Annotated in this window: 48 protein-coding genes, 4 tRNA genes, 5 rRNA genes and 1 riboswitch (2 of these 58 cut by a window edge); of the genes, 33 read left to right on the forward strand and 24 right to left on the reverse strand. The window is 59.7% G+C overall.

Translation table 11 applies throughout. The features are described from left to right. The 8 genes from ftsW to CLU92_RS24210 form a co-directional block, all read left to right on the forward strand. Window positions 1-963, forward strand: partial view of a putative lipid II flippase FtsW gene (gene ftsW, locus CLU92_RS24175; RefSeq protein ID WP_101483928.1) — the 3' portion only. It extends 249 nt beyond the left edge of the window; the window shows 963 of its 1,212 coding nt (coding positions 250-1,212); the start codon falls outside the window, past its left edge; it ends in the stop codon at window positions 961-963. Beyond that, window positions 960-2,054, forward strand: coding sequence for an undecaprenyldiphospho-muramoylpentapeptide beta-N-acetylglucosaminyltransferase (murG, locus tag CLU92_RS24180; protein WP_101483929.1), 1,095 nt, complete (start codon window positions 960-962; stop codon window positions 2,052-2,054). The genes ftsW and murG overlap by 4 nt, the downstream gene beginning before the upstream one ends. A 10-nt stretch (window positions 2,055-2,064) precedes the next feature. After that, on the forward strand, window positions 2,065-3,468 hold the full coding sequence (murC, locus tag CLU92_RS24185) for a UDP-N-acetylmuramate--L-alanine ligase (protein ID WP_101483930.1): 1,404 nt from the start codon (window positions 2,065-2,067) through the stop codon (window positions 3,466-3,468). 1 nt (window position 3,469) lies between these two features. Then, entirely contained in the window at window positions 3,470-4,438 is a 969-nt protein-coding gene (locus CLU92_RS24190) for a D-alanine--D-alanine ligase (protein WP_257561646.1), read from the forward strand. Window position 4,439: 1 nt separating this feature from the next. Then, window positions 4,440-5,258: a cell division protein FtsQ/DivIB gene (locus CLU92_RS24195; protein WP_101483932.1), complete on the forward strand. Its 819-nt coding sequence runs from the start codon at window positions 4,440-4,442 to the stop codon at window positions 5,256-5,258. Window positions 5,259-5,303: 45 nt separating this feature from the next. Beyond that, the gene (ftsA, locus tag CLU92_RS24200; protein ID WP_010394955.1) at window positions 5,304-6,536 is read left to right on the forward strand and encodes a cell division protein FtsA; all 1,233 of its coding nucleotides are present in this window, start codon (window positions 5,304-5,306) and stop codon (window positions 6,534-6,536) included. 154 nt (window positions 6,537-6,690) lie between these two features. Next, the gene (gene ftsZ, locus CLU92_RS24205) at window positions 6,691-7,899 is read left to right on the forward strand and encodes a cell division protein FtsZ (RefSeq protein ID WP_101483933.1); all 1,209 of its coding nucleotides are present in this window, start codon (window positions 6,691-6,693) and stop codon (window positions 7,897-7,899) included. Between the two features lie 233 nt (window positions 7,900-8,132). Next, entirely contained in the window at window positions 8,133-8,639 is a 507-nt protein-coding gene (locus CLU92_RS24210) for a peroxiredoxin (protein ID WP_101483934.1), read from the forward strand. A gap of 65 nt (window positions 8,640-8,704) precedes the next feature. On the opposite strand, the gene CLU92_RS24215 is transcribed toward CLU92_RS24210, so the two are convergent. Beyond that, on the reverse strand, window positions 8,705-9,472 hold the full coding sequence (locus tag CLU92_RS24215) for a class I SAM-dependent methyltransferase (protein WP_101483935.1): 768 nt from the start codon (window positions 9,470-9,472) through the stop codon (window positions 8,705-8,707). 104 nt (window positions 9,473-9,576) lie between these two features. On the opposite strand from CLU92_RS24215, the gene CLU92_RS24220 reads away from it, so the two are divergent. From CLU92_RS24220 to lpxC, 3 genes are all read left to right on the forward strand, one after another. Then, window positions 9,577-10,350 carry a helix-turn-helix transcriptional regulator gene (locus tag CLU92_RS24220; protein ID WP_101483936.1) on the forward strand — a complete coding sequence of 258 codons (774 nt, stop codon included), beginning with the start codon at window positions 9,577-9,579 and terminating at the stop codon, window positions 10,348-10,350. 160 nt (window positions 10,351-10,510) lie between these two features. Then, on the forward strand, window positions 10,511-11,353 hold the full coding sequence (locus tag CLU92_RS24225; RefSeq protein ID WP_101484870.1) for a DMT family transporter: 843 nt from the start codon (window positions 10,511-10,513) through the stop codon (window positions 11,351-11,353). 75 nt (window positions 11,354-11,428) lie between these two features. Beyond that, window positions 11,429-12,364, forward strand: coding sequence for a UDP-3-O-acyl-N-acetylglucosamine deacetylase (gene lpxC, locus CLU92_RS24230; RefSeq protein ID WP_101483937.1), 936 nt, complete (start codon window positions 11,429-11,431; stop codon window positions 12,362-12,364). A gap of 146 nt (window positions 12,365-12,510) precedes the next feature. On the opposite strand, the gene CLU92_RS24235 is transcribed toward lpxC, so the two are convergent. Beyond that, window positions 12,511-13,020, reverse strand: a complete 510-nt coding sequence (locus CLU92_RS24235) for a DciA family protein (RefSeq protein ID WP_101483938.1) — start codon at window positions 13,018-13,020, stop codon at window positions 12,511-12,513. 278 nt (window positions 13,021-13,298) lie between these two features. Here CLU92_RS24235 and secA point away from each other — a divergent pair, with 278 nt between their 5' ends. The 6 genes from secA (at window position 13,299) to CLU92_RS24265 (ending at window position 19,632) form a co-directional block, all read left to right on the forward strand. Then, window positions 13,299-16,067 (forward strand): preprotein translocase subunit SecA, encoded by a 2,769-nt coding sequence (gene secA, locus CLU92_RS24240; protein WP_101483939.1) that lies wholly within the window; start codon window positions 13,299-13,301, stop codon window positions 16,065-16,067. 140 nt (window positions 16,068-16,207) lie between these two features. Continuing rightward, a complete protein-coding gene (argJ, locus tag CLU92_RS24245; protein WP_101483940.1) occupies window positions 16,208-17,446 on the forward strand; it encodes a bifunctional glutamate N-acetyltransferase/amino-acid acetyltransferase ArgJ in 1,239 nt (412 codons plus the stop codon). Then, window positions 17,443-18,309, forward strand: coding sequence for an ATP-binding protein (locus tag CLU92_RS24250; protein ID WP_101483941.1), 867 nt, complete (start codon window positions 17,443-17,445; stop codon window positions 18,307-18,309). Before argJ ends, CLU92_RS24250 begins: the two co-directional genes overlap by 4 nt. Further along, complete coding sequence (locus CLU92_RS24255; protein ID WP_101483942.1) at window positions 18,306-18,740, forward strand: NUDIX domain-containing protein; 435 nt, start codon at window positions 18,306-18,308, stop codon at window positions 18,738-18,740. Before CLU92_RS24250 ends, CLU92_RS24255 begins: the two co-directional genes overlap by 4 nt. A 259-nt stretch (window positions 18,741-18,999) precedes the next feature. Then, on the forward strand, window positions 19,000-19,209 hold the full coding sequence (locus CLU92_RS24260; protein ID WP_101483943.1) for a DNA-binding protein: 210 nt from the start codon (window positions 19,000-19,002) through the stop codon (window positions 19,207-19,209). Between the two features lie 6 nt (window positions 19,210-19,215). Continuing rightward, on the forward strand, window positions 19,216-19,632 hold the full coding sequence (locus tag CLU92_RS24265; RefSeq protein WP_101483944.1) for a VapC toxin family PIN domain ribonuclease: 417 nt from the start codon (window positions 19,216-19,218) through the stop codon (window positions 19,630-19,632). A gap of 3 nt (window positions 19,633-19,635) precedes the next feature. Here the strand turns inward: CLU92_RS24265 and yacG are convergent, their stop codons facing one another. The 6 genes from yacG to CLU92_RS24295 form a co-directional block, all read right to left on the reverse strand. Next, window positions 19,636-19,824: a DNA gyrase inhibitor YacG gene (gene yacG / locus CLU92_RS24270; RefSeq protein ID WP_101483945.1), complete on the reverse strand. Its 189-nt coding sequence runs from the start codon at window positions 19,822-19,824 to the stop codon at window positions 19,636-19,638. A gap of 11 nt (window positions 19,825-19,835) precedes the next feature. Then, the gene (gene zapD / locus CLU92_RS24275; RefSeq protein WP_034748811.1) at window positions 19,836-20,591 is read right to left on the reverse strand and encodes a cell division protein ZapD; all 756 of its coding nucleotides are present in this window, start codon (window positions 20,589-20,591) and stop codon (window positions 19,836-19,838) included. A 62-nt stretch (window positions 20,592-20,653) separates the two neighbouring features. Continuing rightward, window positions 20,654-21,301, reverse strand: coding sequence for a dephospho-CoA kinase (gene coaE, locus CLU92_RS24280; RefSeq protein ID WP_101483946.1), 648 nt, complete (start codon window positions 21,299-21,301; stop codon window positions 20,654-20,656). A 34-nt stretch (window positions 21,302-21,335) separates the two neighbouring features. Further along, window positions 21,336-22,205: an A24 family peptidase gene (locus CLU92_RS24285; RefSeq protein WP_101483947.1), complete on the reverse strand. Its 870-nt coding sequence runs from the start codon at window positions 22,203-22,205 to the stop codon at window positions 21,336-21,338. Between the two features lie 107 nt (window positions 22,206-22,312). Continuing rightward, on the reverse strand, window positions 22,313-23,509 hold the full coding sequence (locus tag CLU92_RS24290; RefSeq protein ID WP_101483948.1) for a type II secretion system F family protein: 1,197 nt from the start codon (window positions 23,507-23,509) through the stop codon (window positions 22,313-22,315). A gap of 73 nt (window positions 23,510-23,582) precedes the next feature. After that, window positions 23,583-25,055: a DHA2 family efflux MFS transporter permease subunit gene (locus tag CLU92_RS24295; RefSeq protein WP_243857848.1), complete on the reverse strand. Its 1,473-nt coding sequence runs from the start codon at window positions 25,053-25,055 to the stop codon at window positions 23,583-23,585. A gap of 207 nt (window positions 25,056-25,262) precedes the next feature. Between CLU92_RS24295 and CLU92_RS24300 the strand changes: the two genes are divergently transcribed. Next, a complete protein-coding gene (locus CLU92_RS24300) occupies window positions 25,263-26,417 on the forward strand; it encodes a hypothetical protein (RefSeq protein WP_101483950.1) in 1,155 nt (384 codons plus the stop codon). A 3-nt stretch (window positions 26,418-26,420) separates the two neighbouring features. Here CLU92_RS24300 and CLU92_RS24305 read toward each other — a convergent pair whose 3' ends face one another. The 13 genes from CLU92_RS24305 to cobT all read right to left on the reverse strand — a co-directional run bounded on the left by CLU92_RS24305 (window position 26,421) and on the right by cobT (window position 39,278). Beyond that, complete coding sequence (locus CLU92_RS24305) at window positions 26,421-27,875, reverse strand: cobyric acid synthase (RefSeq protein WP_101483951.1); 1,455 nt, start codon at window positions 27,873-27,875, stop codon at window positions 26,421-26,423. Beyond that, complete coding sequence (locus CLU92_RS24310) at window positions 27,872-28,669, reverse strand: ABC transporter substrate-binding protein (RefSeq protein ID WP_101483952.1); 798 nt, start codon at window positions 28,667-28,669, stop codon at window positions 27,872-27,874. Before CLU92_RS24310 ends, CLU92_RS24305 begins: the two co-directional genes overlap by 4 nt. Further along, window positions 28,666-29,565, reverse strand: coding sequence for a cobalamin-binding protein (locus CLU92_RS24315; RefSeq protein WP_101483953.1), 900 nt, complete (start codon window positions 29,563-29,565; stop codon window positions 28,666-28,668). Before CLU92_RS24315 ends, CLU92_RS24310 begins: the two co-directional genes overlap by 4 nt. After that, window positions 29,562-30,548 (reverse strand): threonine-phosphate decarboxylase CobD, encoded by a 987-nt coding sequence (cobD, locus tag CLU92_RS24320; RefSeq protein ID WP_101483954.1) that lies wholly within the window; start codon window positions 30,546-30,548, stop codon window positions 29,562-29,564. The genes CLU92_RS24315 and cobD overlap by 4 nt, the downstream gene beginning before the upstream one ends. After that, a complete protein-coding gene (gene cbiB / locus CLU92_RS24325) occupies window positions 30,541-31,494 on the reverse strand; it encodes an adenosylcobinamide-phosphate synthase CbiB (protein WP_101483955.1) in 954 nt (317 codons plus the stop codon). The genes cobD and cbiB overlap by 8 nt, the downstream gene beginning before the upstream one ends. Continuing rightward, complete coding sequence (cobU, locus tag CLU92_RS24330) at window positions 31,488-32,054, reverse strand: bifunctional adenosylcobinamide kinase/adenosylcobinamide-phosphate guanylyltransferase (protein WP_101483956.1); 567 nt, start codon at window positions 32,052-32,054, stop codon at window positions 31,488-31,490. The genes cbiB and cobU overlap by 7 nt, the downstream gene beginning before the upstream one ends. A 7-nt stretch (window positions 32,055-32,061) precedes the next feature. Then, a complete protein-coding gene (cobO, locus tag CLU92_RS24335) occupies window positions 32,062-32,694 on the reverse strand; it encodes a cob(I)yrinic acid a,c-diamide adenosyltransferase (RefSeq protein WP_101483957.1) in 633 nt (210 codons plus the stop codon). Window positions 32,695-32,696: 2 nt separating this feature from the next. Next, a complete protein-coding gene (locus CLU92_RS24340) occupies window positions 32,697-33,464 on the reverse strand; it encodes an ABC transporter ATP-binding protein (RefSeq protein WP_101483958.1) in 768 nt (255 codons plus the stop codon). Then, the gene (locus tag CLU92_RS24345) at window positions 33,461-34,486 is read right to left on the reverse strand and encodes an iron ABC transporter permease (protein WP_101483959.1); all 1,026 of its coding nucleotides are present in this window, start codon (window positions 34,484-34,486) and stop codon (window positions 33,461-33,463) included. Before CLU92_RS24345 ends, CLU92_RS24340 begins: the two co-directional genes overlap by 4 nt. Window positions 34,487-34,583: 97 nt before the next feature. Next, on the reverse strand, window positions 34,584-36,455 hold the full coding sequence (locus tag CLU92_RS24350) for a TonB-dependent receptor domain-containing protein (protein WP_101483960.1): 1,872 nt from the start codon (window positions 36,453-36,455) through the stop codon (window positions 34,584-34,586). Between the two features lie 126 nt (window positions 36,456-36,581). After that, window positions 36,582-36,823, reverse strand: a riboswitch (cobalamin riboswitch). Window positions 36,824-36,867: 44 nt separating this feature from the next. Beyond that, complete coding sequence (locus tag CLU92_RS24355; protein ID WP_101483961.1) at window positions 36,868-37,422, reverse strand: histidine phosphatase family protein; 555 nt, start codon at window positions 37,420-37,422, stop codon at window positions 36,868-36,870. A 4-nt stretch (window positions 37,423-37,426) separates the two neighbouring features. After that, entirely contained in the window at window positions 37,427-38,233 is an 807-nt protein-coding gene (locus CLU92_RS24360) for an adenosylcobinamide-GDP ribazoletransferase (protein ID WP_101483962.1), read from the reverse strand. A 4-nt stretch (window positions 38,234-38,237) separates the two neighbouring features. Then, window positions 38,238-39,278: a nicotinate-nucleotide--dimethylbenzimidazole phosphoribosyltransferase gene (gene cobT, locus CLU92_RS24365; RefSeq protein ID WP_101483963.1), complete on the reverse strand. Its 1,041-nt coding sequence runs from the start codon at window positions 39,276-39,278 to the stop codon at window positions 38,238-38,240. A 484-nt stretch (window positions 39,279-39,762) separates the two neighbouring features. Between cobT and CLU92_RS24370 the strand changes: the two genes are divergently transcribed. The 6 genes from CLU92_RS24370 to CLU92_RS28350 all read left to right on the forward strand — a co-directional run bounded on the left by CLU92_RS24370 (window position 39,763) and on the right by CLU92_RS28350 (window position 45,246). After that, window positions 39,763-41,293: ribosomal RNA gene (locus tag CLU92_RS24370) — 16S ribosomal RNA — on the forward strand. A gap of 98 nt (window positions 41,294-41,391) precedes the next feature. Then, window positions 41,392-41,468, forward strand: a tRNA-Ile gene (locus tag CLU92_RS24375). 67 nt (window positions 41,469-41,535) lie between these two features. Next, a tRNA-Ala gene (locus CLU92_RS24380) sits at window positions 41,536-41,611 on the forward strand. A gap of 249 nt (window positions 41,612-41,860) precedes the next feature. Then, window positions 41,861-44,736: ribosomal RNA gene (locus CLU92_RS24385) — 23S ribosomal RNA — on the forward strand. A 138-nt stretch (window positions 44,737-44,874) separates the two neighbouring features. Next, window positions 44,875-44,987 (forward strand): 5S ribosomal RNA (rrf, locus tag CLU92_RS24390). Together the 16S, 23S and 5S rRNA genes with 2 tRNA genes alongside form the textbook arrangement of a ribosomal RNA operon. Before the next feature lie 136 nt (window positions 44,988-45,123). After that, complete coding sequence (locus tag CLU92_RS28350) at window positions 45,124-45,246, forward strand: hypothetical protein (RefSeq protein WP_257561676.1); 123 nt, start codon at window positions 45,124-45,126, stop codon at window positions 45,244-45,246. A gap of 146 nt (window positions 45,247-45,392) precedes the next feature. Here CLU92_RS28350 and CLU92_RS24395 read toward each other — a convergent pair whose 3' ends face one another. Further along, a complete protein-coding gene (locus CLU92_RS24395; protein WP_101483964.1) occupies window positions 45,393-45,695 on the reverse strand; it encodes a hypothetical protein in 303 nt (100 codons plus the stop codon). Next, window positions 45,646-46,641 (reverse strand): hypothetical protein, encoded by a 996-nt coding sequence (locus tag CLU92_RS24400; RefSeq protein WP_143452641.1) that lies wholly within the window; start codon window positions 46,639-46,641, stop codon window positions 45,646-45,648. The genes CLU92_RS24395 and CLU92_RS24400 overlap by 50 nt, the downstream gene beginning before the upstream one ends. 807 nt (window positions 46,642-47,448) lie before the next feature. On the opposite strand from CLU92_RS24400, the gene CLU92_RS24405 reads away from it, so the two are divergent. The 4 genes from CLU92_RS24405 (at window position 47,449) to CLU92_RS24420 (ending at window position 51,679) form a co-directional block, all read left to right on the forward strand. Continuing rightward, a complete protein-coding gene (locus tag CLU92_RS24405; RefSeq protein WP_243857847.1) occupies window positions 47,449-47,640 on the forward strand; it encodes a histidine kinase dimerization/phospho-acceptor domain-containing protein in 192 nt (63 codons plus the stop codon). A 327-nt stretch (window positions 47,641-47,967) separates the two neighbouring features. After that, window positions 47,968-48,657: an acid phosphatase gene (locus CLU92_RS24410; RefSeq protein ID WP_101483967.1), complete on the forward strand. Its 690-nt coding sequence runs from the start codon at window positions 47,968-47,970 to the stop codon at window positions 48,655-48,657. Window positions 48,658-48,719: 62 nt separating this feature from the next. Beyond that, window positions 48,720-50,198 carry a DUF2868 domain-containing protein gene (locus CLU92_RS24415; RefSeq protein WP_101483968.1) on the forward strand — a complete coding sequence of 493 codons (1,479 nt, stop codon included), beginning with the start codon at window positions 48,720-48,722 and terminating at the stop codon, window positions 50,196-50,198. Beyond that, entirely contained in the window at window positions 50,195-51,679 is a 1,485-nt protein-coding gene (locus CLU92_RS24420) for a DUF3482 domain-containing protein (protein ID WP_101483969.1), read from the forward strand. Before CLU92_RS24415 ends, CLU92_RS24420 begins: the two co-directional genes overlap by 4 nt. A 4-nt stretch (window positions 51,680-51,683) precedes the next feature. Here CLU92_RS24420 and CLU92_RS24425 read toward each other — a convergent pair whose 3' ends face one another. Further along, window positions 51,684-52,583, reverse strand: a complete 900-nt coding sequence (locus tag CLU92_RS24425; protein ID WP_101483970.1) for a LysR family transcriptional regulator — start codon at window positions 52,581-52,583, stop codon at window positions 51,684-51,686. A gap of 103 nt (window positions 52,584-52,686) precedes the next feature. Between CLU92_RS24425 and CLU92_RS24430 the strand changes: the two genes are divergently transcribed. The 5 genes from CLU92_RS24430 to CLU92_RS24450 all read left to right on the forward strand — a co-directional run. Beyond that, a complete protein-coding gene (locus CLU92_RS24430) occupies window positions 52,687-53,766 on the forward strand; it encodes a tartrate dehydrogenase (RefSeq protein WP_101483971.1) in 1,080 nt (359 codons plus the stop codon). Window positions 53,767-54,170: 404 nt separating this feature from the next. Beyond that, a 16S ribosomal RNA gene (locus CLU92_RS24435) occupies window positions 54,171-55,701 on the forward strand. 98 nt (window positions 55,702-55,799) lie between these two features. Then, window positions 55,800-55,876: transfer RNA gene (locus CLU92_RS24440), tRNA-Ile, on the forward strand. Between the two features lie 62 nt (window positions 55,877-55,938). After that, window positions 55,939-56,014, forward strand: a tRNA-Ala gene (locus tag CLU92_RS24445). Window positions 56,015-56,263: 249 nt separating this feature from the next. After that, a 23S ribosomal RNA gene (locus CLU92_RS24450) occupies window positions 56,264-57,671 on the forward strand; it runs 1,482 nt beyond the window's last position.

Consider the following 57,671-nt stretch of genomic DNA (forward strand, 5'->3'; position numbering starts at 1 on the left):
GTCGCCGCAATGGTGTTCCGCATCCGCATCGCCACCTGGCAAAAGATCGCGCCGTGGCTGTTCATCGGCACGCTGGTGCTGCTGGTAATGGTCTTGATACCTGGCCTGGGCGTGTCGGTCAATGGCGGGCGCCGCTGGCTGAACTTGCCGGGCCTGCGTCCGCAGCCGTCCGAACTGATGAAGGTAGTGATGGTGCTGTACGCCGCCGACTACACCGTGCGCAAGCAGGAGTACATGCACAAATTGACCAAGGGCTTCATGCCGATGGCGCTGGCCGTCAGCTTCGTCGGCCTGCTGCTGCTGATGGAACCCGACCTGGGCGCTTTCGGCGTGATCGTCTGCATCGCCATGGGCATTCTGTTTTTGGGCGGCGTCAACGCCATCTGGTTCGGCGGCATCGGCGCCATGCTGACGGCGATCTTCGTCACCATCATCGCCTTGTCGAAATTCCGCCGCGAGCGGTTTTTTGCGTATCTCGACCCGTGGCAGGAAGATAATGCGCTCAACAAGGCCTACCAGCTGACGCACTCGCTGATCGCCTTCGGGCGCGGCGAACTGTTTGGCGTGGGACTGGGCGGCAGCGTGGAAAAACTGCACTACCTGCCCGAAGCGCATACGGACTTCTTGCTGGCCGTGATCGGCGAGGAACTGGGCCTGGTGGGCGTCCTGATCGTGATCGGCATGTTTTACTGGATTATCAAGCGGGCCTTCGACATCGGCCGGCAGGCGATCGCCATCGACCAGACCTTCGCCGGATTGACGGCGAAAGGCATCGCCATCTGGATCGGCGTGCAGACCTTCATCAACATGGGCGTGAACCTTGGCCTGCTGCCGACCAAGGGGCTGACTTTGCCCCTGATGAGTTATGGCGGCACGGGCGTACTGATTAACTGTATCGGCCTGGCGATTTTGCTGCGCATCGATTACGAAAACCGGATCCTGATGCGCGGAGGCCGGCTATGAACAATGTGGCGAACTTGAAAACGACGAAAAGACTGATGATCATGGCGGCCGGTACTGGCGGCCATATTTTCCCGGGCCTGGCGATTGCGCAGACGATGCGCGCGCGCGGCTGGGAAGTGAGCTGGCTGGGCACGACCCACGGCATGGAACAGGAACTGGTGCCGAAAAGCGGCATTCCCATGGATGCCATCGCGTTCTCAGGCATGCGTGGCAAGGGCCTGGCGCATACGGTCAAAGGCGGTTTCAAGATGCTGGCGAGCTTCTTTGCCATTCGCCGTTTCATCGCCAGCCGCAAGCCGGACGTGGTGATGGGCATGGGCGGCTACGTGACCGTGCCGGGCGGCCTGATGGCGCGCCTGAAGGGCGTGCCGCTGGTGCTGGTCAATGCCGACGCGGCGCTGCTGCTGTCGAACAAGACGCTGGTGCCGCTGGCGCAAAAGGTCTGTTTCGGTTTTCCCGCCGATTTCGGCAGCGCTGCGGGCAAGGCCGTCGTCACGGGCAATCCCGTGCGCGCTGAGATTCTCGCCATGGCACCGCCGGCGTCCCGCTTTGCGGGCCGCAGCGGGCCGCTGCGTATCCTGGTGGTGGGCGGCAGCCTGGGCGCGAAAGCGCTGAACGACAGTCTGCCCGCCGCGCTGGCCTTGATGCCGGAGGGCGAACGTCCGCTGGTGAAGCACCAGTCGGGCAAGAAGAATATCGACGCCCTGCATGCAGCGTATGCGCAGGCAGGCGTGCAGGCCGATGTTGTCGACTTCATCGACGACATGGCCAAGGCCTATACCGAGGCCGACCTGGTGATTTGCCGTGCTGGCGCCATCACCCTGTCGGAACTGACGGCGGCCGGCGTGGCCAGCGTGCTTGTGCCGCTGGTAGCGTCAACCACCAGCCACCAGCGCGACAACGCGCAATGGATGGCGAAGCAGGGCGCGGCGATTCATCTGCCGCAGACGGAAATGAGTGCGGCGTCGCTGAGCTCCTTGCTGGCGTCGCTGAGCCGCGATACCTGCCAGCAGATGGCGCAAGCGGCACTGGCAGCAGGCAAGCGCGACGCCAATGAGGCGATCGCACACGTATTGGAAAAATTGGCATGAGGTTAGCTCTGTGAAGCATAAAGTAAACAATATCCACTTTGTCGGCATTGGCGGCAGCGGCATGAGCGGCATCGCCGAAGTGCTGGTCAACCTGGGTTACAAGGTGTCGGGCTCCGACCTGGGCAGCAATGCGGCGACGCAGCGACTGGCGAGCCTTGGTGCGACCGTCATGCTCGGCCACGCGGCCGAGAACATCGGCGACGCCGATGCGGTGGTGACCTCGGGCGCCGTCCCGCAAGACAATCCGGAAGTGGCGGCTGCGCGCGCGCGCAAGATCCCGCTGGTGCCGCGCGCCGTGATGCTCGGTGAATTGATGCGTTTGAAGCGCGGCATCGCCATCGCCGGCACGCACGGCAAGACGACGACGACCAGCCTGGTCGCGTCCGTGCTGGCGCAGGGCGGCCTCGATCCTACTTTTGTGATCGGCGGACGCCTGACCAGCGCCGGCGCGAACGCCAAGCTCGGTTCCGGCGACTACCTGGTGGCCGAAGCCGATGAGTCGGACGCCTCGTTCCTGAACCTGACGCCGATGATCGAAGTGATCACGAATATCGATGCCGATCACATGGACACCTATGAGCACGATTTCGAAAAGCTCAAGCAGGCGTTCGTGCAGTTCACACACCGTTTGCCTTTCTATGGCCGCGCCATGCTGTGCATCGACGATCCGCACGTACGCGCCATCATCCCGTCCGTCACCAAGCCGGTCACCACCTACGGTTTCGCTGAAGACGCGCAAGTGCGCGCCATCAACGCGCGCGCCGTAGGCCTGGAAATGCATTTTACGGTGCTGCAGGAAGGCTATCCCGACCTCGACGTGGTGCTGAACCAGCCCGGCATGCACAACGTGCAAAATGCCTGCTCGGCGATCGCCATCGCGCGCGAAATCGGCATCGCCGACAGCGCCACGCAGCAGGGCCTGGCCGAGTTTTCCGGCGTGGGCCGGCGCTTCACGCGCTATGGCGACGTGGCGCTGCCAAATGGCGGCAGCTTCTCCCTGGTAGACGATTTCGGCCATCATCCGGTGGAAACGGAAGTGACCCTGGCTGCCGCGCGCGCTGCCTATCCTGGCCGCCGCCTGGTGCTGGCGTTCCAGCCGCACCGCTACAGCCGCACGCGCGACCTGTTCGAGGATTTCGTCAAGGTGCTGGGTGCACCCGACGTGCTGCTCTTGTCCGAAGTGTATGCGGCAGGCGAAGCGCCTATCGTCGCCGCCGACGGCCGCGCCCTGGCGCATGCGCTGCGCGCGCGCGGCAAGATCGAACCGATTTTCGTCGAGTCCATGACGGACATGGCCGACACCATCATGAGCGTGGCGCGCGACGGAGACGTCGTGCTGACCATGGGAGCTGGCTCGATCAGCGGCATCCCGCAACAACTGACAACGTATCAATCTCACACTGTAAAGGCCTGACGTGAACCAAGCTTCAGCTATCGACGTTAAACAATTGGGCAAAGTCGGCGTCCTGTTCGGCGGCCGCTCGGCCGAGCGCGAAGTGTCGCTGATGTCCGGTGCCGGCGTGCTAGCCGCTTTGAAAAGCCATGGCGTGGATGCGCATGGCTTCGATACGGGCGAACGCAGCCTGGCCGAACTGGCCGCTGAGAAATTTGATCGCGTCTTCATCGCGCTGCACGGCCGCTTCGGCGAAGACGGCAGCCTTCAGGGCGCGCTGGAGCAGCTGGGCATTCCCTACACGGGCAGCGGCGTGATGGCGTGTTCGGTGGGCATGGACAAGGTTTACACCAAGATGATCTGGCTGATGCACCATCTGCCGACGCCAAAATACGCGGTGCTCGATGGTAAATCGGACCTCGCCAAGGTGGCCTCCGAACTGGGCTTGCCGCTGATCGTCAAGCCGCCGCATGAGGGGTCGAGCATCGGCATTACGACGGTCAACGAAGCGTCGGCCTTCCAGGCGGCCTACGACATCGCCGCCGGTCTCGATGATTCGGTGCTGGCCGAGGAATTCATCAAGGGCCGCGAATTTACTGTGGCGATCCTGGGCAAGGGCGCGACAGCGCGCGCGCTGCCGCCGATTGAAATCGTCGCCCCGCAAGGTAATTACGACTATCAGAACAAGTACTTCACGGACGACACCAAGTACTTCTGCCCGCCGCAGCTGGACCCGGCGATCGTGGCCGAAATGGAGCGCATCGCCCTGGAAGCGTACCGCGCGCTCGGCTGCGAAGGCTGGGGACGTGTGGATGTGCTGATGCGAGCTGCCGACAGCAAGCTGTTCCTGCTGGAGGTCAATACCTCGCCGGGCATGACCGGTCACTCGCTCGTACCGATGGCGGCGCGCGCGGAAGGCACCAGCTATGAAGACCTGTGCCTGGAAATCGTTTCCGGCGCAAGCCTGAAAATGCACAAGGGACAGCGCTGATATGTGGCATGACGCTAAAAGCCTCAATACGACTGCCAACGGCTTGCTGGCCGCGGTTCTGGTCGTGTGCGTGGCGGCCGGCGTCTGGTGGGTGTCGCAGCGTCCCATGTTCGACCTGCGCACAATCAAGGTGGAAAGCGCGGACGACAAGGGCCTGCGCCACGTGAATTACCTGACCCTGCGCAGCGGCACCCTGGGGCGCATCAAGGGCAATTTCTTCACGACCAATCTGGAAAGCGTACGCGGGGTGTTCGAATCGGTGCCCTGGGTGCGCCGTGCCAGTGTGCGGCGCGAGTGGCCTAACCAGCTGATCGTGGCGCTGGAAGAACACGAGGCGCTGGGTACCTGGGGCGAGGATGGACGCCTGCTGTCGGTCAAGGGCGACGTGTTTACGGCCAATGTGGCCGAAGCCGAAGACGACCATGAATTGCCTGCCTTCGCCGGCCCCGATGGCAGCGAAAAGGAAGTTCTGGCGACCTACGTGCAGCTGGCAAAGTGGTTTTCGCCCCTGAAAATGGTGCCTGAATCGCTGTCGCTGTCGAGCCGCTATGCGTGGACCGTGAAACTGAACAACGGCATGAGCGTGGCGCTGGGGCGCGAGCAGAATCATACGACCCTGAAGGCGCGGGTCGACCGGCTGGTGGGCATCTACCCGCAGCTGGCGAGCCGGCTGGAGAATATCGACACGATCGATATGCGTTACCAGAATGGCCTGGCGCTCAGTTCCGCCGGCCTGGTGATACCGGCCGAAGGCAAGGATGGCAGGCCGGCGCCAGCGATCAAGAAGAAAAATGGCAGTCCGATTAAAAAACCGACTTAACCGAATAATCAATTTAACAATAGCCCAAAAAACTAGGCGACAGAAATGACAAAAGACGCGAAAAACCTGATCGTCGGCCTCGACATCGGCACCTCGAAAGTGGTGGCGGTGGTAGCCGAAGTGATGTCCGACGGGCGCCACGAAGTGATCGGGCTGGGCCAGCACGAATCGAAGGGCCTGAAAAAAGGCGTGGTGGTCAATATCGAGGCCACGGTGGAGTCCATCCAGCGCGCGCTGGAAGAGGCCGAGCTGATGGCTGACTGCAAGATCCGCAATGTCTATGCGGGCATTGCCGGCAGCCATATCCGCAGCTTCAATTCCAGCGGCATGGTGGCCATCAAGGACAAGGAAGTGACGGCGACCGACGTGGCGCGCGTCATCGAGACGGCAAAAGCGGTTAACATTCCGACCGATCAGCAATTGCTGCACACGGTGCCGCAAGAGTTTATCGTCGACAGCCAGGAAGATGTGCGCGAGCCTATCGGCATGAGCGGCATCCGCCTGGAGGTGAAGGTGCATATTGTCACCGGCGCCGTGTCGGCGGTGCAGAACATCGTCAAGTGCGTGCGCCGCTGCGGCCTGGAAGTGTCGGACCTGATCCTGCAGCCGATGGCGTCTGCCGATGCGGTGCTCACGCCCGATGAGAAGGAACTGGGCGTGGTGTTGATCGACATCGGCGGCGGCACGACCGATGTGGCGGTATTCTCCGATGGCGCGATCCGCCATACGGCAGTCATTCCCATCGCCGGCGACCAGATCACCAACGACATCGCCATGGCCTTGCGTACCCCGACCGCGGAAGCGGAAGAAATCAAGATCCGCTATGGCGTAGCCAAGCAGGTCCTGGCCGACCCCGGCGAATCGCTGGAAGTGCCGGGCCTGGGCGACCGTGGCCCGCGCAACCTGTCGCGCCAGGCGCTGGCGGCAGTGATCGAGCCGCGCGTCGAGGAGCTGTTCGCGATGGTGCACCAGGTGGTGCGCGAATCCGGTTATGAAGGCGTGCTGTCGTCGGGCATCGTGCTCACGGGCGGCACTTCCATCATGCCCGGCATGGTGGAAATGGCGGAAGACATTTTCCTGAAACCGGCGCGCCTGGGCACGCCCGAGTATCGGGGCCAGCTGGCCGACGTGGTGCGCAGTCCGCGCTATGCCACGGTATTGGGCCTGCTGCTGGAAGCGAAGAAGCAATACCTGCGCGGCCACATCGTGACGCGTCAGGACGGCTCGGTGAAGGCAGTCTGGCAGCGCATGAAGGAATGGTTTTTAGGGAATTTTTAAGGGCGTATTTCAGGCCCGGCAGCACAGGTTTTTTGGCAGCATCGCAGGTACACACACATAACTTTATTTTATATTTAACCGCAGTTTTCAATCTCCAGTTCTCCTACCAATATGAGGCCTGGCGCTTGGAAACCGCATCTGATAGGAGCACATCATGGAGTTCGATATGGTCGATAACACAGCTATAGGTACCGTCATCAAGGTCGTCGGCGTCGGCGGTGCGGGTGGCAATGCAGTCCAACACATGATCAACAAAGGCATGTCGGGTGTGGAGTTCATTGCCGCCAACACCGACGCACAGGCCCTGTCGACATCGAAGGCGCACAACATCATCCAGATCGGCGATACCGGTCTGGGCGCCGGCATGAAGCCTGCCGTCGGCCGCCAGCTGGCCGAAGAATCGCGCGCGCGCATCGCCGATGCGCTGCGCGGCGCGCACATGGTTTTCATCGCTGCCGGCATGGGCGGCGGCACGGGCACGGGCGCCGCTCCTATCGTCGCCGAAGTGGCCAAGGAACTGGGCGCGCTGACGGTCGCCGTGGTCTCCAAGCCATTCTCGTACGAAGGCCAGAAGTGCATGGACATCGCCGATGAAGGCCTGGAGCAGCTGTCCCTGCACGTCGATTCGCTGATCATCATCCTCAATGAAAAACTGGAAGAGATCTACGAAGACGAAAGCATGCTGGAATGGATGCAGCACGCCGATGATGTGCTCAATAACGCGGTGGCCGGCATTGCCGAGATCATCAACGTGCCTGGTCATATCAATGTCGACTTCAACGACGTGAAAACCATCATGGGCGAGCAGGGCAAGGCCATGATGGGCACGGCGACCGCTTCCGGCGTTGACCGCGCGCGCATCGCCGCCGAACAGGCTGTCGCTTCGCCGCTGCTGGATGGCATCGACCTGTCCGGCGCGCGCGGCGTGCTGGTCAACGTCACGGCCAGCCGTGGCTTGAAGGGTAAAGAGATCAAGGAAGTCATGGCTGCCGTGCGCGCCTTTGCCGCACCGGACGCGTCGATCGCGCAAGGTATCGCCTACGACGACGCCATGGGCGACGATATCCGCGTTACCGTGGTGGCCACTGGCCTGGGCCGCGCGAAGAAAAACATCCAGCTGGTACCGCAGCAAGTGCTGCGCACCGGCACCCACAACAGCCCGCTGACCCCGTCAGCGGCGATGGGCGGCGCGCAGGCAGCGACGACCACCGTAGGTGTGGCCACGCCGGCTGCCGGTTTCGACGGCATGAAGGCGCCGGCAGTATGGCGTCGCGAATCGGCTTCCGAGCAAGTGCGCGCGATGGAAAAGAATGGCATGGAGACGTATGACATTCCAGCCTTCCTGCGTAAACAAGCGGATTAAGATGAGCTAAGGTGATCTGATGTCAGCAAAGATGACGGCGGCCTGAGGGCCGCCGTTTTTTTTGCCGGGTTTTGACTTTTGCGTTTGCCTTTCCGGCCACTTTCTGCACAAATACGGCAAGTCAGGCATACTATCGCGCAGTGTCGGCATCATGCCGGCAGAACCAGATCACGGGCGCTGTCCGCTCCACGGAACGGGCGGCGTCCATAACCGACAGTACACAAGGAGTCAACATGACCATCAAGATCGGCGACACCCTGCCAGAAGGCACCCTGGCCGAATTCATCGAAAGCGAAACCGAAGGTTGCGCACTGGGCCCGAACACGTTCAACGTACAAGACCTGGTCAAGGGCAAGAAGATCGCCATCTTCGGCCTGCCCGGCGCCTACACCCCAACCTGCTCCGCACAGCACGTGCCAGGCTACGTGCAGCACGCTGCCGACCTGAAAGCTGCGGGCGTCGATGAAATCTGGTGCATCTCCGTCAACGACGCGTTCGTGATGGGCGCCTGGGGCCGTGATCAGAAAGCCACCGGCGTCGTGCGCATGATGGCTGACGGCAATGCCGCCTACAGCAAGGCCCTGGGCCTGGATGCTGATTTCTCCAAGCACGGCATGGGTACGCGCTCGCAGCGCTACTCGATGCTGGTCGACAATGGCGTCGTGACGCAATTGAACATCGAGCAGGGCGGCAAGTTTGAAGTGTCGAATGCCGAGACGCTGCTGGGCCAACTGGCTTAAGTTATATGGGGTCAGACCCGGCGGGTCTGACCCCTTCAAAAAACGGCGCCATCGGCGCCGTTTTTTTATTGCACCTGCGGTTTCGTCGCCTCGAACATGGCCGCATCGATACTGAACGAATAATCGTCCTGCAGCGCAAAATATCGCCGCGCTTCATCGGGCGCGCCATCGAACAGATTACGGATGGCCGCTACGCGTTCGGCGGGAGTGCGCATGCGCGCCACCCACTCGTCAAACTGCATGCTCAGTTTCCACACACTGCGCAAGCTGTGCGTGAATCCCGCATGGTCGAACTTGGCGTCCCATTCGCACGTACGGTAGTCGCGTACGTGCGAGGCGTCGCGCAGCATTTCCACCGCCTGCAGGGTGCTGTCGTACAGGGCCGTCTTGGGCGCCACGATGTCGACCACTAATAAGGTGCCGTTGGGACGCAGCACGCGCCAGGCTTCCGCCAGTGCGCCCGCCACGTCGTTCCAGTGGTGGGCGGAAAAGCGCGTGACGACCATGTCGAAGCTGGCGTCGGCAAACGGCAGGCGGGCCACATCGCCCACTTGCGTGCAGATGTTGTGCAAGCCGCGCTGCGCCTTGGCGTAGTCCACCACGTCGAGCATCGGCTGCGCCAGGTCGTAGGCGACGACTGACTTGGCCACGGGAGCGACGGCGAAGCTGGCGTGGCCGGCGCCGCAGCCCAGGTCCAGGACGACTGGCTTGCCATGGCGGCGCGCACATTCCTGCATCAGCACCAGGTCGGCGCCTTGCGCGTGCACCGCGCTGCTCAGGTAGGCGTTGGCCGTCTTGCCAAACTGTTCGGTGACAACATCGTGCTGCTGCATGGTTTTCTCCTGTTGATGGGTGAGTTCCTGCAGAATAGGGATAAAATTATCCTGTAACAAGACCATAACTTATACTGGTATATCCACTACCATGCATCCCTGCCATGTCGAACAAACTCGCTGAATTCATCCGCGCCCGGCGCGAAGCCGTCACCCCCGCCATGGCTGGCTTGCCCGGTGGCGGGCGGCGGCGCACGCCGGGCTTGCGGCGCGAAGAGCTGGCGCAGCTGTGCAATGTCAGCCCTACCTGGCTGACCTGGCTGGAGCAGGGGCGGCCCGTGTCGGCGTCGGCCAAGATGCTGGCCCGCCTGGCGCAGGTGCTGCAGCTGAGCGCGGCAGAGCGCGCCTATCTGTTCGAAGTGGCCGACAAGCATGACCCCAGCCACGGTACAGGCGAAGGCGAGGGGCCAGCCGCCGCCGAGCTGGCCGCCATCGTTGCCGCCATCGACGCGCCCGCGTACATACTGGACCGGGAATGGAATGCCGTGGCGTGGAACGGGGCGGCGTCCGCTTTGTTCACGGGCTGGCTGCATGGCGAAGCGGCCGCACCGAACCAGCTGCGCTTCATGTTCCTGGCCCCTGGAGCGCGTGAGCTGATCGTCGGCTGGCCCGAGCGGGCGCAGCGCCTGGTGGCGGAGTTCCGTGCCGATATCGGCCGACAGGCGGATCAGGCGCCGCTGGCCGGCCTGATCGGCGAACTGACTGAGGCCAGCCTTGAATTTCGCCAGTGGTGGGGCGCGCAGCAGGTGCAGGGCCGCGATGGCGGCTTGCGCCGCTTCCAGCATCCGCAGCAGGGCTTGCTCGGCTATCACCAGGTAACCCTGCACCTGGCGCGCCAGCATGAATTGAAACTGGTGATGTTGTTGCCTGTGTCATAAGGGAAAACAGCCGGGCTTGCTATAATCTGGCCGACCGCCTGGCCCTGCCTTTCCAAACCATGCTGTCCTGGCTCCGGCCGTCGCCATGATGACGGTCCCGCTCTTTCGCCAGGAGTCTGTCCTGCTACCCCGCAACCAAAACCTGCGCAGCATCTATGTGATGCTGGTCGCCGTCGCCATGTTTTCCCTGATGGACACGGCCATGAAGCTGCTGTCCGCCCATTATCCGCCGATGCAGGTGACGGCCTTGCGTGCCCTGTCGTCCCTGCCGCTCGTGTGCCTGTACCTGCTGTACCGTGGCGCCTTCAAGAACTTGCTGAAGGTGCGCTGGCCGCTGCACTTGTTGCGCGGCGCGCTGGGCGTGCTGATGATTACGCTGTTCGCCTACGGCTTGAAGCGCATGTCGCTGGCCGAGACGTATGCGCTGTTCTTCGTCGCGCCCTTGCTGATTACGGTCTTGTCGGTGTTTATCCTGAAGGAAAAAGTTGACTTTGCGCGCTGGTGCGCCATCGCCGTGGGGTTGCTGGGCGTGCTGGTGGCGCTGCGTCCCGACGGTTCGGGTTTCTTTTCGCTGGCCGGACTGGCCGTGCTGGGTTCTGCCGCCTGTTACGCCATTTCAGCCGTCACGGGGCGCATCCTGAGCCGCACGGACGCCAGCGAAAGCATGGTCTTCTGGCTGATGGTGATGATGGCCATCGGTGGCGTGGCCCTGTCGGCGCATGAATGGGTGAGTATCCGGCGCGAAGACTGGTGGCTGCTGGCTGGCCTGTCACTGAGCGGTTTCCTGGGCCAGCTGGCCATCACGGAGGCATTTCGCTTTGGCAAGGCGTCCAGCGTGGCGCCGTTCGAATACTCGGCCCTGGCCTGGGGCATGGCCCTGGACTGGATGCTGTGGCGCGCCTTGCCCGACGAATACACCCTGATCGGTGCGGCCATCATCATCGGCAGTGGCATTTACCTCGTTCGCAGGGAGGCTGTCCACGCCGAGAGCGAGCATCCATAAGTAACGGTTGTGGTATTTCTGGCGTGAGCCATGCCGCGCCGCAACGAAAATCCGGCAAATAGATATAATCGACAGATGTTAAAACAACGCACTATCAAACAACAGGTCCGCACCATCGGTGTCGGTTTGCACTCTGGCACCAAGGTCGAGCTGATCTTGCGCCCTGCCGCCATCGACACGGGCATCGTGTTTCGCCGCATCGACCTCGATCCCATCGTGGAGTTCCCCGCCAGCGCCATGGCTGTGGGCGATACGCGCATGGCTTCCGTGCTGATCAAGGATGGCGCCAGGGTGTCCACCGTGGAACACCTGATGTCGGCTGCGGCCGGCCTGGGCGTCGACAATATGGTCATCGACGTGAATGCAGAAGAAATTCCCATCATGGATGGTTCCGCCTCGTCCTTCGTCTATCTGCTGCAGCAGGCTGGCGTGGAAGAGCAGCAAGCGCCGAAGAAATTCATCAAGGTCATCAAGCCGGTGGAAGTGCGTCACGGCAAGGGCGACGCGGAGAAATGGGCGCGCTTGTCGCCGTACGACGGCTTCAAGCTCGATTTCTTTATCGAATTCAATCATCCGGCCGTCGATGGCACGATGCAGCGCGCCTCCGTCGACTTTGGCGACGTGTCGTACGTGCACGACGTGGCGCGCGCGCGCACCTTTGGCTTCATGCAGGACGTGGAAAGCTTGCGCGGCATGGGCCTGGCCCGTGGCGGTTCGCTGGAAAACGCCATCGTCATGGATGAATACCGTATCTTGAATGCCGATGGCTTGCGCTATGAAGACGAGTTCGTGCGCCACAAGATCCTCGACGCCATCGGCGACCTGTATCTGGTGGGCCACCCCTTGCTGGCGTATTACACGGCGCACAAGTCGGGCCACGCACTGAACAACCAGCTGCTGTTGGCGCTGCTGGAGCAGCCGGAAGCGTATGAAATTGTCTCGTTCGATACCAACGAGGCGGCGCCGCAATCCTACCTGCGCCAGATGGAGCGCGAGTGGTCGTTGACCTGATCTGAGCGACACCTCATTAAACCTACTGCGCGTCGGTATAGGCGGCCTGCGATGCTCACCGTACCTTCGTACGGTTGCGCTTCTTAGCCACCTCTCCCTTCCGCTCGCTACGGTTTTCTGAGGTGTCAAAATGTTGCCGGGCAGTCTTAATCTTTAGGTTCGCGGTGGTGGCGCACCATGTTGCGCAGCGCCGCGATCAATTGCTCGTTCTGCTTCGACGCGGGCAGGGCCGTGCTCAGTTCTTCCAGGGCCGACATGGCCTTTTCCGGCAAGACCAGCGCGCGTGTATGCACGATGGGCGCGATGCTCTTGATCACTTGCACTTTCAGCTTGATGCCTGAAATCTGCCAGCCTTTCCTTTCCAGTTCCCCTTGCAGTTTCGGCAATTGCTGCTTGAGCTTGGCCGCCAGCGCCGCGTTCGGCGTGGCCAGCACCAGTTGGCCGCCTTCGAATTGCAGGATGTCGCAATGCTCGAACATCGCCGGCAAGGCCTTGGCGCAATCTTTTTGCAGGGCGGCCAGGCGCGTGACGGTGGGCATCAGGGAGGCCATCGTGGCGTTGCCGCGCAGAAAATCGGTTGCGCCCGTGACGGCTGGGCCCGAACGGGCAAAGCCGTAGCCGCGGCGTTCTGCCTTCGAGTAAGTGGGAGTTCGCATGGCCGAAACATAGCACACTCGCCCGCGCATGACGAGTGCGGCGACAGGTACGGAGCAAGCTGGCTGGTCGTATTGCTTTACAGTATGGAAAATGTCCGCAATTTCTGCCATTTGTTTGTCATTAAGCTATTGTTATATGGTGCATTAGCCCAACCTTGGCGGGACGCATGATAAAATCATCGTCTTTTGCCATAGTCGAACTCCGTGCGGTCACGCGATTGTTACCTCGTTGTCACCTACCGAGCTTTTTTTAACGGCGTTTTTTCAAGAATTCAAGCATGTCATTACTGACCCAGATTTTCGGTAGCCGCAACCAGCGGCTGCTCAAGCAATACCAAAAAACGGTACGCGAGATCAATGCGCTCGAGCCGGCCATCGAAAAGCTGTCGGATGCCGAGCTGCAAGCGAAGACGCCTGCCTTCAAGGAACGCATCGCCGCTGGCGAATCGCTTGATGCCTTGTTGCCGGAAGCATTTGCCGTCTGCCGAGAGGCCAGCAAGCGCGTCCTGCGCATGCGCCACTTCGATGTGCAGATGATCGGCGGCATGGTCTTGCACTTTGGCAAGATTGCGGAGATGGGCACGGGCGAGGGCAAGACCCTGATGGCAACCTTGCCGGCCTACCTGAATGCCTTGTCGGGCAAGGGCGTGCATATCGTTACCGTCAATGATTACCTGGCGCAGCGCGATGCCGAGACCATGGGCCGCCTGTATGCATGGCTGGGCCTGTCGACAGGCGTGAACATGTCGCAGATGGAGCACAGCGCCAAGCAGCAGGCGTACAACTCCGACATCACGTATGGCACGAATAATGAATTCGGTTTCGACTTCTTGCGCGACAACATGGTCTATGAAGCGCGCGAAAGAGTGCAGCGCAGCCTGAACTTCGGCATCGTCGATGAAGTCGACTCGATCCTGATCGATGAAGCGCGTACGCCTTTGATCATTTCGGGCCAGGCCGAGAACCACACGGACCTGTATTACAAGATCAATGAAGTGCCTGCGCTGTTGACTTTGCAGATCGGCGAAGAAACGCCCGATGGCAAAGGCAAGGTTGACGTGCCGGGCGACTACACCAAGGATGAAAAGGCGCACCAGGTGCTGCTGACGGAAGCGGGCCATGAAAAGGCCGAGCGCATCCTGATGGAAATGGGCCTGCTGCCGGAAGGCGCCTCGCTGTACGATTCGGCCAACATCACCCTCGTGCACCACCTGTACGCGGCCCTGCGCGCGCACGCGCTGTACTTCAAGGATCAGCACTACGTGGTGCAGAACAGTGAAGTCGTCATCGTCGATGAATTCACGGGTCGTCTGATGACGGGCCGCCGCTGGTCCGATGGCTTGCACCAGGCCGTCGAAGCGAAAGAAGGCGTCAAGATCCAGAACGAGAACCAGACCCTGGCCTCGATCACCTTCCAGAACTACTTCCGCATGTACGCCAAGCTGGCCGGCATGACCGGTACGGCAGATACCGAAGCGTACGAGTTCCAGGAAATCTACGGCCTGGAAACGGTCGTGATCCCGCAGAACCGTCCGCTGCAGCGCAAGGACCGCCAGGATCAGGTCTACAAATCGTCGGCGGAAAAATACAACGCGATGTTGAACGACATCCGTGACTGCTACGAGCGCGGCCAGCCAGTGCTGGTGGGTACGACCTCGATCGAGAACTCGGAACTGCTGTCGGGCATCCTGACCAAGGCCGGTTTGCCGCACAACGTGCTGAACGCAAAACAGCATGCCCGCGAAGCGGAAATCATCGCTCAGGCAGGCCGTCCGAAAGCCATCACCATCGCCACCAACATGGCCGGTCGCGGTACGGACATCGTGCTGGGCGGCAACGTCGAGAACCAGATCAAGTTCATCGAAGCCAATCCTGAACTGAACGATGCCGACAAGGTCGCCCAGTCGCAGACCCTGCGCGATGAATGGCAATCGCTGCATGACCATGTGGTCAATGCTGGCGGCTTGCACATCATCGGCACCGAACGCCATGAATCGCGCCGCGTCGACAATCAGCTGCGTGGCCGTGCCGGTCGCCAGGGCGATCCGGGTTCGTCGCGCTTCTACCTGTCGCTCGACGACGCGCTGCTGCGCATCTTCGCCGGCGACCGCGTGCGCGCCGTGATGGACCGCCTGAAAATGCCGGAAGGCGAACCGATCGAGGCAGGCATTGTCTCGCGTTCGATCGAATCGGCCCAGCGCAAGGTTGAAGCGCGCAACTTCGACATCCGCAAGCAATTGCTGGAATACGATGACGTCGCCAATGACCAGCGCAAGGTGATTTACCAGCAGCGTAACGAGCTGCTGGAAACGACCGACATTTCGGAAATGATCGGCTCGCTGCGCCACGGCGTGTTCACCGACCTGGTGCACGAGTACGTGCCGCACGAATCGGTGGAAGAGCAGTGGGATATCAAGGGCCTGGAAAACACCCTGTCCAGCGAGTGGCAGCTCGACTTGCCGCTGCGTTCCATGCTGGAAGCCGATTCGAGCCTGACGGACGAAGAGATCCTGGAAAAAGTGCTGGTCGCAGCCGATGCCGTGTACCAGTCGAAGATCGATATCGTCGGCAAGGAATCGTTTGGCGGCTTCGAACGCAATGTCATGTTGCAAAGCGTGGACAGCCACTGGCGCGAACATCTGGCGGCGCTCGATCACCTGCGCCAGGGTATTCATCTGCGCGGTTATGCGCAGAAGAACCCGAAACAGGAATACAAGCGCGAAGCGTTTGAACTGTTTGGCCAGATGCTCGACATGATCAAGAACGACGTCACGAAGCACGTGATGACGGTGCGTATCCAGTCGCGCGAAGAAGTCGATGCGGCCGAACAGGCGCTGCAGCAGTCGCATGTGGAAAACGTGCACTACCAGCACGCCGAATTCGACCCGAACGCGGCGCCGGAAGAACTGCTGGCGCCTACGGCTGGCGGCAACACGGACAACGTTGACGACATGAGCGTGAGCATGGGCGTCAAAGTGGGCCGCAACGACCCATGTCCTTGCGGCAGCGGCAAGAAGTACAAAGCCTGTCATGGAAAATTGGCGTAAAGCCGGTTTGGCAGCTTGAACAAGAACGGAGACCGCGGTCTCCGTTTTTTTATGCCGTTTCAATTTACGGGCGTGCATGTTCAACGGCGCCGCGAAGGCGCTACAATAGCGCTTCCATTTTCCCTCGCAGAAGAACTCCTATGGCCGTCAATTCTCCCAAGCCCGTCGCCGCCGACTTGAAAGCCGTCGCAGGCATTGAAATCGGTGTTGCCGAAGCCGGCATCAAAAAACCCAACCGCAAGGATTTGCTGGTATTGAAACTGGCACCGACGGCCACCGTGGCTGGCGTGTTCACCCTGAACCGCTTCTGCGCTGCGCCCGTGCAAATCTCGAAAGCCAACCTGGCCGCCGTGACGGCTGGCGCCGCGCCGATCCGCGCGCTGCTGGTCAACACGGGCAACGCGAATGCGGGCACGGGCGAATCGGGCCTGGCCGATGCGCAGGCCAGCTGCGCGGCGCTGGCCGAGCTGCTGGGCTGCGCGCCGCAGCAAATTCTGCCGTTTTCCACCGGCGTGATCCTCGAACCCCTGCCCGTGCAGCGCCTGGTCGCCGGCTTGCCGCAAGCCGTGGCCGCGCTGACGTCGGACAACTGGTTCTCGGCCGCCGAAGCCATCATGACCACTGACACGCAGCCAAAAGCGGGTTCGCGCACGGTCACCATCGGTGGCCACACGGTCACCTTGACGGGCATCAGCAAGGGCGCCGGCATGATCAAGCCGAACATGGCCACCATGCTGGGCTTTTTGGCGTTTGACGCCACCGTGGCCCAGCCCGTGCTCGACCAGCTGGTGAAGCAGGCGGCCGACAAATCGTTCAACTGCATCACCATCGACGGCGACACGTCCACCAATGACTCGTTCATGCTGGTCGCCACGGGCGCCGGCAGCCTGGTCATCGATTCGATCGATTCGCCACACTATGCGGAACTGGCCGCTGCCGTCACCGAACTGTCGACCTTCCTGGCGCAAGCCATCGTGCGCGATGGCGAAGGCGCCACCAAGTTCATGACCGTGACCGTGGAAGACGGCCGCAACGTGGAAGAATGCCGCAAGATCGCCTATTCCATCGCCCATTCGCCATTGGTGAAAACGGCCTTCTTCGCCTCCGACCCGAACCTGGGCCGCATCCTGGCCGCCATCGGCTACGCGGGCGTGGACGACCTGGACGTGGGCCAGTTGAACCTGTACCTGGACGACGTGTGGGTGGCCAAGAATGGCGGCCGCAACCCGGACTACCAGGAACAGGATGGCCAGCGCGTGATGCAGCAAAGCGAAATTACCATTCGCGTGAAGCTGGCTCGCGGCGAAGCCAAGGCGACCCTGTGGACATGCGACCTGTCGCATGACTACGTGTCGATCAACGCCGACTATCGCTCATGACCAGTCTCGATCTATTCCTGATCCGTGCCGAGGCCTTGCTGGCCAGGGTGGAAGCGATCTTGCCGCAGCCGATGCCCGCGCCGGACTGGAGCAGCTTTGCCTTCCGCTGGCGCCGGCGGCAGGGCGCAGCAGCGTATTTGCAGGCCGTGGCCCACGTGTCGTCCATCGCTTTGGACGACTTGCACAATATCGGCCCGCAAAAAGCGCAAATTGAACAGAACACGCGCCAGTTCGTTGCCAGCCGCCCGGCAAACAACGTGCTGCTGACGGGTGCGCGGGGTACGGGCAAGTCTTCCTTGATCAAGGCGTGCCTGAACCAGTTCGCTGGCCAGGGCCTGCGCCTGATCGAGGTGGACAAGGCCGACCTGGCCGACTTGCCCGACATCGTCGACCTGGTGGCGGCGCGTCCTGAGCGCTTCATCATCTTTTGCGACGACCTGTCGTTCGAAGAGGGCGAAAGCGGCTACAAGGCGCTGAAAGTGGCGCTCGACGGCAGCATCGCCGCACAATCGGACAATGTGCTGATCTACGCCACGTCGAATCGCCGTCACCTGATGCCGGAACGCATGTCGGACAACACCAGCTACAAGACGGACGACGATGGCGATTTGCATCCAGGCGAGACGGTGGAAGAGAAAATCTCGCTGTCCGAGCGCTTCGGTCTGTGGCTGTCGTTCTACCCGTTCAAGCAGGACGACTATCTCGATATCGCCGCGCACTGGCTGGCCTCGTTTGGCTGCACGCCGGAACAGATCGCGCAAGCGCGCGGCGACGCCCTGCGCTGGGCCTTGCAGCGCGGTTCGCGCTCGGGGCGAGTGGCCTGGCAATTCGCGCGCGATTACGCGGGAAAGCTGCCGCAATGAGCGAAGTGAGTTTGAAGGATAAAGTCCAGCCTGTTGATGTGGCCGTTGGCATCCTGATGAAGCCGAATGGCGATGTGCTGCTGGGCCAGCGCCCGGCAGGCAAACCGTATGACGGCTATTGGGAATTTCCTGGCGGCAAAGTCGAGCCGGGCGAGGCCATCCTCGATGCCTTGAAACGCGAGTTTGTCGAAGAGTTGGGGCTGTATATCGACAGTGCAGAGGCCTGGTGCGGCATAGAATATGTGTATCCTCACGCCCATGTGCGCCTGCATTTTTATATCAGCCGCGATTGGCGGGGCGAGCCGCAAAGCCTGGAAGGGCAGGCGTTCGCCTGGCAGGGCACAGTCGGTGTGGAGCCCTTGCTGCCGGCCACCATTCCCCTGCTGGAATGGCTCGATGAGGTGCGCCGGGAATCCCTGGCGCCTGCTTAGTACACCTATCAAAACCTGCTGCGCGTCGGTATAGGCGGCCTGCGATGCTCACCGGCTCGGCGCCCCCGTACCTTCATACGGTTGCGCTTCTTGGCCACTTCTCACTTCCGCTAGCTACGGTTTTGTTAGGGGTTGTCAATGTCTACTTGTGCCAGCGGGCAGCGCCATGCTGCGCGCTGGCGCAAACTTTCCGCTTGCTTTCCTTGTATCGTGCGCGCTTTGCGCTACAGTACTTGCATCAAGCACCGGGGAGTTTCGCATGCCGCTGACACTGACCTTTACCGATACCGATGAATTGCTGATCGCCGCGTTGCACAAGCGTGCCCGTGCGCATGGGCGCAGCATCGAAGATGAGCACCGCGACATCTTGCGCAGCGCCTTGCGGCCCCTGCCGAAGCGCCCGCTCGACGATATTTTGCGCAGCATGCCCGACGTGGGACCCGACACGGATTTCGAACGCCGCTCCTGAGCCGCCATGCCCGCCTACCTGATCGATACGGATGTGATCATCGCGGCGCGCAAGGGCGGCGCTGCGCCGGCAGGCGTGGTCACTTTTTTCGAAAGGGTGCCGCCTGAGGCGCGCTATGTGCCGGTGCAGGTGATTGCGCAATTGCGCGCAGGCATACAGCGCAGCTGGCGGCGCGAAGCGGCGCTGGAGGCACTGGCACTGGAAGGCTGGCTGCAAGCCGTGCTGGCAGAGTACGCGCCGCGGCTGCTGGAATTCGACCTCGATTGCGCGCTTGTGTGCTCGCGCGTGCATGGTCGCGGCCACGCGCACGGCGTGGATGGACAGATCGCTGCGATGGGTATCGCCTATGGCTTGACGGTGCTTAGTGGCAGGCTCGACAGTTTCAGGGCAAAGGGGTTGCGCCTGGAAAATCCGTTCCGCTGAGAATTACTGCGGTTTGTTGTCTTCGTCAGCCAGCGGATCTTCGAATGGATCGGCGGCGGGGATCGTGTATTTTTCTTCGGCCCAGGCGCCCAGGTCGATCTGCTTGCAGCGCTCCGAGCAGAAGGGGCGGAATTTGTTGGCCTCAGTCCATTCGACTTTGGCGGCACAGGTAGGGCAGTTTACGACGGTCATGGTAATAACAGTTAAAAATTACAGAGCGTGAGCTCGAACGGGACATCTTCTTCCAGCGGCTTGGGCTTCAGGTCGCCGCCCTGGGTGGTGAAGCGTACCCACAGCATATATTTGTTGGCGGAAATTTCCGGGATGGCGCCGCTGTTTTCATCCAGGCTCAAGCGCAGCATCTGGTACACCTTGCCTTGCAGCATTTGTTGGTAGCTGCCGCCATTGGCGATCAGTTTAACGGGTCCGCCGGAATCGCGCAGCAGGCGCAATACCAGGGCCAGTGCATCGAACAGCGGTGCCAGCGGGGCAAACCAGGCGTGGATGTCGGTCAGGCGTTGCTCGGAACTGCGTTTTTGCCAGGCAAAGTAGGACGGCAAGTCAAATTCGCAGGCGCCGCCCGGGATGATGGTACGGCCGCGGATGCTCATCAGCCATTCATTGTCGCGGATATTCTGGCCCGTCTTGCCTTGCGCCGCCACCAGGGCGCCGCTGACACTGTCGAGTTCACCAAGGATGGCGTCCAGGGTTTCCGGCTCCACATTCGGATTGCTGCGGTAGCCCAGCAGGCTCTGGCGCTGGCGCTCGAGTTCCTGCAACAGGTCGGACTTCAGGTCGGCGCGGCCGGCCACTTCGAGCATGTCGAAAATAGTTGCCAAGGCAACATGATGCTGCATTGCGTGCTCTTGCTGGATGAAGAACTTGAATTTGTCGTACAGGTCTTCCAGCCGCAACAAGGTACGTATGCGTTCGTTGAAAGGGTATTCGTAGACAATCAAAATAATTCCCTTAAGTAAGGACCTGCAAACAATCCCGTGATTTTGAACCAAGCGTCGACAAATTACAAACGTTGCGGCCCGATTCCGGCCATTCTTTTTGAAAATGCCAGATATAAATCGTGCAACTGGGCAATCTGCGGCTCCAGGGCGGCCAAATCGCCGTTATTGTCGATCACATCGTCCGCCGCCGCCAGGCGCATGGCGCGCGTGGCTTGCGTCGCCATGATGGCGTTGACTTGTTCTTCCGATAAACCATTGCGCGCCATCACGCGCGACACTTGCAGGCTTTCCAGGCAATCGATGACCAGCACGCGGTTGACACGCTCCACCCATCCGCCGGACTCGACGAGCAAGGGCACGGCAAAGATCACATAGCTGCCCGTCGCTGCGGCGGCGGCCGCCAGGGTGGCCTGGCGGATGCGCGGATGCAGGATGGCTTCCAGTCTTGCCTTGGCGGCGGCGTCGGAAAACACGAGCTTGCGCATCCTGGTACGGTCGAGGGCCCCGCGCGCATCGGCGTAGTCGGGACCAAATTCCGCCACCAGGGCTGGCATGGCCGCGCCATTGGGCGCCGTCAGGCTGTGCGCGATCAGGTCGGTGTCAACAATGGTGGCGCCGCGCGCGGCGAACAGGTCGGCCACCGTGCTCTTGCCGCAACCGATGCCGCCGGTGAGTCCCACGCTGAAATAAGGGGCGTCTTGTCGTTGCATGTGTTTATCCTTAGGGTGTGCAGCGCCGTGCGGGTCAGCTGGTCAGCCCGAGCGTGAGGCGCGATAGGGGCGTGCCGTACAGCAGCGCAATCAGGCCTGCCGCCGCCAGGTAGGGGCCGAATGGAATCGGTTTGTCGCGTCCCCGCTTGGCAAACACGATCAGGCCGATGCCAACCACGGCACCGACCAGCGACGACAATAATATGATCGTCGGCAGCATGGTCCAGCCGAGCCACGCACCGAGCGCCGCCAGCAATTTGAAGTCACCATAGCCCATTCCCTCCTTGCCTGTCGCCAGCTTGAAGGCCCAATAGACGGCCCACAGGGTCAGATAGCCGGCGGCGGCGCCGATGACGGCATCCTGCAGGGGCACGAAGGTGCCATTGATATTGACCAGCAGACCCGCCCACAGCAAGGGAAAGGTCAGGTCGTCCGGCAGCATTTGCGTGTCGGCATCGATGAAGGTCATGGCGATCAGCAGCCAGGCAAACACGAGGGTGGCCAGGCCCGTCCAGCCGCTGCCGAAGTGCCAGATCAAGATGGCCGACAGTGCAGCCGTCAGCAGTTCCACCAGCGGATAGCGCACGGAGATGGGCGCCTGGCAGGCGCTGCACTTGCCGCGCAGCAGCAGGTAGCTGATGACGGGGATATTTTCCATGGCGGTGATGCTGTGGCCGCAAGCGGTGCAGTTCGAATGCGGTAGCATCAGGTTGTAGCGGTCCGTGTGCGGCAAGGGCAAGCCGCTTTCTTCCGCCACGTAATTATCGGATTCACGCTGCATCATTTTTGGCACGCGGTGGATCACCACATTCAGGAAGCTGCCGACGATCAGGCCGAACAGGGCGGCGACAAGGGCGACGGGCAGGGTGCCGGGCGCAGCGAACAGCAGGGTATCTTGCAGCATGGTGGATTTGTCTGAGGTGAAGATCGTTGCCGCGCAAACATTGCCTGGCATTGCCGTAGTGTAAAACATCTGCCAGCACGTGGGGACGTTTTGCGCGGGGCGCGAAGTCAAATCACGGCGCCCAGCTTGAAAATCGGCAAATACAGGGCAATCACGAGTGAACCGACCAGCACGCCCAGCACCACTATCAGCGCCGGTTCCAGCAGCGCGGAAAGGGTGGCCACCGTGGCGTCGATGTCCGCCTCGATGATCTCGGCAGCGCGCGACAGCATGGCGTCGAGGGCACCCGATTGCTCGCCGATCAGGGCAAGTTGCGTCAGCAGCGGGGGAAACACGGCGCTGTGCTCCATGGCCAAGGCCAGGCTGCCGCCGGCGCGGATTTCACGCTCGATGCGCATCGTCGCCTCCTGGTACAGCGCGTGGCCGGAGGCGGCACCCACCAGGCCGAGCGAGTCGAGCAGTGGCACGCCGGCGGCAAACATGGCGGCCAGGGTGCGCGTCCAGCGGGCAATCGCCGCCTTGCGCAACAGTGGGCCGAACACGGGCAGGCGCAATGCCCGCAGTTGCACGTTGCGCCGCAAGGCGGGCCAGCGGCGCCAGGCCAGGTGCGATAACAGGCAGGCCAGCAGCAGCGTCGCGAGCAAGGCCAGCCAGTAGCGCACGAGAAAGGCCGACAAGCCCATGACGACCAGGGTGGGCAGGGGCAATGGTGCACCGAAGCTGTCGAATACCTGCCGGAAGGCGGGTACGACCACACTCATGATGATGGCCGTGACGACGATGGCGACGAGTACGATGGCGAGCGGATACATCAGTGCGCCGCGTACTTGCCGCCGCAGCACGATGGATTTTTCCTGGTGCGTGGCCAGGCGCGCCAGCAAGTTCTGCACGATGCCCGCCTGTTCGCCGGCCGCCAGCAGGTTGCAATACAGCTCGTCAAACAGTAACGGAAACTGGCGGAAGGCCTGCTGCAGGCTGCTGCCCGCTTCGATGTCGTGGCGCAAGTCTCGCATCAGCTCGGTGACGGCGGGTTTGGCATGGCCCTTGCCGGCGATGTCGAAGGCGTGCAGCAGTGGCACGCCGGCCGCCATCATGGTCGACAGCTGGCGCGTGAACAGTGCAATATCCTTATGCGTGATGGCCTTGCCTGGCGCGGCGCGAGCAGCCTGTACCCTGGTGGCGAGGATGCCCTGGCGCCGCAAGGCCATGCCGGCTGCGGTGGCATCGGCGGCGCGCAAGATGCCATCGACCGCCTTGCCATGGCGGTCGGTGCCCTTCCATGCAAACCGCCGCTCGACCACCATGCGCACCTCCTGCCATCACGGTAGCAGCGTCAGGCAAAAGCACCAGCCGCGCTGGCGGCAAGCTTGATCTGGCTCAGCTTTTTGTGGTTTGTACTTCCGTTTGCACAAGGGCCTGGGCTTTCACGTCGGCCGCTTCTTCCTCGTCGCTGTCCGTGCCCTTGCTGATGCTTTCGCCATCGTCGCGGCGCAAGGTCCAGAACGTCAGCGAGGACAGCACCGTCAGGGCAGCGAGGGTGAGGAAGGCGTGGTGCAGGGCCGTGCTGAGCATGGCGCGGTCCGACTGCGGCATGTCGCCAAGGTACCAGCCCGTGATCAGCGAACCGAAGGCCAGGCCAAAGCTCATCGACAGTTGCTGCATCGAGCTGGCGATGGTGCTGGCCATGCTGGAGTCGGCCTTGTCGACGTCGGCATACGCGATGGTGTTCATGCTGGAAAATTGCAGCGAATTGAAAAAGCCCATGCACAGGCTGATAGCGACGATCACGTACAGCGGTGTACCCGCGCCTACTTGCGAAAACATGGCGATGGTGATGCCGATCAGCACAGTATTGACGATCAGTACCTGGCGGTAGCCGAAGCGGGCCAGCACGCGCGCGGAAATGAATTTCATGCCCATGGCGGCAGCGGCCGACGGCATCATCAGCAAGCCCGACTGCCAGGCGGGCAGGCCCAGACCCAGCTGGTACAGCAGCGGCAAGAGAAAGGGCAGGCCGCCCACGCCCAGGCGGGTGACGAAGCCGCCTACCACGGAGACGCGGAAGGTGCGGATCTTGAACAGGGTCAGGCGCAGCAGCGGGTGCAGCACTTCGCTCGAATGCCAGGCGTACGCGGCGAGCAGGCTGATGGAAATGAACAGCAGTACGGCCGCCGAGGTAGGGTCGATCTTGTGCTCGCCAAAGATTTCCAGCAGCCAGGACAGCAGCGCGATGCCCGTGCCGAACAGCACCAGGCCGATCAGGTCCAGCGGACGCGGTTTGTCGCCGTAGTAATCGGGCATGTAGCGGTGCGCCAGGTACAGCGCCGCCAGGCCCACGGGGACGTTGACGAAGAAAATCTCGCGCCACGACAGCCAGTGCACGATCAAACCACCCACCGTGGGGCCCAGCAGGGGCCCGATCAAGGCGGGGATGATGACGAAATTCATGGCCGCCAGTAATTGCGACTTGGGAAACGTGCGGATGATGGTGAGCCTGCCCACCGGCATCATCATGGCCGCGCCCACCCCTTGCAGCAGGCGCGCGGCCACCAGCATGGGCGCATTCACGGACAGACCGCACAGGATGGAGGCGATGGTGAAGATGGCAACGGCGGCGGAAAACACGCGCCGCGTACCGAAGCGGTCGGCCATCCAGCCGCTGATGGGAATGCACACGGCCAGGCTCAGGATGTAGCTGGTGACGACAGCCTTGAGACTGAGCGGCGTCACATGCAGGCTGGCGGCCATGGCGGGGATGGCGGTGTTGACGATGGTGGAGTCGAGTTGCTCCATGAATAGGGCGGTGGCAACCACCCAGGGAAGGTAGCTTTTAACGGGGGAACTGGTCATGGATGCGAGCCTGAGGAGGAGAAACGGAGCCGACAGTACGATGAATTGTCACATAAATGGCGCAGGCGTGCCGCCCGCGCCATCCATTTTGACAGCGTGCCGGTGGCAGAGTCCATGGAACATTTGTTCCATGGCAATAGATTGCGGGCAAGGCTAGCATGTGTTTTCTGGCAGCTCCGGCCTCCTCCTTTCCCGAAAGTCACATACATGAAAAATGCACTCACCTTCCTTGTCCTGGGCGCGGCCCTGTCCGCATGCGGTGGCGGCAGCGATGGCGGCACGCCGGAAGCACCCGCCAAGCCACCCGTCGTGGTGACGCCTCCCGTCATCCCTGCCGACAGCGTGACGGTGGCATCGGCAGCCGTGGCGAAAGAGGCTGGCCTGAATGTCATTGCCGGTGCCAGCGCTGACGAAAGCGTCTATGACGTGGCCGCCGATATCGGCGACACCTGGCGCATCACGTTTGACAGCGTCAAGAAAACCTATGCCATCCGCGTGTTGTCGACGCAGTTCGGCTTGAGCGACCGCAGCGGCACGTTCAGCGCTACTACCACCGGCAATTTGACCACCTACACGGCGACAGATTTCAGCGTTACTGTCGATGCACGCACGCGTCTACTGTCGGGCAATATCAAATTGGGTAGCATGGTCTCAACCGTCAGCGGCAGCGGCTATGCGGTCGGTGATGTGGCCAAGCTGGCCGGCAGCTATATTTTCCTCGGTGCCATGCGCAATGCATCGAACGGCGCTGACCGTTTCAATCCGAAAGGCAGTCTCAAGATTGCAGCCGACGGAGCGGCCCAATTGTGCAATGGCGGCGTGTTTAATGCGCAAGGCGTGTGCTCTGCAGTATCGCCGCAACTGGAAGCGGAAAACGCCAGCCTGACTCTGGTCAAGGATGCAAACAATGGCTTGCTCGTCGCCCGCCAGGGTGGCCAGGACTTCGGCATCGTGCATGTGCATGCGGGGGACCGGGGGCTGGCGCTGTTCATCGACCGCTATAGCCGGAACCAGGAAAACGTCATGCGCGTGGGCACCATCGTGGCTGCGAAACAACAGAAGATCGGCACGGAAATCAATGGCAACTACGCTTGTGCGGCGCAGGGCATCAGCGCGAACATCGTCGTTGCCGGCAGCACAGCCACCCTGACGAACAACACCACCGGCAAGGCGCATGCGGAAACCATCACCGTCAACAAGCTGGGCCTGGGCGCGCAAGCCGTCGATTTCGATGGCATCGCCGTGTTCAAGGACCCTGCCGATGTGCCAGCCGACTATTCGATGTTCATGCCCGTGTCGTCGAGCTTGGCAATCGAGTTTTCGACCGACCGTTCGTACATGGGCATGTGCCTGAAAAAATAGTCACTAGCGTCTGATTTGCTCCAGGGCGGCCAGCAGCGGCAGCGCCGCGTCGGCGATGCGCTCCAGGCTGGCTTCGCGCAGGGCGGCGGTGTCTACCGTGTGGCCGGAGTCCAGCCCCGCCCAGCGCAGTAGCGCCGAACATGCGGCGGGCGTATCGAACATGCCGTGCAAATAGCTGCCCAGGATTTGCCCGTCGCCCGATACGGCCCCTTCCGGTCGTCCATCGATCATGAACGCCGGCTGCCGCAGGGCGGCGCCCTGCGAGACGCCCATGTGGATTTCGTAGCCGGCTACGGGTGCGCCGGCCGCGCCGGCAAAGACGCAGTGCCCGGCCACCTGTTGCAGGCGTTTTTCCGCCGTCAGTTCAGTCATCATGTCGAGCAATCCCAGCGCCGTTGACTCTCCCGCTGCGCCTTCCACTCCCAGCGGGTCGTGTACGGACTGCCCCAGCATCTGGAAGCCGCCGCAGATACCCAGCACCTTGCCGCCGTAGCGCAGGTGCTTCGCCAGATAGGCGGGCCAGCCCTGCTGCTGCAGCCAGGCCAGGTCACCGCGCGTGTTCTTGCTGCCGGGCAGAATCACCAGGTCGGCAGGCGGAATCGGCTGTCCTTGCTGGATGAATTGCAGGTCGATGCCGGGGTGGGCGCGCAGCGCATCGACATCCGTGTGGTTGCTGATGCGCGGCAGTTGCGGCACCACCACCTTGAAGGCGCCGCGTTCTGCCTGCATCGCTTCCACGGCATCTTCCGCGTCTAGGAACAGGCCTTGCAGATAGGGCAGCACGGCCAGCACGGGCTTGCCCGTCTGCTGCTCCAGCCAGTCGATGCCGGGTTGCAGCAGCGAGACGTCGCCGCGGAAGCGGTTGATGACAAAGCCGAGGATGCGCGCGCGCTCGCTGTCGGACAGACAGGCCAGGGTGCCGATGATGTGGGCGAAGACGCCGCCCCGGTCAATGTCGGCCACCAGGATCACGGGGCAGTCGACGGCTTCGGCAAAGCCCATGTTGGCAATGTCGCGCGCGCGCAGGTTGACTTCGGCGGGGCTGCCCGCGCCTTCGACGACGACAGCGTCGTACTGCTGGCGCAGTCGCGCGTACGACTCCAGCACGGCACCCATGGCGATGGTCTTGTATTGCTGGTAGTCGCGCGCATCCATTTCGGCGCGCACCCTGCCATGGATGATCACTTGCGCGCCCGTGTTCGACGACGGCTTCAGCAGCACCGGATTCATGTCCGTGTGCGGCGCAATGCCGCAGGCCAGTGCCTGCAAAGCCTGGGCGCGGCCGATTTCTCCGCCGTCCGCCGTCACGGCGCTATTCAATGCCATGTTTTGCGGCTTGAACGGCGCGACAGTCACGCCACGGCGCTTCAATAGTCGGCACAGGGCCGCGACGACGGTGCTCTTGCCCGCGTCGGACGTCGTGCCTTGCACCATCAGGGCGGGGAAGGGGCTTTTCATGGTTGTCGCTCCTGCCACTGCGCGACGATATCGCTGATCTGGCGTAAGCCCTCTGTGATGGCGGCCGGACCGGGAGAAAGAATGTCGGGCGACTTGATTTCGAACAGCATCTGGTTCTGTACGGCGGGAATCGCGTTCCAGCCCGGGCGTGCCGCCAGTTGGGCGGCTTGGAATTTCTTGCCGCACCAGCTGGCGATGACGATGTCGGGCGCGCGCCGCACCACGGCCAAAGGATCGGCGATGATGCGCTCCCTGGCGCCAGCATGGGCGGACAATTCCGGGAAGGCGTCAGTGCCGCCAGCGATGCCGATCAATTCCGCTGCCCAGCCGATGCCGCTCATCAGGGGATCGTTCCACTCTTCAAAGTAAATCACCGGCTTGCGCGCCCAGGAGGCGGCGCGGGCTTGGACGGCGGCGATGTCGGCGCGCAGGCTGGCGATCAGTACACGGCCCGCTTCCTCGCGCTGCACCAGCGCGGCCAGCACGCCGATCATGCGCAGGATGCCGTCCACCGTGCGCTGGTTGAACTGATGGACTTCGATGCCGGCCTTGACGAGGTCACGGCAGATATCAGCCTGCATGTCGCTAAAGCCGATCACCAGGTCGGGCCGGATGGCCAGGATGCGCTCCAGGTTCGCGGACGAAAAGCCGCTGATCTTGGTTTTTTCCTCGCGCGCCCGTGGCGGACGCACGGTGAAGCCGGAAATGCCAGCGATAACGTCTTCCGCACCCAGCGCATACAGTGTCTCCACGGCTTCCGTCGACAGACAGGCGATGCGTTGGTAGTGACTCATTGAGCAGCTTTGGTACGGCGCTTGCGGGCCACTTCCAGCTGCTCGCACATGGCGACCGTACCTTCGATCATGCGCGGGCCGGCGCGGTTCAGCAGGTCGCCATTCAGGCGGAACAGGTTATTCTTGCGCACGGCAGTCATGGAGGGGAAGGCACGCCACATGCTCAGGCCGCCTTCGCTGCGCGGATCGCTTTTTTCGCTGGTGCCGAAAATGACCTCCGGGTCTTCCTGCAGTACGCCTTCCGGCGTGACGACGGGTGCCACCACCTTCATCCCGGCAAACACATTCTGGCCGCCGCACACGCGCATGGAGTCGCTGATGATGCTCGCGCCGCTCAAGGTGTACAAGGGTTTATCCCACACCTGGTAAAACACGCGCACGGGCGGACGCTGCGCGTATTGCGCCGTCAGGCTGGCCAGCTTGGCGCGCAGCAGGGCGGCGGCCGGTTTGGCGGTTTTTTCCGTGCCCATCAGCTGGCCCAGGCGCTCCATGCTGTCGGGGATATCGGCCAGTTTGCGCGGCTCGCTGTGATAGATGGGCACCTTCAGCTGGCGCAGCATGGCGATCTGGCGCTCGGCGCTGCCATGCATCCAGACGACGATCAGGTCCGGTTTCATGGCGATGATGCGCTCCATGTCGTACTGGCGGTTGTCGCCCACTTGCGTGATCTTCTTTGCCGCTTCCGGGTAGTCGCTATAGCTGACGACACCGGTGATCTTGTCGCCGCCACCGGCCGCGAACAGCAGTTCCGTCACATGCGGCGCCAGCGCCAGGATGCGCTGCGCCGGTTTTTCCACGGTGACGGTATTGCCGTCGTCGTCGCGCACGGTGATGGCGGCATGCGCCTGCAGCGAGATCAGTCCGGCCAGCAGCAATGTGGTTTTCAAGTGGTTCATGTGTGATTCCATGTGGTGAGGGTCTGCTGCAGGCGCAGCCAGGCGTGTTCGTCGGGGGGCAGGCCCAGGCGGATGCCATGAGCGGCGTGGCGGAACAGGCGCACCCAGATGCCTGATTCTGCCATGTGGCGCCAGAATGTCTCGGCGCGTTCTTCTGGCCACCACTGAAAAAGCGCCGTGCCGCTGCTGGGGATACTGTGCGCGACCAATAGCTGGTGCAGGCGGGCGCCTTCGCCGCGCAGGCGTTCTCGCATTTCCGCCTGCCAGTGCGTATCGCTCAAGGCTGCCAGCGCCACGTGTTGTGCCGGGCCGCTGACACTCCACGGTCCCAGCATGTCGGCCAGCTGGGCCAGCAGCGCAGCATGGGCGGCGACAAAGCCCAGGCGCAGTCCCGCCAGGCCAAAGAATTTGCCGATGGAGCGCAGCACGATCAGACCTGGTCGATGCGTGTGCGGACCCAGGCTGGCTTGCATTTCCGTGTCGCCAAACGCTTCATCGACAACCAGCCAGCCGCCGCGCGCAGCCAGCTTGCCGGCCCAGTCCAGCAATATCTCGGGCGCGATGCGCTCGCCCGTGGGGTTGTTCGGGTTACAGATGACCAGCACGTCGCAGTGGTCGACGGCATCGGCCAGCTGCGCATACGGCACTTGGCATAATGCGTGGCCGTGCTGGCCCCAGTGGTGCGCATGTTCCGCATACGATGGTGCGGCCACCACCACGCGTGACGGTGGTCGCAGCCGGGGCAGGGCCTGGATGGCGGCCTGCGTGCCAGCAACCGGCAGCATGGCTGGCGCGTCGTAATACGCGCAGGCGGCGGCCGCCAGCGCGGGATCGGCTTCCGGCAGCCGATGCCAGGCATTGGCATCAGGCGCTGGCGCTACATACCAGTGCGGGTTGATACCGGTTGACAGGTCGATCCAGTCGGCGATTGGTCGTCCATACTCGCGCGCGGCGTCGCGCAGATTGCCGCCATGTTCAAGCAAGGTATTTCCCCCGCAGGTAGTACAGACCGGCCAGCAGCGCCACCCAGATTAGCCACAGCACGGCCGTTTCGGCCACCAGGCGCCAGGCGCGGTCGATATCGCGCGCTTCGGCGGGACGGCCGGCACCCAGCGGCGGGCGGCGTTCCAGCTTGCCGTCGTAGATGGCGTCGCCACCCAAGGCCAGGCCGAGGGCGCCGGCGCCGCTGGCCATCACGGGCCCCGCGTTTGGGCTGCCCCAGTCGGGGGCCTGGCTGCGCCAGCAGTGCCAGGCGCGCTGCTTGTCCGCCATGGTCTTGCCCAGCAAGACATAGGACAGGGCCGTCAGGCGCGCCGGCAGGTAATTGAGGATATCGTCGATGCGCGCAGCGCAGCAGCCGAACCAGTCATAGCGCGCAGTGCGGTAGCCCCACATGGCGTCGAGCGTATTCGCCAGGCGGAACAGCACGGCGCCGGGGCCGCCCGCCACGGCAAACCAGAACAGGGTGCCGAAGACGGCGTCGTTGCCGTTTTCCAGCAAGGATTCCGTGCTGGCCTTGGCCAGGCTGGCCGCGTCGGCGTTGGCCGTGTCGCGGCTGACGATGCGCGCCGTCAGCAGGCGCGCGTTGTCCAGGTCATCGATGGCCAGGGCATCGGCGATCGGTTGATTGTGGTCGCGCAGGCTGCGCAAGCCCAGGCACAGATATAGCAGGAAGACATGCAGGGCCGCACCGGCCAGGCCGCACAGCCAGTAGGCGGCATAGCTGATCGGCAGCACGGCCAGCAGCCACGCCAGCGCGCCGCGCAGGAAACGCCCATGGCCCTGGTTCAGCAGGCGTTCGAGCGCGCTGGCGAGGCGGCCAAAGCCCACCAGCGGATGCCAGCGGCGCGTCTCGCCCAGGATCAGATCGAGCAGTACGCCGGCCGTCATCAGGCCTGCCAGCATAGACAGCGACAAGCCACTCAGCATGGGGCGCCTTTCAGGTACAGCGGCAGGCCGGCGGCGACAAACGCGGCCCTGTCGCAGATGGCCGCTACGGCCTGGTTCAGACGGCCCGCTTCATCCGTGAAGCAGCGCGAGATGGCGCCGTAGGGCACAATGCCCATGCCCACTTCGTTCGATACCAGCACGATGTCGCAGCCGGTATCGCCGATTTCGGCCAGCGCGTACAGCAGGTGCGCGCGCTCGCTGTGGAACAGTTCGGGCAGGGCGATGTCGCCCACGTCCGGATACGTCTCGCCGGTGGAAAACATCAGATTCGTCAGCCACAGGGTCAGGCAGTCAACCAGCAGCAGGCGGCCGGGCCGTGCTTCCCGCAGGATGGCGTCGCCCAGGCGCAGCGGTTCTTCCAGGGTGGCCCACTCGGCCGGACGCTGTACCCGGTGATGCGCGATGCGCGTGGCCATTTCGCCGTCGCCCGCCTGCGCGGTGGCGATATAGACGACTTCCTTGCCCGACTCGCGGGCCAGCTTTTCCGCATAGGCGCTCTTGCCGGAACGGGCGCCGCCGAAGACCAGGATGCGCGTCATGGCACTGTTACCACTCGGTGCCGATTTGTGCGCCGATGCCGGCCGCGTACGCATGTTTGACGACGGCCATCTCGGTGACGGTGTCGGCGATTGCGATCAGTTCGTCCGGTGCGCCGCGGCCCGTGATGACCACGTGCTGCATGGCCGGGCGTTCCAGCAGGTCGGCGATGACCTTGTGCACGTCGAGGTAGTTGTATTTGAGGGCGATATTGAGTTCGTCGAACAGCACCAGGCCGTAGCTGGGGTCGGCCAGGAAGGTCTTCGCCTGCTCCCATGCCAGTTCGGCCTTTTCGATGTCACGTTCGCGGTTCTGCGTTTCCCAGGTATAGCCTTCGCCCATCGCATGAAAACTGATTTCGTCGGGGAAGCGGCGCAGGAATTTTTCCTCGCCCGTCGACATGGCACCCTTGATGAACTGCACCACGCCCACTTTCATCCCGTGGCCCATGGCACGGATGGCCATGCCGAAGCCGCTCGAACTCTTGCCCTTGCCATTGCCCGTGTTGACGATGATGATGCCGATTTCCTTGTCGGCCTTGGCAATGGCTGCGTCGATGATGGCCTTTTTTCTCTCCATGCGCACGCGGTGGCGTTCGTTTATGGCTGCGGCTTGCGCATCGACGGGTTTGTTGTCGCTCATGTTTAATCCTCTTTCGGTATGAATATCTTGCGTTTGCCGTGGGCGATGATCTCGATCGGGTGGCCCAGGTAGTCGCTCAGGATGGATGCCTGCATCACCTCGGCCACGGGGCCGGCCAGCCAGCCGCCGTCGCCCATCAGCAGCAGCGCATGGGTCGAGACGCTGTGCGCCAGGTTCAGATCATGCCCCACCATCACCACGGTTTTATTCTGTTCGCGGCACAGTTTCGACAGCAGGCCCATGACGCTGACCTGGTGCGCCAGGTCCAGTGCATTGGCTGGTTCGTCGAGCAGCAGCAGGGGCGTATCCTGCGCCAGCATGGCTGCAATCGCCACGCGCTGGCGTTCGCCGCCGGACAGGCTGCGCACGTCGCGTTCGGCCAGCTGCTCCACTTCCATCGAGGCCAGCGCCGCCAGGGCGATGCGCTGGTCGTCGCTGCCTTCCCAGTAATGGTTGTCGTGATACGGGTGGCGCGCCGACAGCACGGTTTCGATGACGCGGTACGAGAACGCGTCATGCCGCGCTTGCGCCAGGAAGGCTCGTTCGCGCGCTAGCTCATCGAGCGGCCAGTCGATCAGGGCGCGGCCCTGTATCGTCACATGGCCCGCATCCGGTTCGCGCAAGCCTGCCAGGGTGCGCAGCAAGGTGCTCTTGCCCGCGCCATTGCGGCCGATCACGCTCCAGCATTCGCCATCCTTGATGTGCCAGATGAGGTTTTCCACGAGGGAGCGCGTGCCTGCCTTCAGGCCGAGTTGGTAAGTACGTATCATGTGCGGCGCAATCGGTGCAGTTGGTACAGGAAGACGGGCGCGCCGATCATGGCTGTCACCACGCCGACGGGCAACTGCAAGGGCGCAAGCACGGTGCGCGCCAAGGTATCGGCCAGTACCAGGAAGGTACCGCCGGCCAGTGCGGCCGCCGGTATCAGCAGGCGATGATCGGGGCCGCAGGCGAAGCGCAGCGCATGCGGCACGATCAGGCCGACAAAACCCACGCTGCCGGCGCTGGTGACGGCGCTGGCCGTGAGCAGGCCGGAACAGAAGAACAGGCCCTTGCGCAGCGCGCCCACGCGCACGCCCAGTGTGCTGGCTGCTTCCGCGTGCAGGGCCATGACGTTCAGCGAACGCGCGCAGCGCAGTGCAAAGACCATGGCGCCGGCCAGGACCAGCCAGGGCATCAGCCGCGCGGGCGCACCGGACAGGTCGCCGATCATCCAGAACACCATGCTGCGCAAGCGGCTTTCCGGGGCGATGGAAAGCATCAGGGTGACGATGGCCATGCAGGCCGAAGCCAGGATCACGCCCGTCAGCAGCAAGAGCGAGGCGCCGCCTTCGGCAGCCGTGCCGCCGCGCAGGTCGCGGCGGGCAAACAGATACAGCAGCATGGACACGCCGACGGCGCCTGCAAAGGCGGCCGCGTCGACCACCCACAGCGCGCACATGAACAGCAGCGCGGCCAGCGCGCCCACGGAGGCGCCAGCGGAAATGCCCAGCACATACGGGTCGGCCAGGGGATTGCGCAGCAGGGCCTGCATCATCAGGCCCGCCAGCGACAGTGCCGCGCCCGTGACAAAGGCGGTCAGCGCGCGGCCCAGGCGCAGGTCGAGCAGGGTGGCGGCGAGGGTATCGGTCTTGCCCTGTATTACATGGAACAGGGCGGAAGGCAGGTCGGCGAGCGGAATCGCGATCGAACCGATCATGCCGGAGAAAATCAGGCTGGCAACGGCGCACACGACCAGCACCGTGAGGATCACGGTGGCGCGGTGGCGCATGTTGCGGAAAAATGGGTGCATGTACTGCCTTAAAATCGGGAACTGCAGAACTGCAGAACTGCAACTGCGGGCGGTGACAACGATGCCATCGCCCGCAGTTTACATCATAGCCATGTGCTTATTTCATGCCGTAGCGTATGCCGACGAAGACTTTCGAACCTGGTGTCGCGTAGAAGCGGGCCAGTTCATAGTCTTTATTGGCGATGTTGTTCCAGCGTGCCAGCATCGACCAGTCGCGGGCGAACTGGTAGGTGGCGTACAGATTGACCAGGCCATAGCCGCCCAGGACATTCTTGTTGGCGGCATCGTCGTAGCGTTTGCCAGACAGCTGCCATTCGGCGCCCGAGGTCAGCGCGCCCAGCGTGTAGTCAACAGCGAAGTTGGCGTGCTGCTTGGCACGGCGCTGCAGCTGCTTGTCCTTGGTTTCGTCGCGTGGGTCTTGCAGGTCTATGTTGCCGCTGACATTGAAGGCGCCGAACTTGCGGCTGGCTGCCAGGGTCACTCCTTCGAGCAGGGCTTTGTTGACGTTGTAGGCGCAACCATAGCTGCCGTTGAACAGCGGGTCCGGGCATGGCGTGGTGTTGACCAGCAGGTCTGTGACCTTGTTATGGTAGTAGGTCGCGCTGGCTTGCGATACGCCGTCGTTGTAGTGCAGGCCAAATTCCGCATTGCGGCCAGTTTCCGGCTTGTTCGATGCCAGGCCGTAGCCGGGGTAGTACAGCTCATTGAAGGTCGGTGCGCGGAAGCTGGTGCCATAGCTGGCGTTTGCGCGCAGCGCATTGCTGATGCGGTAGCCGTAGGCGATGCTGCCCGTGTTGTGCGAGCCGAATGCCGAGTTGTCGTCGCGGCGGCCGCTGATATTAAACAGGTGCGCGCCGCGCACCATGTTGTATGCCGCTGCGTAGGACTTGGTATTGCGTGCGCCCGTCACTTCCGGCGTGCTGCTCGACATGACGTCTTCATCGCGGTAGCTGGCCAGCAGTTGCAGATTGTCGCGGCCGATACGGATGTCGTTCTGCCAGGTGATGTCGGTCTGCTTGGTGTCGATCTGGCTTTTGCCATACGATGCCGCGCTGCTGTCATCGCCCGACTTGTCGCGTGCTTCCGCGTAGCGCAATTCGCTGGTCCAGTTGGGCAGGAATTCGTTCTTCGTGAAGACGGAGACGTTTTGCAGTTTCTGGTTGCTGCGCGCATCGTAACCTGGGCCGGCGTCGTACTGGGCTTTCAGTTCGCTATTCAGGAATACCAGGCCGACTTCATGGCCTTTGGCCATCTGATAGCCGAATTGGCCGCTGACGCTTTCCTTTTCGTAGCCGTCCTTGTCCGGGTTGTAGGTGAACGAAGAGGCGCCCAGCTTGGAAGCGGAGTAGCCATCCGATTTTTCCTTGCCTGCTGCCAGTGCGTAGCTGAAGCTGTTCACTCCACCCGTCGAGCCGGCAACGCTGGCTTCAGCCTGGCGCGTGTTGTTGCTGCCGTAACCAGCGAAAGCGGAAAAGCGCGTGGCGCCGTCGCCTTTCTTGGTGAAGATCTGTATGACGCCCCCGATGGCATCGGCGCCATACATGGTGCTTAATGGACCATAGACGATTTCAACACGGTCGATGCTCGACAGGGGCAGAGCGCTCCAGTTGGCCGTGCCCAGGGTGGACGAACCGATGCGCACGCCGTCGACCAGGACGATATTCTGATTGCTGTTCGCGCCGCGGATGAACACGCTGGCCGAGGTGCCTGCGCCGCCGTTGCGGCTCACTTCAATACCGCGCTGCTTTTGCAGCAGGTCGACCAGCGAGCCAGCACCAGAACGCGCGATGTCTTCCGCGCTGATGGTCTGCGTATCGCTCAACACTTCGCTCAGGTGCTGTGGATAGCGGTTGGCGGTGACGACGATGGGGTCGAAGGTGTCCGGCGTGGATTGAGCGAAAGCGGCTGGTGCGGCAATAGCTAGCGCGAGCGACGTGAGCGCCGCGTGGCGGGAAACAGCATGGGTCATGATAATTTTCAGTTAGTAATATGCAACCAGCCGACGTCCCCGTAGGCCAGATTGAACAGAAGTGGGAACTGACGATGACGATCGAAGATGGCTAGCAGCCATTCGGATCGCGAACATCCCCGTTCGCACACTTCCACCTGTCCTGGCCGGTATCCGGGCTGGCAAGTACGGCTATCCCACCTTCCCATGCTTGATAATTGCGGCACAGTGGTTGTCAGAGATAGCTAGTCGACCGCTTCCTGTCGGGAGTGGCGACACTTGCTTACCGTTGCGGGGGCAGCACACGTTCGCCGCGGTTGCGGCATCGTGTTTCCCGTTTAACTGCGCTCATGGACATGAGCGCGAGCACCAAAACCCGGTCATTATACGTGCAGTGGGCGTAGACTGAAATGTCTGGCTGGACGATTCGATATCAGAAATCGACGACGACCGTCGCACCATAGGCGATTTTGTGGGCCGAATGAGCGGCCAGAAGGGCAGTTTCTTCCAATGGCAGCCGGGCTTGCAATGCTGACAGCAGGCGGATGGTGCCCGCATGGCAGATGATGACGGCTGTTTCGTGTTTTTCGCGCAACAGATCGCCTAAAAACGCATTGACGCGGGTGGCCATCGCCAGCACATTCTCGCCGCCGCCGGGACGGTAGTGGGCCAGGTCGGCAGCCCAGGCATCGATGTCCGCGCGCGCAATCGCGTGCCAGGGCTGCATTTCCCAGGCACCGAAATCCATCTCCGCCAGCCGCGCGTCGAAGTGCAGGGCGCTGGCAGGCAAGTCTTGCGCCAAGGCTGCCGCCAGGTCGGCGCAGCGGCGCAGCGGACTGGCGTAGAGCGGGACGCCGGTCGGCAAAGTGGCTTGCAGGCTGGCGCGCACCGTGGTTATTTCTTGCGGTGCCACCGCCACATCGCTGCAGCCATAGCAGGTGCTGCTGGTCACTTGCGGCGTGGGGTGGCGGACGAGGATCAGGCGCATGCTGTTAATAGAAGCGTGTGGGTGGTTGGAAGCTGGACAGGATGGCCAGATAGACCGCCACTTCCGCCAATTGCTGCACGGCGCCGAGGCAGTCGCCCGTATAGCCTTGCAGGCGGTGCTGGCACTTTCGGCCCAGCCAGAAAGCGGCAGCTGCCGCCGCCACGACGGCAAAGGCCAGCGCGGCCCAGTAAAATATCCCCAAGGCGCCGCAGACGATGGCGGGCAGCAGGCCGCAGGTAGCGGCAATGACGAATTCACTGGTGCTCATCTCTTGCGCCATTGGCTTGGACTTGCCTTCGTCGCGCGCATAGTCCATGAGCCAGATCAGGGAAACGGCGGCCAGTCGTGAAAGTGGATGGGCGATGAATAAGGTCGCCACCACCGTGGCAGGTGGCAGCGATGCGAGGGCCGCACACTTGATGGCCAGCAGGCTGAGAATGCCGATGGCGCCATACGCGCCGATGCGCGAATCCTTCATGATTTCCAGCACCCGTTCGCGCGTCATGCCGCCGCCAAAGCCATCGCACATGTCAGCGAAGCCGTCTTCATGGAAGGCGCCCGTCAGATAAATGCCTGCGGCGACGGCCAGCAGCACGGCCACTGGTGCTGGCAGGAGCGAGCTGGCTACCAGATACACGGCGCCACTGATAGCTGCCACCACCACGCCCACCAGGGGGAAGTAGCGCGAGGCGTGCTGCAGCCAGTCCGGCTCGAAACCCACCCAGCGCGGGATGGGCAGACGCGTGAAGAACTGCAGCGCAATGAAGAACAGGCGGCACTGGTGGACTGCGGCGGAAACGGGATTGGTCATGATCTTAGTCTGGCGTGGACTTTTCGCTGACCTGGGCCGAGGCGAAGGTCGCCATCTCGCGCATGAAGTTGACGGCTGCGTGCAGCAGCGGCAAGGCCAGAGCCGAACCCGTGCCTTCACCGAGGCGCAAATCGAGGTGCAGCAGCGGACGCGCGCCCAGGCTGGCCAGCAGCTGGCGGTGGCCGTTTTCATCGGAGCAGTGCGAAAACACGCAGTAATCGAGGATGGCAGGCTGCAGCCGCGCCGCCACCAGCAGGGCGCTGCTGACGATGAATCCATCTATCAGCAAAATCATGCGCCGCTCGGCTGCTTTGAGCATGGCGCCGGCCATCATGGCGATTTCGAAACCACCGAAGGTGGCCAGTATGTCGAGTGGCTCATTGACTGCCGCGTGATGCGCGATGGCAGCTTCGATCACATGCTGTTTGTGTAGTATGCCTTCCTTTGACAGGCCGGTACCGGCGCCCACGCACTCGGCGACAGGCGTTTGCGTAAGCTTGTGCATCAGGGCGGCAGCAGCGGTGGTGTTGCCGATGCCCATCTCGCCAAAGCCCAGCACATTGCCGTCGAGCGTGGCGACCAGGTCCATCCCGGCCTGCATGGCGGCCATGCATTGTTCCTGGCTCATGGCGGGTTCGTTGGCAAAGTTGCGGGTGCCGGGACCCTGCTTGCGATCAAGCAAGCCGTCGCGCGGGCCGAAATCATGGTTCACGCCAGCATCAACTATATAGAGGGCGCAATCGGACTGGCGGGCAAAGACGTTAATGGCTGCGCCATTGCCGAGGAAGTTTTCCACCATTTGCCAGGTCACGCTTTGTGGATAGGCGGAAATGCCTTCGGCGACCACGCCATGGTCGGCCGCGAAAACGATGATGGCAGGCTGGCGCAATGCTAGTTGCGCGCTTTGCTGGATCAGGCCGATCTGGCGGGCCAGGGTTTCTAATAGGCCCAGACTGCCCAGCGGCTTGGTCTTGCTATTGATGGCGTGTTCGAGTGCGCTGGCCAGTACGGGATTGGCGGTGGGGGTGATGTGTGGGATAGGCATGGCAGTCAAGGTGGATGTGGCAGGGTATTTCCGGCGCTACGATATCACACAGCAATATTTGCTCAGCTGCAAAATAGCCCTTGCGGGGCGTGCGGGGCAGGGCTATAATTCGCCCCCTCGCTGAACGACGCATGCAAATGCCGAGTAAAGTGAGAAAAGTTTTTAAGTGCAATGCGCTGAAAAACGGGGTTGACGAAATGGCCGAAACGCTTCATACTCTTCCTTCTTCGCAGCTGACAAACACAACGCTTTGTCGATAGCGCGAAAGCAGTACCGAATACCGTTCTTTAACAATTAACAGTCGATAAGTGTGGGCATTTGATGTAAGTGCAGCAGTGATCTTCGGATCGCTGTAAAACTTAAAATATCAAATGTTCACAAGAAATAATGAAATAGGATACTTCTTCGGAAGTAGCCTGTCAGTTTTTTGAGTGAGCGACCCGTCGCAAGACGGTGCCAATAAAATGGCAAAGTAACAGAGATTAAACTGAAGAGTTTGATCCTGGCTCAGATTGAACGCTGGCGGCATGCCTTACACATGCAAGTCGAACGGCAGCACGGAGCTTGCTCTGGTGGCGAGTGGCGAACGGGTGAGTAATATATCGGAACGTACCCTAGAGTGGGGGATAACGTAGCGAAAGTTACGCTAATACCGCATACGATCTAAGGATGAAAGTGGGGGATCGCAAGACCTCATGCTCGTGGAGCGGCCGATATCTGATTAGCTAGTTGGTAGGGTAAAAGCCTACCAAGGCATCGATCAGTAGCTGGTCTGAGAGGACGACCAGCCACACTGGAACTGAGACACGGTCCAGACTCCTACGGGAGGCAGCAGTGGGGAATTTTGGACAATGGGCGAAAGCCTGATCCAGCAATGCCGCGTGAGTGAAGAAGGCCTTCGGGTTGTAAAGCTCTTTTGTCAGGGAAGAAACGGTGAGAGCTAATATCTCTTGCTAATGACGGTACCTGAAGAATAAGCACCGGCTAACTACGTGCCAGCAGCCGCGGTAATACGTAGGGTGCAAGCGTTAATCGGAATTACTGGGCGTAAAGCGTGCGCAGGCGGTTTTGTAAGTCTGATGTGAAATCCCCGGGCTCAACCTGGGAATTGCATTGGAGACTGCAAGGCTAGAATCTGGCAGAGGGGGGTAGAATTCCACGTGTAGCAGTGAAATGCGTAGATATGTGGAGGAACACCGATGGCGAAGGCAGCCCCCTGGGTCAAGATTGACGCTCATGCACGAAAGCGTGGGGAGCAAACAGGATTAGATACCCTGGTAGTCCACGCCCTAAACGATGTCTACTAGTTGTCGGGTCTTAATTGACTTGGTAACGCAGCTAACGCGTGAAGTAGACCGCCTGGGGAGTACGGTCGCAAGATTAAAACTCAAAGGAATTGACGGGGACCCGCACAAGCGGTGGATGATGTGGATTAATTCGATGCAACGCGAAAAACCTTACCTACCCTTGACATGGCTGGAATCCCGGAGAGATTTGGGAGTGCTCGAAAGAGAACCAGTACACAGGTGCTGCATGGCTGTCGTCAGCTCGTGTCGTGAGATGTTGGGTTAAGTCCCGCAACGAGCGCAACCCTTGTCATTAGTTGCTACGAAAGGGCACTCTAATGAGACTGCCGGTGACAAACCGGAGGAAGGTGGGGATGACGTCAAGTCCTCATGGCCCTTATGGGTAGGGCTTCACACGTCATACAATGGTACATACAGAGCGCCGCCAACCCGCGAGGGGGAGCTAATCGCAGAAAGTGTATCGTAGTCCGGATTGTAGTCTGCAACTCGACTGCATGAAGTTGGAATCGCTAGTAATCGCGGATCAGCATGTCGCGGTGAATACGTTCCCGGGTCTTGTACACACCGCCCGTCACACCATGGGAGCGGGTTTTACCAGAAGTAGGTAGCTTAACCGCAAGGAGGGCGCTTACCACGGTAGGATTCGTGACTGGGGTGAAGTCGTAACAAGGTAGCCGTATCGGAAGGTGCGGCTGGATCACCTCCTTTCTAGAGTTTGCACGAATCAGTAATGATTCACGCATCAAATGTTCACACTTATCGGCTGTTTAATTAAGAAGAAACAGTAGTCGTAGTAGTTCCGCGTTGGGGCTGTAGCTCAGCTGGTTAGAGCACCGTGTTGATAACGCGGGGGTCGTTGGTTCGAGTCCAACCAGCCCTACCAGTAAAAACAGACCCGGGGGTAAGGTGGACACTAGTCCAGCCAGACCTGCCAGTATGTAATACCCACAGGGGGATTAGCTCAGCTGGGAGAGCACCTGCTTTGCAAGCAGGGGGTCGTCGGTTCGATCCCGTCATCCTCCACCAAGTTTTACTCGAAAGTGCAAACGTAAGCCAGTCAACAAGACTTGGGTTTAGGTTTGATCTTTTAGCGATCAAAGCTGTTTCGTTCTTTAACAATCTGGAAGAAGTAAAGATTATTTATTGATTGGTTTGCCGTAAAAAGCAAATCGATGGGTAATGATTGTATGTATCAACAAACAAGCAACAACGTTGTACTTTCTTATCCCTGTAGCGCTCTTTCATTATGCAAATGATGAGAGGCTAACGTTATAGGGACAAGCGAATAAGTGCACATGGTGGATGCCTTGGCGATTACAGGCGATGAAGGACGTAGTAGCTTGCGATAAGCTGCGGGGAGTGAGCAAACACACTTTGATCCGCAGATTTCCGAATGGGGCAACCCACCCTTTTAGGGTATTGCATACTGAATACATAGGTATGCAAGGCGAACGCGGCGAACTGAAACATCTAAGTAGCTGCAGGAAAAGAAATCAACCGAGATTCCCAAAGTAGCGGCGAGCGAAATGGGAAGAGCCTGTACGTGATAGTCGGACCGATAACAGAATCCTCTGGAAATAGGAGCCATAGTGGGTGATAGCCCCGTATGTGAAATTGGACCGGTGATACTAAGCGTACGACAAGTAGGGCGGGACACGTGACATCCTGTCTGAATATGGGGGGACCATCCTCCAAGGCTAAATACTCGTAATCGACCGATAGTGAACCAGTACCGTGAGGGAAAGGCGAAAAGAACCCCGGAAGGGGAGTGAAATAGATCCTGAAACCGTGTGCATACAAACAGTAGGAGCGGACTTGTTCCGTGACTGCGTACCTTTTGTATAATGGGTCAGCGACTTACATTCAGTGGCAAGGTTAACCGCATAGGGAAGCCGTAGAGAAATCGAGTCCGAATAGGGCGATCAGTCGCTGGGTGTAGACCCGAAACCAAGTGATCTACTCATGGCCAGGATGAAGGTGCGGTAACACGCCCTGGAGGTCCGAACCCACTAATGTTGAAAAATTAGGGGATGAGCTGTGGGTAGGGGTGAAAGGCTAAACAAACTTGGAAATAGCTGGTTCTCTCCGAAAACTATTTAGGTAGTGCCTCAAGTATCACCATCGGGGGTAGAGCACTGTTATGGCTAGGGGGTCATTGCGACTTACCAAACCATTGCAAACTCCGAATACCGATGAGTGCGAGCTTGGGAGACAGACGTCGGGTGCTAACGTCCGGCGTCAAGAGGGAAACAACCCAGACCGCCAGCTAAGGTCCCAAAGATTGGCTAAGTGGAAAACGAAGTGGGAAGGCTAAAACAGTCAGGATGTTGGCTTAGAAGCAGCCATCATTTAAAGAAAGCGTAATAGCTCACTGATCGAGTCGTCCTGCGCGGAAGATGTAACGGGGCTAAGCCAGTCACCGAAGCTGCGGATATATAGCAATATATATGGTAGGAGAGCGTTCTGTAAGCCTGCGAAGGTGTCTTGTAAAGGATGCTGGAGGTATCAGAAGTGCGAATGCTGACATGAGTAGCGATAATGGGGGTGAAAAGCCTCCACGCCGTAAGCCCAAGGTTTCCTGTTCAACGTTCATCGGAGCAGGGTGAGTCGGCCCCTAAGGCGAGGCAGAGATGCGTAGCTGATGGGAAGCAGGTTAATATTCCTGCACCGTCGTATGATGCGATGGGGGGACGGATCGCGGAAGGTTGTCTGACTGTTGGAATAGTCAGTTTCTGTCTCATAGAAGGCGCTTAGGCAAATCCGGGCGCGGAATTCAAGGGGATGGGACGAGTGAACTTGTTCACGAAGCAATCGGAAGTGGTTCCAAGAAAAGCCTCTAAGCTTCAGTCATACGAGACCGTACCGCAAACCGACACAGGTGGGCGAGATGAGTATTCTAAGGCGCTTGAGAGAACTCGGGAGAAGGAACTCGGCAAATTGGTACCGTAACTTCGGGAAAAGGTACGCCCCGGTAGCTTGATTGGTTTACTCCATGAGGGTGAAAGGGTTGCAATAAACTGGTGGCTGCGACTGTTTAATAAAAACACAGCACTCTGCAAACACGAAAGTGGACGTATAGGGTGTGACGCCTGCCCGGTGCTGGAAGATTAAATGATGGGGTGCAAGCTCTTGATTGAAGTCCCAGTAAACGGCGGCCGTAACTATAACGGTCCTAAGGTAGCGAAATTCCTTGTCGGGTAAGTTCCGACCTGCACGAATGGCGTAACGATGGCCACACTGTCTCCTCCCGAGACTCAGCGAAGTTGAAATGTTTGTGATGATGCAATCTACCCGCGGCTAGACGGAAAGACCCCATGAACCTTTACTGTAGCTTTGCATTGGACTTTGAACCAATCTGTGTAGGATAGGTGGGAGGCTTTGAAGCGGGGACGCTAGTTCTCGTGGAGCCAACCTTGAAATACCACCCTGGTTTGTTTGAGGTTCTAACCTTGGTCCGTTATCCGGATCGGGGACAGTGCATGGTAGGCAGTTTGACTGGGGCGGTCTCCTCCTAAAGTGTAACGGAGGAGTTCGAAGGTACGCTAGATACGGTCGGACATCGTGTTGATAGTGCAATGGCATAAGCGTGCTTAACTGCGAGACTGACAAGTCGAGCAGGTACGAAAGTAGGACATAGTGATCCGGTGGTTCTGTATGGAAGGGCCATCGCTCAACGGATAAAAGGTACTCTGGGGATAACAGGCTGATTCCTCCCAAGAGTTCATATCGACGGGGGAGTTTGGCACCTCGATGTCGGCTCATCACATCCTGGGGCTGTAGCCGGTCCCAAGGGTATGGCTGTTCGCCATTTAAAGTGGTACGTGAGCTGGGTTTAAAACGTCGTGAGACAGTTTGGTCCCTATCTGCCGTGGGCGTTGGAAATTTGAAGGGGGCTGCTCCTAGTACGAGAGGACCGGAGTGGACGAACCTCTGGTGTACCGGTTGTCACGCCAGTGGCATTGCCGGGTAGCTAAGTTCGGAAGAGATAACCGCTGAAAGCATCTAAGCGGGAAACTTGCCTTGAGATGAGATTTCCCAGAGCCTTGAGCTCTTTGAAGGGTCGTTCGAGACCAGGACGTTGATAGGCTGGGTGTGGAAGTGCAGTAATGCATTAAGCTAACCAGTACTAATTGCCCGTACGGCTTGTCCCTATAACCTTAGCAGGTACAGAGGATAAGACGGTACAACGTTGTGAGTTTGTTGATACTACTATTCATTACCCCAATCTTTGCTTCTTCCAGATTCAGGCTTTGTCGCTCAATTGAGGACAAATGCCAGTACAAGTTATGCCTGATGACCATAGCAAGTTGGTCCCACCCCTTCCCATCCCGAACAGGACCGTGAAACAACTTTGCGCCGATGATAGTGCTGCAACCAGTGTGAAAGTAGGTTATCGTCAGGCTTGTTATTCGCAGTAGAAGAAAACCCCACCGGACTCCGGTGGGGTTTTTTTTCGTCTGCTGCTTTTGTTTTGCATTCTTCAATTCTTCCAACAATGTGCCTATCTGGAGCCGAAGGGGCCTGCGCTCGATTCGGCCGTGAATGGCTATGCCGATTATCTGCTCAAGCCATTTTCGCTGCTGGAATTGGAAATCCGCCTGAAAGCCTTGCTGCGCCGCGCGCGGGTAAATGACGGCCGCCGCCGTGCTAGCCGTGGATGAGCTGCATTTCGAAGGATCGGCTACATCATCCTGAAGTGCCTGATGAGCGAAGCACCCAAGTTGGCGCCGCGCGAGATGCTCGGATCGAGGCCAGAAAGCCAGACGCCAGAATAAGAGCATTTTTACGAGTCACGGATTAGTCCCGATTAATAGTAGAGTGGGTCGAAGCCTTGGCCAATCAGGATCGGCTCTACATCGCCCTGCAGCTTATTGATAACATCAACAGTCACGTTCAAAAGCTTGCCGTTCCTAAAATCGTTTTCGCTGAAGAGGGACAGCCACTTGCGGGCGTTCAGCGCAGACTGGTTATTGCTGTACAGGTCCACCTCTCGCTGGGTATCCAGATTTCCGGTGAAGACGCGGGATGCCGCGACTTTTTCCACAATGGTTTTCGAATCGCTACCCTGTGCCGCGTTGACGACCGAGAAAGCGAGATCCGCAAGGGTCAAGGCCCCGGTTTCCAGGTGATGTGACCAGAATTCCACCCCCCCCCTTTTCCGCGTCACGGTTGAACAGATGCTGGTACAGCGAATTGACGACTTCCATCGAGGTAGAGTTGCCGTACATACTACGGTATTCGGCACTGTTGCCAAAGTTGTTAATCATCGCAGTAGCATCGCCACCAGTGCGGTTGGTGGCGTCCACCCAATATTGCAGACCAGCAGTATCAGCTGGACGGCCAAAATACGCGAGATAGCCCTTAATGATTGCGTCGGAGGCAGGATCATTAAGCTGTGAGTAAAGCGGCAATTTCGCTTCCTGCTGGATCGCAGCATCAACGACACCATCGGCGTATGCCCAGGAACCGAAAGCCGACTTCATGTGTTCGGGTGTATCAATTCCGTACTGCAGGACCAGTTCCAGCATGTTCTGCAGTATTTCCTTCGAGGTCACGACCTTGTTCGTGGCAAAAAGGTCCGAGCCGAGCGCGACCGAACTAAGGGCGCCGTTGTAACACACTTTGAGTGCGTCAAAGTTGGTGCTTATCGCGACATCTTTGACCACCACGCCGGTATTGCTGATGGTGTCGGTATGTTGCGTGAACGGATTGTCCTTCTCGCCCCGCACGTAAGTGATCGAACCATGTTTTTTTAAATTCGTGTCCATGTGCGCTCGATATGGAACCATGTTGCCGTCGAATTTGTACGGTTCAATATTGCTATAGTTAATGGTCAGCGAGATAAACGGCAGGCTACCAGACGACAAAGTGTGCCCATCTTCGGGATTGTTTTTTAATACTTTAACAGCGATTTCCAGACTCGACCTATCGAGAGAAGCCAGCGAGGTCGAGCCAGGATTAGCGATTTCATCACGCAACATCATGACGATTGGATGTTGGGCGAGAGGACCAGATTTCCAACCGTCAAAACCGTATTGTTCAATGTAGTCAGCCAAAGTTTTTATTACATCTCCTATTGTGTTGTTTACTTTGTTATTACTGCTACCGCAGCATAATTAAGATTGCCGAGTTAACTAGATTACTCATTTAATAAGTGCCATACGGAATTAGAACACATTTATTGGCAAGTGACAGCAGTTTGAATGAAGCAGCCTGGATTGCCGTATGCGACGGTCTTGCGGCTGGCAGCGCCTGGTGTTGCAGGGTTCATACAACGCGAGAGCTATCGGCTGAGTCGCAGTGAGGAATATCGTTGCCCCCGAAGTCCGATTGCTGCCCGTTCCCGACGACATTCATGCCCTGTGCTTGGCAGGAGCTGGCACGATTCCCTGGATTCGCGGCTAACGCCTGACCAGATTTGTCCGTACGGTTGTAGAACGTGCGCGAAGACGAAGTACAGCTTCCGCTGCTTGTATTGATGCTGCCATTTTTGCAGCTGGCGTACACGCTCCCGTTATTGTCGTTGGACGCGTTAACCCATCGACCCGCGCCGTGCGATATCGCTGTATTGTAGCTATTGCAGGATGCGGAGCTAGATCAATAGACCGTAGTTGCCGAGCAACCTGCAGGCGGTGACATACAGTTTTCCGACTGGAAGGCCCAGCTCCCTTTATTGCAAGAATAGACGGCATTTCCGGAGCCAGGGCTAATGCTGATATTTGCGGTTTGAGCATGCTGTGTGTATGGCACGCTGGCCCTCGCTTTTATCGTTTTATGGGTTTGCGCTTCGCTGCCTGGGGCCTTCATCGCCAATCGCCAATTGCTTGATCACGCCGATCATGTCGCTTACATAAGGCGGCCAGGTGGCCTTGCCACAGCAGGACAGCGCCGATGAATTGGGAATGCTGGTACGCACTTTTGCTGTACGTAAGGCGGAGTTGAGCGAAGTTGGTGATCGCGAATGCTTTTTTAGGGGCGATGTCAGTCATGAACTGCGCACGCCGCTGAGCGTGATCAAGGGCGCGGCGGAAATCCTGATGACGCAAGGCGCGTAAGCACCGCTGGTACGCTCCGCTTCCGGGCGCATCTACTTGGCTGCGCGCGGAACCGGGATTCATTGCCCGCCGCCTGGCGGCAGCGTGCTGCGGATTGATTTCATCTAAGCCTGCTTTTTGCATTTACTTAACGAAAAATGAATGCCCTGTCGACGCGTAATTCATGCGGGCACTTGTAAGGTGAGGCCGGAAGCTCGTCTTGCTCCGTCCGCGTGGTTAATGGTGGGGAACATCATGTTCTCTTCATATTGACACTGTACGATGACTTCCATGGCTACAGTCCTGTGTGGTCAGTACCTTTCATCTCACCAAATAATATGTGCACCCATGCTGGCCAAGCTTAAACTCGTCAAAACTCCCAAAGGCATCGATAGCGTCCTGATGCTGTCGGCCATGCTGATCCTCTGGATCGGCAATTACAGCAACCTCGACCTCATGATCGCCGACAGTATGTTCGACGGGAAGCGTGGGCACTTTGTCGGCGGTGACAGTGCGCTGGCCGGCAGTTTCCAGTGTGGCATGATCTTGCTTGGCGCCGCCGTGATAGGCCTGGCCATCTGGGACACCTTGCGTCCGCTGGCATGGCTTGCATCACGCCGCAGCGTCTTGCGCTCCGTGGCCCTGTCGGTCGTCTTGGTGCCGCCAAGCATCTATTTGCTCTCCTCCTTCAGCGATATGCCCTGTCCTACGGATTTGCTGCGCTATGGTGGACTGGAGCCGTACGCGCGCATGCTGGAAACGTTGCCAGCCAGCGCATCTGGCAGTGTTTGCCTGCCCGCGATCCAGGCAAACACTGCCTGGTGGCTGCTGGCTTTGCCATTGTTCTGGCTGCCCGGACGGCCCCGCACTGCGCTTCTGCTCACCGGTGTCATGCTGCTGTGCGGTTTGGCGTCCGGCTGGCAGCAACAGTTGCAAGGTACACAATTTTTCACGCACACCTTGTGGTCTGCCTGGATCGCTGCTTTCCTGATACATCTGCTACATAACTTGTTCCGGACCGAGGACGCGTTGGCCTGAAATACAAAAGTACGTCACAATCTGCCTGTCGAGTTGTCGTTTCATACAAAAACAGGAGCACCATGAACGAGCAGATTGCGAGAGAAGTGGTATTGGTACGGGCCATTGAAACGGCCGACCAGAAAAAAGAAGTCCTCAGCGAGGACGACCGCATGTATGCCAGCCGCAGCGCGCGTGAGCTTGCGCAATGGCAAGCTTCGGGCAAGCAGGCCGAAGTGACGGGTGACGACTTCCTGCAGCAGCGGTCCGAGCTGATCATCAAGCGCATCACCGAGCGCACCCCCGCCTTCTCTGCCTTCGTGAAACGCCGCAACGGCATGAAGACCCTGGCACTGACCCTGCCATTGCTGGCCCTGCTGCTGGGGGCCGGGCTCGACCGCATCACCGATCCGCACCGCGTCGACTTGCTGTCGGCGCCCTTGCTGCTGATAATCGCCTGGAATGTGCTGGTCTACCTGGGCTTGCTGATCTGGCTATGCATCCCCTCGCACTCCCTGGGCTGGCCGAAAGCTGGACTGGTGCGCCACCTGAGCGTGGGCCGCCTGGCCCTGCCGCGCAAACTCCCGCACGCCTTGTCCTCGGGCTTGCTCAGCTTCATGGGGGAATGGGCGCACCTGAGCGCCAAGCTGACGGCCGCGCGCCTGGGCCGTACCATCCATTTGAGCGCCGCCATGTTTGCCATCGGCGCCGTGGCTTCGCTGTATGCACGCGGTTTCCTGTCGCAATACGCGGCCGGCTGGGAAAGCACCTTTTTGAGTGCCAGCCAGGTGCACAGCCTGCTTTCGACGCTGTTTGCACCAGCCATTGCCCTATTTCATTTGCAAGGTTTCTCGCTGGCGGAAATTGAAGCGTTGCGCTTCCCGCAAACGACGACCGTGGAAGGGGGCGCGCGCTGGGTGCATTTGTATGCGGCAATGATTTTCTTGCTGGTCGTGGTTCCCCGCCTGATCCTGGCTTTGGCCAACAACTGGCGCGCCGCACGGCTGGCGAAACATTTCCCGTTAGACCTGGATCAACCGTATTTCCGCAAGCTCAATGAAAGTATAGGCGTGGCCACGGGTGGCATGTTGCGCGTTTTGCCGTACAGCTTTACTGTCGATGAGGCGCGTCACAAGGGCTTGGGCCAGCTGTCCATCATGCTGTTTGGCGAGCAGGGGCGCATGATGCTGCGTCCATCGACGTCGTATGGCGAAGAGCCGCAGGACGTCTTGCGCGGCGCCGACCTGAATGATCCGCAAGTCAACATCACGGCCGTGCTGTTCAATCTGACGGCGACGCCGGAAAAAGAAAATCACGGCGCCTTCCTCGATTACCTGGTGCGATCATCGACACGGGGCATCGCCGTCCTGATCGACGAGTCCAGCTACCTGGAGCGCGCTGGCGAGCAGGTGGATAATGCCGCCCGCTTGGCGGAAAGAGTCGCCTTGTGGCAACAGTTCTGCCTCTTCCATCAAACCCCGGCCACCCTGGTCAATTTGCTCAATCCTGCCTTGCACCCGCTCGATGCCGGTGTTGGCTTGAAAGTATCGGCAGCAGCATGAATGTGAATAAAGATGTCCAGGATGATGCGGTGCAAATTCAGTTTGCACTGATTTCGCATACGAATAATGGCAAGACCACCCTGGCGCGTACCTTGGTGGGCGTAGATATCGGCGAAGTGCGCGACGCTGCCCACGTGACCGTTTTTGCGGAATCGCATACCTTGCTGGCGACGCCGCAAGGCGATGCCCTGCAATTGTGGGACACGCCCGGCTTTGGCGACTCGGTGCGCCTGCTCAAGCGTCTGGGGCAGTCGGGCAATCCCATCGGCTGGTTCCTGCGTGAAGTGCTGGATCGTTATCGCGACCGTCCTTTCTGGCTCAGTCAGCAAGCGCTGCGCACGGCCAAGGACGCGGCCGACGTGGTGCTGTATCTGGTCAACTCGTCGGAGCATCCCAGTGATGCGGGTTACTTGCCGGCGGAAATGAAAATCCTCGAATGGCTGGGCAAACCCGTGGTGGTCTTGCTCAATCAGATGGGGCCACCACGTCCAGGCAACGAGGAACACAGCGAGCAGGCGCGCTGGCGTGAGCATTTACAGCAATATCCGATTGTGCGCGACGTCCTGGCGCTCGATGCCTTTGCTCGCTGCTGGGTACATGAACGCGTGTTTTACGAAGCCGTTGGCAAGTTGTTACCTCAGTCGCAGCAAGCCGGCTATGCGCGTTTGTTTGGTACCTGGCAAGCGCAGAATACGGCACGTTTCCGGGAGGCCATGCATTTGCTGGCCACGCAGCTGGCTGCGGCAGCCCAGGATCGCGAAGCCATCGAGCCCGTCTCCAAGGGCTTGCTGAAATCGGCCTTGCAAGTAGTCGGCATAGGCAAGAATGCCGAGCAGCAACGCCAGGAGAAGGCGATGGCCAGCCTGGTGGCGCGGCTCAATACGCACAGCGGTGAAACGACGCGTGAACTGTTGATCTTGCACAAACTTGACCCCACAGATGCGCATAAGATCAATACACGGGTGCGCGATAATTTTGCCGTGCGCGCGCCGATTGACAAGGCGCAAGCGGGGCTATTGGGCGCCATGATTTCCGGTGCGGCGACTGGCTTGTCGGCCGACCTGATTTCCGGTGGCCTGACCCTGGGCACGGGCGCCTTGCTTGGTGGCGTGGTCGGTGCCCTGACGTTTGCGGGTGCAGCCTGGGGATTTAATTCCGGCACGGACCGCAATGAACCTACCATGCAATTTACGGATGCCTTCCTGCGTACCTTGGTGGTGGCGGGCGTGCTGCGTTATCTGGCGGTGGCGCACTTTGGCCGTGGCCGCGGCAACTTCGTGGAAGGCGAGGCGCCAGCATTTTGGCAAGATGAGGTCGAGCAAGCGGTCGCGCGCCATGACGCTGCTTTGCTTGAGTTGTGGAAAGATGTGCGCCGAGAAAAAGCACCTGAGCAAGCCTCAGAGCGTGTCGAACCCGTGATTGCCGCCATCGCCTCCGATACCCTGGCGCGTCTGTATCCGGATGTGGCGCGCCTGGTGTAGTTCATCACGCGGGGGCCTGCAGCCACTGCTGCAGGAATTGCACGCAGGCCCTGACCTTGGCTGAGCTCGACAGCCGCGAGGTGGTCACCGCCCACACATCGGCAGCCTGTTGATACGCGGGCAAAATCCGCACCAGCTTGCCTTGCGCCAGGCTGCTTTCCACATCCCATGCCGAGCGCAAAATGATGCCGTGGCCGTCCAGCGCCCATTGATGGACGATCTCGCCATTGTTGGCCGACAGCGCCCCGTCGACCTTCACCGTTTCCAGTCCGTGCGGCCCTTGCAGTTTCCAGCGTCGCCCATCCTGGTCGCGCTCACGGATGACGATGCAGTCATGCGCGCGCAATTGCTCCAGGGTGTCCGGCGTGCCGCGTTGCTCCAGGTAAGCGGGCGCGGCACACAGCACGCGCTGGTTGCGGGCAATATGGTGGGCGATCAAGTCTGGTTCGTGCACCACGCCAACGCGAATGTCGAGGTCGAAACCTTCTCCCAGCAGGTCTACGGGGCGGTCGAGTAATTCCAGCTGTACTTTCAGGTCTGGATACTGCCGTGCCAGCTGGGAGAGGGCTGGACCGAGGCGGTTGCGCCCGAAACCGGAACTGCAGCAAATGCGCAGCATGCCCTGCGGCTGCAATGTCGACTGCGCCACCGCTTCAGCCATCTGTTCGATATCTTCCAGGATGCGCTGTGCCCATTGCCGCACGATCTCGCCGTGATCGGTGACGCTGACCCGGCGCGTGGTCCGGTGCAGCAAACGGACTTGCAGCGCCGCTTCCAGCATGCCGATGCGCTTGCTGACGACCGCTTTCGAAATGCCCAGTTCCAGCGCCGTGGCGGCGAAGCTGGTTTTATGGGCGACCTGGCAAAACAGGCGCAAATCTTCAAGCAGCGGCGTATTTTTCATTGATTGAGCACGAAATGTGGATACTGGGGTTATGAATCCACCGATTGTATTCTGATGCGGCGCCAGTATCATTAACGCTTCCATCTATCAACAGGAGAAGCGCATGCCCGCACACAGAATCGCAGTCATCGCCGGCGACGGCATAGGCAATGAAGTCATGCCGGAAGGACTGCGTGTTGTCGAGGCCGCCGCGCGCCGCTTCAATATCGACTTGCAGTTTACGACGATGGCATGGGCGAATTGCGATTATTACCTTGAGCATGGCCAGATGATGCCCTCGGACTGGTTTGCCCAACTCAAGGATTTCGACGCCATCTATTTTGGCGCGGTGGGCTGGCCGGACAAAGTACCCGACCATATTTCCTTATGGGGTTCCTTGTTGAAATTCCGGCGCGAATTCGATGAATACGTCAATTTGCGCCCCGTGCGGCTGATGCCGGGCGTGCCGTGCCCGCTGGCAAATAAAAAGCCGGGCGATATCGATTTCTATGTCGTGCGTGAAAATACAGAGGGAGAATATTCGTCCGTGGGTGGGCGCATGTTCGAGGGGACGGAGCGCGAAACAGTGCTGCAGGAATCCGTGTTTACGCGCAAGGGCGTCGACCGCATCCTGAAATATGCGTTTGAGCTGGCGCAAAGCCGGCCAAAAAAACACCTGACATCGGCGACCAAGTCGAATGGCATCGCAATCAGCATGCCATTTTGGGATGAGCGGGTGGAAGCGATGGCGCCGGAGTTTCCCGATGTGCGCTGGGATAAATACCACATCGACATCCTGGCGGCCCGTTTCGTGCTCAGCCCCGAGCGCTTCGACGTGGTGGTCGCGTCGAATCTGTTTGGCGACATCTTGTCCGACCTGGGCCCCGCCTGCACGGGGACGATTGCCATCGCGCCATCGGCCAATATCAATCCGGAGCGCACTTTCCCCTCCGTGTTTGAGCCGGTGCACGGTTCCGCACCCGATATCTATGGCCAGAATATCGCCAACCCGATCGGCATGATCTGGTCGGGCGCCATGATGCTCGATTTCCTCGGCAATGGCGACGCCCAATACACGGCAGCGCATGACGCGATTGTGCGCGCTATCGAGCAGGTGCTCGAGCATGGTCCACGTACGCCGGACATGGGTGGCAGTGCCAGTACGACCGAGGTGGGGATGGCGGTGGCAGCATTGTTGAAATAATGCTTGCCGCCCGTGGGCGGCTTTGCTATAGTTCGCCTCCCCGATGAGACGCACTAGTTTGCGGCACAAAAGGGACAGCCTTCCGGGGCTGGGTAGTAAAAAAGAAGGTTGACGAAATGGCCGAAACGCTTCATACTCTTCCTTCTTCGCAGCTGACAAACACAACGCTTTGTCGATAGCGCGAAAGCAGTAACCGAATACAGTTCTTTAACAATTAACAGTCGATAAGTGTGGGCATTTGATGTAAGTGCAGCGTCAATCTTCGGATTGGCGTCTAACTTAAAATATCAAATGTTCACAAGAAATAATGAAATAGGATACTTCTTCGGAAGTAGCCTGTCAGTTTTTTGAGTGAGCGACCCGTCGCAAGACGGTGCCAATAAAATGGCAAAGTAACAGAGATTAAACTGAAGAGTTTGATCCTGGCTCAGATTGAACGCTGGCGGCATGCCTTACACATGCAAGTCGAACGGCAGCACGGAGCTTGCTCTGGTGGCGAGTGGCGAACGGGTGAGTAATATATCGGAACGTACCCTAGAGTGGGGGATAACGTAGCGAAAGTTACGCTAATACCGCATACGATCTAAGGATGAAAGTGGGGGATCGCAAGACCTCATGCTCGTGGAGCGGCCGATATCTGATTAGCTAGTTGGTAGGGTAAAAGCCTACCAAGGCATCGATCAGTAGCTGGTCTGAGAGGACGACCAGCCACACTGGAACTGAGACACGGTCCAGACTCCTACGGGAGGCAGCAGTGGGGAATTTTGGACAATGGGCGAAAGCCTGATCCAGCAATGCCGCGTGAGTGAAGAAGGCCTTCGGGTTGTAAAGCTCTTTTGTCAGGGAAGAAACGGTGAGAGCTAATATCTTTTGCTAATGACGGTACCTGAAGAATAAGCACCGGCTAACTACGTGCCAGCAGCCGCGGTAATACGTAGGGTGCAAGCGTTAATCGGAATTACTGGGCGTAAAGCGTGCGCAGGCGGTTTTGTAAGTCTGATGTGAAATCCCCGGGCTCAACCTGGGAATTGCATTGGAGACTGCAAGGCTAGAATCTGGCAGAGGGGGGTAGAATTCCACGTGTAGCAGTGAAATGCGTAGATATGTGGAGGAACACCGATGGCGAAGGCAGCCCCCTGGGTCAAGATTGACGCTCATGCACGAAAGCGTGGGGAGCAAACAGGATTAGATACCCTGGTAGTCCACGCCCTAAACGATGTCTACTAGTTGTCGGGTCTTAATTGACTTGGTAACGCAGCTAACGCGTGAAGTAGACCGCCTGGGGAGTACGGTCGCAAGATTAAAACTCAAAGGAATTGACGGGGACCCGCACAAGCGGTGGATGATGTGGATTAATTCGATGCAACGCGAAAAACCTTACCTACCCTTGACATGGCTGGAATCCCGGAGAGATTTGGGAGTGCTCGAAAGAGAACCAGTACACAGGTGCTGCATGGCTGTCGTCAGCTCGTGTCGTGAGATGTTGGGTTAAGTCCCGCAACGAGCGCAACCCTTGTCATTAGTTGCTACGAAAGGGCACTCTAATGAGACTGCCGGTGACAAACCGGAGGAAGGTGGGGATGACGTCAAGTCCTCATGGCCCTTATGGGTAGGGCTTCACACGTCATACAATGGTACATACAGAGCGCCGCCAACCCGCGAGGGGGAGCTAATCGCAGAAAGTGTATCGTAGTCCGGATTGTAGTCTGCAACTCGACTGCATGAAGTTGGAATCGCTAGTAATCGCGGATCAGCATGTCGCGGTGAATACGTTCCCGGGTCTTGTACACACCGCCCGTCACACCATGGGAGCGGGTTTTACCAGAAGTAGGTAGCTTAACCGCAAGGAGGGCGCTTACCACGGTAGGATTCGTGACTGGGGTGAAGTCGTAACAAGGTAGCCGTATCGGAAGGTGCGGCTGGATCACCTCCTTTCTAGAGTTTGCACGAATCAGTAATGATTCACGCATCAAATGTTCACACTTATCGGCTGTTTAATTAAGAAGAAACAGTAGTCGTAGTAGTTCCGCGTTGGGGCTGTAGCTCAGCTGGTTAGAGCACCGTGTTGATAACGCGGGGGTCGTTGGTTCGAGTCCAACCAGCCCTACCAGTAAAACAAACCCGGGGGTAAGGTGGACACTAGTCCAGCCAGACCTTCCAGTAACACACCCAGGGGGATTAGCTCAGCTGGGAGAGCACCTGCTTTGCAAGCAGGGGGTCGTCGGTTCGATCCCGTCATCCTCCACCAAGTTTTACTCGAAAGTGCAAACGTAAGCCAGTCAACAAGACTTGGGTTTAGGTTTGATCTTTTAGCGATCAAAGCTGTTTCGTTCTTTAACAATCTGGAAGAAGTAAAGATTATTTATTGATTGGTTTGCCGTAAAAAGCAAATCGATGGGTAATGATTGTATGTATCAACAAACAAGCAACAACGTTGTACTTTCTTATCCCTGTAGCGCTCTTTCATTATGCAAATAATGAGAGGCTAACGTTATAGGGACAAGCGAATAAGTGCACATGGTGGATGCCTTGGCGATTACAGGCGATGAAGGACGTAGTAGCTTGCGATAAGCTGCGGGGAGTGAGCAAACACACTTTGATCCGCAGATTTCCGAATGGGGCAACCCACCCTTTTAGGGTATTGCATACTGAATACATAGGTATGCAAGGCGAACGCGGCGAACTGAAACATCTAAGTAGCTGCAGGAAAAGAAATCAACCGAGATTCCCAAAGTAGCGGCGAGCGAAATGGGAAGAGCCTGTACGTGATAGTCGGACTGATAGAAGAATCCTCTGGAAATAGGAACCGTAGCGGGTGATAGTCCCGTATTCGAAATCAGACCGGTGATACTAAGCGTACGACAAGTAGGGCGGGACACGTGACATCCTGTCTGAATATGGGGGGACCATCCTCCAAGGCTAAATACTCGTAATCGACCGATAGTGAACCAGTACCGTGAGGGAAAGGCGAAAAGAACCCCGGAAGGGGAGTGAAATAGATCCTGAAACCGTGTGCATACAAACAGTAGGAGCGGACTTGTTCCGTGACTGCGTACCTTTTGTATAATGGGTCAGCGACTTACATTCAGTGGCAAGGTTAACCGCATAGGGAAGCCGTAGAGAAATCGAGTCCGAATAGGGCGATCAGTCGCTGGGTGTAGACCCGAAACCAAGTGATCTACTCATGGCCAGGATGAAGGTGCGGTAACACGCCCTGGAGGTCCGAACCCACTAATGTTGAAAAATTAGGGGATGAGCTGTGGGTAGGGGTGAAAGGCTAAACAAACTTGGAAATAGCTGGTTCTCTCCGAAAACTATTTAGGTAGTGCCTCAAGTATCACCATCGGGGGTAGAGCACTGTTATGGCTAGGGGGTCATTGCGACTTACCAAACCATTGCAAACTCCGAATACCGATGAGTGCGAGCTTGGGAGACAGACGTCGGGTGCTAACGTCCGGCGTCAAGAGGGAAACAACCCAGACCGCCAGCTAAGGTCCCAAAGATTGGCTAAGTGGAAAACGAAGTGGGAAGGCTAAAACAGTCAGGATGTTGGCTTAGAAGCAGCCATCATTTAAAGAAAGCGTAATAGCTCACTGATCGAGTCGTCCTGCGCGGAAGATGTAACGGGGCTAAGCCAGTCACCGAAGCTGCGGATATTGTTCTGTGATTTATCACAGATATATATGGTAGGAGAGCGTTCTGTAAGCCTGCGAAGGTGTCTTGTAAAGGATGCTGGAGGTATCAGAAGTGCGAATGCTGACATGAGTAGCGATAATGGGGGTGAAAAGCCTCCACGCCGTAAGCCCAAGGTTTCCTGTTCAACGTTCATCGGAGCAGGGTGAGTCGGCCCCTAAGGCGAGGCAGAGATGCGTAGCTGATGGGAAGCAGGTTAATATTCCTGCACC

Source organism: Janthinobacterium sp. 61, assembly GCF_002846335.1.
Taxonomy (GTDB): domain Bacteria; phylum Pseudomonadota; class Gammaproteobacteria; order Burkholderiales; family Burkholderiaceae_D; genus Janthinobacterium.

Coding starts and splice junctions, on each gene's coding strand:
- CLU92_RS24260 (WP_101483943.1), top strand. CDS start 19,000: ATGCCGCTGACACTGACCTTTACCGATACCGATGAATTGCTGATCGCC.
- CLU92_RS24215 (WP_101483935.1), bottom strand. CDS start 9,472: ATGCAGCAGCACGATGTTGTCACCGAACAGTTTGGCAAGACGGCCAAC.
- CLU92_RS24340 (WP_101483958.1), bottom strand. CDS start 33,464: ATGATACGTACTTACCAACTCGGCCTGAAGGCAGGCACGCGCTCCCTC.
- CLU92_RS24310 (WP_101483952.1), bottom strand. CDS start 28,669: ATGAGTCACTACCAACGCATCGCCTGTCTGTCGACGGAAGCCGTGGAG.
- secA (WP_101483939.1), top strand. CDS start 13,299: ATGTCATTACTGACCCAGATTTTCGGTAGCCGCAACCAGCGGCTGCTC.
- CLU92_RS24355 (WP_101483961.1), bottom strand. CDS start 37,422: ATGCGCCTGATCCTCGTCCGCCACCCCACGCCGCAAGTGACCAGCAGC.
- ftsZ (WP_101483933.1), top strand. CDS start 6,691: ATGGAGTTCGATATGGTCGATAACACAGCTATAGGTACCGTCATCAAG.
- CLU92_RS24220 (WP_101483936.1), top strand. CDS start 9,577: ATGTCGAACAAACTCGCTGAATTCATCCGCGCCCGGCGCGAAGCCGTC.
- CLU92_RS24250 (WP_101483941.1), top strand. CDS start 17,443: ATGACCAGTCTCGATCTATTCCTGATCCGTGCCGAGGCCTTGCTGGCC.
- CLU92_RS24410 (WP_101483967.1), top strand. CDS start 47,968: ATGCTGGCCAAGCTTAAACTCGTCAAAACTCCCAAAGGCATCGATAGC.
- CLU92_RS24350 (WP_101483960.1), bottom strand. CDS start 36,455: ATGACCCATGCTGTTTCCCGCCACGCGGCGCTCACGTCGCTCGCGCTA.
- CLU92_RS24265 (WP_101483944.1), top strand. CDS start 19,216: ATGCCCGCCTACCTGATCGATACGGATGTGATCATCGCGGCGCGCAAG.
- cobU (WP_101483956.1), bottom strand. CDS start 32,054: ATGACGCGCATCCTGGTCTTCGGCGGCGCCCGTTCCGGCAAGAGCGCC.
- CLU92_RS24285 (WP_101483947.1), bottom strand. CDS start 22,205: ATGCTGCAAGATACCCTGCTGTTCGCTGCGCCCGGCACCCTGCCCGTC.
- yacG (WP_101483945.1), bottom strand. CDS start 19,824: ATGACCGTCGTAAACTGCCCTACCTGTGCCGCCAAAGTCGAATGGACT.
- cbiB (WP_101483955.1), bottom strand. CDS start 31,494: ATGCTGAGTGGCTTGTCGCTGTCTATGCTGGCAGGCCTGATGACGGCC.
- CLU92_RS24255 (WP_101483942.1), top strand. CDS start 18,306: ATGAGCGAAGTGAGTTTGAAGGATAAAGTCCAGCCTGTTGATGTGGCC.
- murG (WP_101483929.1), top strand. CDS start 960: ATGAACAATGTGGCGAACTTGAAAACGACGAAAAGACTGATGATCATG.
- coaE (WP_101483946.1), bottom strand. CDS start 21,301: ATGCAACGACAAGACGCCCCTTATTTCAGCGTGGGACTCACCGGCGGC.
- CLU92_RS24420 (WP_101483969.1), top strand. CDS start 50,195: ATGAATGTGAATAAAGATGTCCAGGATGATGCGGTGCAAATTCAGTTT.
- CLU92_RS24360 (WP_101483962.1), bottom strand. CDS start 38,233: ATGACCAATCCCGTTTCCGCCGCAGTCCACCAGTGCCGCCTGTTCTTC.
- cobO (WP_101483957.1), bottom strand. CDS start 32,694: ATGAGCGACAACAAACCCGTCGATGCGCAAGCCGCAGCCATAAACGAA.
- ftsA (WP_010394955.1), top strand. CDS start 5,304: ATGACAAAAGACGCGAAAAACCTGATCGTCGGCCTCGACATCGGCACC.
- CLU92_RS24225 (WP_101484870.1), top strand. CDS start 10,511: ATGCTGGTCGCCGTCGCCATGTTTTCCCTGATGGACACGGCCATGAAG.
- CLU92_RS24195 (WP_101483932.1), top strand. CDS start 4,440: ATGTGGCATGACGCTAAAAGCCTCAATACGACTGCCAACGGCTTGCTG.
- cobT (WP_101483963.1), bottom strand. CDS start 39,278: ATGCCTATCCCACACATCACCCCCACCGCCAATCCCGTACTGGCCAGC.
- CLU92_RS24345 (WP_101483959.1), bottom strand. CDS start 34,486: ATGCACCCATTTTTCCGCAACATGCGCCACCGCGCCACCGTGATCCTC.
- CLU92_RS24290 (WP_101483948.1), bottom strand. CDS start 23,509: ATGGTGGTCGAGCGGCGGTTTGCATGGAAGGGCACCGACCGCCATGGC.
- CLU92_RS24235 (WP_101483938.1), bottom strand. CDS start 13,020: ATGCGAACTCCCACTTACTCGAAGGCAGAACGCCGCGGCTACGGCTTT.
- CLU92_RS24425 (WP_101483970.1), bottom strand. CDS start 52,583: ATGAAAAATACGCCGCTGCTTGAAGATTTGCGCCTGTTTTGCCAGGTC.
- argJ (WP_101483940.1), top strand. CDS start 16,208: ATGGCCGTCAATTCTCCCAAGCCCGTCGCCGCCGACTTGAAAGCCGTC.
- lpxC (WP_101483937.1), top strand. CDS start 11,429: ATGTTAAAACAACGCACTATCAAACAACAGGTCCGCACCATCGGTGTC.
- CLU92_RS24300 (WP_101483950.1), top strand. CDS start 25,263: ATGAAAAATGCACTCACCTTCCTTGTCCTGGGCGCGGCCCTGTCCGCA.
- CLU92_RS24305 (WP_101483951.1), bottom strand. CDS start 27,875: ATGAAAAGCCCCTTCCCCGCCCTGATGGTGCAAGGCACGACGTCCGAC.
- CLU92_RS24415 (WP_101483968.1), top strand. CDS start 48,720: ATGAACGAGCAGATTGCGAGAGAAGTGGTATTGGTACGGGCCATTGAA.
- CLU92_RS24295 (WP_243857848.1), bottom strand. CDS start 25,055: ATGACCAGTTCCCCCGTTAAAAGCTACCTTCCCTGGGTGGTTGCCACC.
- CLU92_RS24315 (WP_101483953.1), bottom strand. CDS start 29,565: ATGAACCACTTGAAAACCACATTGCTGCTGGCCGGACTGATCTCGCTG.
- CLU92_RS24430 (WP_101483971.1), top strand. CDS start 52,687: ATGCCCGCACACAGAATCGCAGTCATCGCCGGCGACGGCATAGGCAAT.
- CLU92_RS24210 (WP_101483934.1), top strand. CDS start 8,133: ATGACCATCAAGATCGGCGACACCCTGCCAGAAGGCACCCTGGCCGAA.